A 40,962-nucleotide genomic window follows, 5' to 3' on the forward strand; every position below is an offset into this window, starting at 1 on the left:
GCCGCTCTGCATTGGCGAACAGCAGGTCTTCCAGCGTGTAGTAGAAATTTTCGCCAGGCTGGCGCGGCTCGCTTTCGCGAAACGGCGTTTCGGCCTTGCCGCTGCCGTAGTTCTCGAACGCACCCAGATAGTGCTTGGTGCCGGTGACCAGCGCCATGTGCTGCAGCGGTGCATCGCTCAGCGCCTCGCACAGATGCCGCATCATCGCGCCGTTGGCCTCGACGTTTTCGCGCTCGGTATCGCGACGTGTCCAGGTGCAGAAGAACACGTGGGTGATCGGCAGGCCGCGTAGCGCGTTGGCGGTGCTCTCGGCATCCAGCAGATCGGCTGCCACCGGAATCACGCCGTCCTGAGCGAGCGGACGTCGCGCCAAGCCGTAGACGGTCCAACCATCAGCGACCAACACGTTGGCGAGGTTGTAACCGGAAATGCCGGTCACGCCGACAATCAATGCAATGCCTTTACGCATGGGGGAGCTCCTCGAAGACAGCGTTGAACATAGCGCTGCGGCCATGAAATCGAGGCGAATGCATGCCGGAGTGATGCGTGTGTCACGTGCACAGCCGTCTTCCTACACGTTAATGCGCCGATCGCCGCTGTGGTCCAGCTGTGGGATCGACTAGCTTGAGTCGGTGGATGGACCACAGACGGGATAGCGGCCTGCAACATGGATGTATCGATACCAGTGCCTTCGGCGACGCGCGCAGGATCGGCGGTCGCCGCTGCAGCGGCGTTGCTGCTGGGCGTGGTGGTGTGCGCCTGGTCGCCTGCGGTGTTGCCGCGTGCGGTCTATGCGACCGTTGTGTGTGCAGGTGGGCTGGGTATCGGCTTGACCCTGTGGCTGCGGCCGCAGAGGATCTTGTTGTTGCTGGCAACGGCAACGGCACTGTGCGGCTTCGGTCTGATGGGCTGGCAGGTCGCCAGCACCTTGCAGGCGCAGCTGCTCCCGCAAGACGAAGCGCGCGAGCTGGATGTGCGCGGCCAGATCGTCGGGCTACCGGTGGCCGAGCAACGGCGCACGCGCTTTCAGCTGCGGGTGGATGACGACCACACACAACCAGCATCGCTGCGCGGCAAGCTATTGCAGTTGGCCTGGTACGACGACTTTGGTGCCGAACACATCGGTCCACGCGCAGCACTGCGCGCCGGTGCAGGTTGGCAATTGCGCCTCAAGCTGCGGGCGCCGCGTGGCCTGCGCAATCCCGGTGGGTTCGATGCCGAACGTCAGGCACTGGCGCAGCGCATTGCCGCGACCGGTTACGTGCGTGCCCTTGCTGCCGCACGGCAGATCGCGCCACCGCGCGGCGTGGATGCCTGGCGCGACCGCATATCGCAGCGGATTGCCGAGCACGTGCCCGGGCCTTCAGCGCCTTATCTGCGCGCACTTGCGCTAGGCGACACACGCGGGCTGGACGATGCGGCCTGGGCGACGCTGCGTGCGACCGGGCTCAGCCATCTGATCGCAATCTCCGGATTCCATGTCGGATTGGTCGCCGCGTTCTTCGCGATGCTGGTTGCCGGACTCTGGCGAGTGTGGCCCGGTCTGGGAACGCGCCTTCCACGCCTCCACGCCGCGGCCATCGCGGCATTACTCGCCGCCGCTGCGTACGCGGTGCTGGCAGGATTGGCGCTGCCCACCGTGCGCACGGTGTTGATGATTGCCGTGGTCGCGCTGGCGCGGGTGGTGCGCCGCCGTGCCACGACCGCGCAGATCCTTGCGCTCGCCTTGTTGGCTGTCGTGCTGTGGGACCCGCTGAGCGTCCTGGTCGCCGGCTTCTGGCTCAGCTTCGCGGGGGTGGCCTGGTTGGTGTGGTGCCTGCCGTCCGACGATCGCGCCATCCTGCGCGGCTTTTTGTCGGCGCAGACCGTCGCCACTGTTGGCCTGCTGCCGCTGACGGTCAGCCTGTTCGGGCAGGCGTCGTTTGTCGGGCCATTCGCGAATCTTGTTGCAATCCCATGGTGGACCTTCGTGGTGGTGCCGCTCGCCTTGCTGGGCACTGCGCTCGAAGCGCTCCATCCAGGCGCGGGCGTGTGGGCATGGCGCTTGGCCGGCTGGTGTTTCGAGCTGACCTGGCCGGGCTTCGTCTGGCTCGGGCAGACCTCGGTGGCGTTGTGGTGGGTGCCCGAATCCGATGCGATAGCGCTGGTGTTGGCCTTGCTCGGCGCGTTCTGGCTGTTGCTGCCGCGCGGTACGCCCGGCAAGTCATTGGCCGTGCTGTTGTGGTTACCACTGTTATGTCCGGACCGCGAACTGCCTGCAGCCGGCGAGGCGGATGTGCAGGTGCTGGACGTGGGGCAGGGCCTGGCGGTGCTGGTGCGCACGCAACGGCATGCGCTGTTGTTCGATACCGGCCCTGCAGTGCGCGATGGCTTCGACGCCGGCGAGCGGGTGGTACTGCCGGCATTGCGTGCGCTCGGCCTGCGCCGCCTGGATGCCATCGTGCTCAGTCATGCCGATGCCGATCATGCCGGCGGCTATACAGCAGTGCGTGGGGGATTGCCGGTTGCCATGACCACTGCGCCGCCGGATGCACCGCTGGACGTCAGCACGCGCTGCCATGCCGGCCAACAGTGGGAATGGGACGGCGTACGCTTTCGCTTCCTGCATCCGAGTGCCGGTTTTCCGTATCTGCGCAATCAGTCCAGCTGCGTGCTGCGGGTGGAGACGCGGTATGCAAGCGCGCTGCTGCCGGGCGATATCGGCGAGATCGTCGAACGTCGATTGATGCATGCGCATCTGTCCGAGCTAAGCGCCGATCTGGTGATCGTTCCGCACCATGGCAGCGCCGACGGCTCGCATGCCGGTTTCATTGCCGCGACCGGCGCGCGGTTGGCGCTGGTGTCCTCCGGGAACGGCAACCGCTTCGGCCACCCGCGTGCGGAGGTGGTGCAGCGCTGGCAGGGCAGTGGCGCCGAGCTGCTCGACACCGCACAGGCCGGCGCGATCCGGGTCTGGCTGGGCGCCGACGGCCTGCAGGTCCGCGAGCGACGGCGCTGGCAGCCGCGGCTGTGGGATGCTGCAGAACGGCGGCGGTCGGCTGCTATCCTATCGGCCAGCGAATAGGCGGCCGCGTTGCCGGAGGAATCGAATCGTGTTGGAGCTGGTCAAGGCGGGCGGTTGGCCGATGGTGCCGTTGCTGTTGCTGGGCGTGATTGCCCTGGCGATCGTGCTGGAGCGTCTGTGGAGCCTGCGCCGCAACGAGGTGACTCCGCCAGGTCTGGGCGAAGAGGTCCGCAACTGGGCCGCGCGCGGCAAGCTGGATCCCGGCCATATCGAGTCGCTGCGTCGCAATTCGCCGCTGGGCGCCTTGCTCGCCGCCGCGTTGGACGTGCGTGGCCGCCCGCGCGAGTTGATCCGCGAACGTATCGAGGACACCGGTCGGCATGTGGTGCACCGCATGGAGCGCTATCTGAATGCCTTGGGCACCATCGCCTCGGCCGGGCCGTTGCTGGGTCTGCTGGGGACCGTGGTCGGCATGATCCAGATGTTCATGGGCATCCTCGATCACGGTGTTGGCGATGTGAACCAACTGGCTGGCGGCATCGGCAAGGCCTTGGTGTGCACGGCCACCGGCATGATCATTGCGGTGCCCGCATTGATGGCGCATCGCTTCTTCAAGGGCCGCATCGCCGGCTACATCATCGAGATGGAGCAGGAAGCCACGTTGTTGCTGGATACGATGGATGGACGTGCGATGCCGGTCGCTGCGGCACCGGTTGCGGCGGGTACCAAGCCCGTCATGGCAAAGGGCTGACGGATGCGCATCGGCAGTGACCGAAGCCAGGACGAGCCGCATATCGACCTGGTGCCATTGATTGACGTCATCCTTGTCCTCATCATCTTCTTCGTGGTGACCACGACTTTCGACGCACGCTCCACGCTGCAATTGCAGCTGCCGACTGCCAGCGACCAACACACCAGTGCGCCGCCACGTGCGTTGAGCGTGCTGGTCAATGCCGATGGGCGTTACTTCATCAACGACCAGGAAGTGCTGCGTTCGGATGTCGATTCGCTCAAGCAGACCATCGCGCAGATCGCTGGCGATGACCGTGAGCAGACGGTGCTGATGCGCGCCGATGCGCGTACGCCATATCAGGCCGTAGTGACCGCGCAGGATGCCCTGGGGCAACTCGGCTTTCGGCGCATCGCGATTGCGACTGCTCCCGAAACCGGCACTTCCGGTACTACCGGCACGACAAGCAAGCACGGAACCCGCCAGTGAACATCTCCAACGACCGCCCGGCGCCAGTCTCGTCCTGGCGCACGTACCGTCGCCTGCTGGCCTTCGCCAAGCCGTACCGTCTGTTGCTGATCGCCGCGCTGATTGCCGCGCTGGTCGAAGCGGCGGGCACCACCGGCTTTCTGGCGTTGATGAAGCCGATCACCGACGAAACCTTCATCTACAAGAACGCCGAAGTCAGTCGCTGGCTGCCGGTGCAGATCATCCTGTTGTTTGTGGTGCGCGGCATTGCCGGTTACATCACCGACATGGCGATGGGCAAATCCGCGCGCAGCATCGCGCGCGATCTGCGCGTCAAGGTGATGTCCAAGTATCTGCGTCTGCCGGGTTCGCGGTTCGATTCCGAGCCGGTGCCGTCGATGCTGATCCGCCTGGGTTCGGACTCCGATCAAGTGGCGCAGGCGGCGGTGGATGCGGTCAAGGTGATGATCCAGCAGTCGTTGCAGGTGATCGGTGCGTTGGCGCTGATGCTGTGGCATAGCTGGCAGGTCACGCTGACCATTCTGGTGCTGGCGCCGGTGCTGGCGTGGGTGATGGACAAGGTGGCGCGGCGGTATCGCCGCATCAGCCACAGCATCCAGGAGAGCGGCGCGCATCTGTTGCAGGCAGCCGATCAGACCTTGTCCAGCCATCAGGAGGTCAAGATCTACGGCGCGCAGCAGACCGAAATGGAGCGCTACGGCGCACTGGCCGACCGCAATCTGCGTCTGGCGATGAAGGTCGAATCCACGCGTGGCATTTCCACTGCCACGGTGCAGATGATCGGCGCGATCGGGTTGTCGGCGCTGCTGTTCGTGGCCGGTGCGCAGGCACTGGCCGGGCGGCTGACCGCAGGCGACTTTGTGGTGCTGATGACCTCGATGCTGACGATTATTCCTGGCCTCAAACAGCTCACCAATGTGCAGAACATGGTGCAGCGCGGCCTGGCGTCGGCCGAGCGCCTGTTCTCGGTGCTCGACAGCCCGGACGAGCCCGATCAGGGCGCCATCCCGCTCAAACGTGCCAAGGGCTTGATCGAATTCCGCGATGTCACCGCGCGCTATCCGGGTCAGGTGAATCCGGCGCTGGCGGGGGTGAGTTTTGTTGCGCAGCCGGGCACGGTGACGGCGATCGTCGGGCGCTCGGGCAGCGGCAAATCCAGCCTGATCAAGCTGATTCCGCGCTTCTACGAGGCCGAGGCCGGGCAGATCCTGCTCGACGGTCATCCGGTGCAGGCGTATGCGCTGGCCGATCTGCGTCGGCAGATCGCGCTGGTCGGCCAACAGGTGATGTTGTTCGACGGCAGCATCGCCGACAACGTGGCCTATGGCGAAATGCGCAGCGCAGATGCGAGCCAGTTGGAGCGCGCGATTCTGGGTGCCAATGCGATGGAGTTCGTCGTGCAGTTGCCGGACGGTTTGCAATCGCACGTGGGCACCAAGGGCGGGCGTCTGTCCGGCGGGCAGCGCCAGCGCCTGGCGATCGCGCGCGCGATGCTCAAGGATGCGCCGATCCTGATTCTGGACGAGGCCACCGCCGCGCTGGACAACGAGTCCGAGCGGCTGGTGCAGGATGCCTTGCACAAGCTGATGCCGGACCGCACCACGCTGGTGATCGCGCACCGCCTGTCCACCATCGAACATGCCGACCAGGTACTGGTGATGGATCAGGGCCGCATCGTCGAGCGTGGTACGCACAGTGAATTGCTGGCGCAGGGCGGGCTGTATTCGCACCTGCACGGCATGCAGTTCCGCGAACGGCAGGCATGAGCAAGCGCGGCGCCCGCACGCCGGGCTATTGGTACGACAATGCGCCGATTCCGCTATCGGCGCGCATGCTTGCGCCGGTCTATGGGGCTGCCATCGCGCTGCGACGCGCGCTGTATCGCCGCGGCTGGCGCAAGCGCCACGGCGTGCCGGTGCCGGTGATCGTGGTGGGTAACGTCACGGCCGGCGGCACCGGCAAGACGCCGCTGACGATCGCCTTGGTGACCAAATTGCAGGAAGCCGGTTGGACGCCGGGCGTTGCCAGTCGTGGCTATGGCCGTGACGAATCGAGCACGGCGCGTTGGGTCGAAGCGGATACGCCTGTAGCGCTCGGCGGTGACGAGCCGGTATTGATCGCCTGGAAAACCGGCGCGCGCGTGCGCGTGGATAGCGATCGTCTGGCCGCGGCACGCGCACTCGTCGAAGCCGGATGCGACATCGTCGTCTGCGACGACGGGTTGCAGCATTACCGGCTTGCGCGCGATGTGGAAATCGAAGTGGTCGATGGTCAACGCCGCTACGGTAACGGGCGCCTGCTGCCGGCCGGGCCGCTACGCGAACCTGCAGCGCGTGCGGGCGATTGCGATTTCCGTGTGGTCAATCTGGGGCAGGGCAGCGCTGCGGCGACACCGCAGACACCTGAAGACGCCGGTTTCGGCGAGTGGCAGATGCGCCTGAGCATCGACAGCGTGCAACCGATGGATGGCAAGCGTGTGCAGCCGTTGAGCATGCTCGCCGGGCAGCGCGTGCACGCGGTGGCCGGGATCGCGCATCCGGAACGCTTCTTTGCGATGCTGCGCGCGCGCGGCATTGGCGTGGTGCCGCATGCCTTCCCCGATCATCACGTGTATCGCGCTGCGGATTTCAGTTTCGGCAGCCGCTTGCCGGTGCTGATGACCGAAAAGGACGCAGTGAAGTGCAGGCCGTTTGCCGACGAGTGGTTGTACAGCGTGCCGCTCAAGGCGGAGTTGCCGGCCGCGTTCTGGGTGAGTTTGCTGGATCGTCTGGACAAGTTGGCGAGTCGGCAGGGTGTGTGAGTGCGGTTTTTCTGGCAATGGTGATCTGCTGCTTGGCTGCGGGGTCCTTGCCCGCCCACCGTCGCGGGACACGCCGCAAGTACATCCATGTAGGCTCTTACGCGGCATCCATGCCGCGTAAGGTCCCGCGACGGTGGGCGGGCAAGGACCAGTCGAGAGTGTCGGTGCGCATGGTTGCGAGCAGTGCATGCAGCGGCGTCCGAGTGCTGATGTAGCGCATCGTTGCTCCAACTGAATACCGTTATTTCGCTCAATCACATAGATACATCATGCGATTCGGTTATTTCGTTTCTCCAATTTTTCCTGCATCCCAGAGCGCGCACGCATGACCATCATAACGCCCGCAGATTTCGTCGTCGCCATTCCCGCGCGCTACGCCTCTACGCGGTTGCCGGGCAAGCCGCTACAGTTGATTGGCGATCGCCCGATGATTCAGCATGTGGCAGAGCGGGCACTGCTCGCAGGGGCACGTGAGGTCTGGGTGGCCACCGACGATGCGCGCATTGCCGAGGCGATCGACGGCCTGGCCGGCGTGCATGTGGCGATGACCGGCAGCGAGCACCTGTCGGGGACCGACCGGCTTGCCGAATGCGCGCGGATCGCCGGCTGGGGGGCCGATACCTGCGTGGTCAATCTGCAAGGCGATGAACCGTTCGCGCCCGCTGCCGGTATCCGCGCAGTCGCCGAGCTGCTGCTGCACTCCGGCGCCGAAATGGCCACGCTGGCCGCGCAGGTGGACAGCGCGCACGAGCTGTTCGATCCGAATGTGGTGAAGCTGGTGCGCACTTCGCGCGGCGATGCGCTGTACTTCAGCCGCGCGCCGATTCCCTGGCATCGCGACAGCTTCGCCAATCCGCGTGAGAGCTTGCCCGATGCCGGTCAGTGGCTGCGCCATATCGGTATCTATGCGTACAGCGCCGGATTTCTGCAGCGTTTTGCGGCGATGCCGCCCGGCGGGCTGGAGCGCATCGAATCGCTGGAACAATTGCGCGTGATGGAGGCTGGCTACCGCATCGCAGTGGCGTTGACGCCGGAGCAGTTTCCGCCCGGCATCGATACACCGGACGATCTGGCGCGTGCGCAGACGCGGGTGGCGTCGGCATGAAGGTACTGATCGTGTGTCTGGGCAACATCTGCCGCTCGCCGATGGGCGAGGGCGCCTTGCGTGCGCGGCTGGACCAAGCGCGGTTGTCGCGGCGGATCGAGGTCGATTCGGCCGGCACCGGCGACTGGCATGCCGGCGAGCCACCCGACCCGCGCGCCATTCGCTGCGCACGCGGTCATGGCGTGGATATTTCCGGATTGCGCGCCCGTCAGGTGCGTGCAGCGGACTTCGAACACTTCGATTGGGTGCTGTGTGCCGACAACAGCAATCTGCGCGATCTGCAGCGGCTTGCTCCGGCGCCGCTGCGCGACAAGGTCGCACTCTGGCTGCCATGGGCGGGCGTTGCAGAGCGCGACGAGATCCCCGACCCCTACACCGGCGGCATGGACGATTTCGAGCGTGCCTGGCAGCTGGTCGACACCGCTGCAAGCCAGACCGTGGCCAGGCTCACCCGCAGCTAATCGGGCTTGGGCATAATTACCGGATGACTGCCCAGCTCACCCAGGAACTGCCGGAATTCCCTACCTGGCTCAATGCCAGGCCATCCACCTTGCAGGAGCATCGTGGACGCGCGCTGGTGCTGGCGTTCGTCAATGCCAGTTCGGTGTGGTGCGCCGAGCGCCTGGCCGAGCTGGCCCATTGGCAGGCGCGCAGCCCGGGGCGGTTGCAGGTGATCGTGGTGCAGGTGCCGCGTTTCGATAGCGAGCGCTTGCCGCAACGCTCGCTCAAGCAACTGCGCGGGCATGGTGTGAGTGCGCCGATCCTGCTCGACAAGGACTGGGAAACCTGGCGCCGCTTCGGTATCGAATCCTGGCCCACGCTGGTGCTGCTCGATGCCTACGGCCGCGAGCGTCAACGTCTGGTGGGCGTGACCGGCGATCTGGACAAGGCATTGGTGGCGCTGTGCGAAGGCCAGCAACCGCCGTCGGATATCGACCTGCATGGCGTGGCCGAACGCGAAGCCGAACCGCGCCTGGAACTGCAATTTCCGACCGGCCTGGCCGCCACCGAAGACCGCCTGTATATCGCCGACACCGGCCACCACCGCGTGCTCGAATGCACGCATGGCGGGCGGGTGTTGCGCCAGTTCGGCCATGGCAATGCCGATCTGATCGACGGTGGCGTCGGCGAAGCGGCGTTTCGACGTCCGCAAGGCCTGGCGCTGGAGCGCGACCAGCTCTATGTCGCCGACACCGGCAATCACGCCCTGCGCCGCATCAACCTGCGCAGCGGGCAGGTCGACACCTTGTGCGGCACCGGTCGCTCCGGCGAGCCGGTCGAAGGCCCGCTGGCGTCCTCCAGCGCGTCTGCGCTGAATTACCCGCAAGGTCTGGCCATCGCCGACAACCAGGTGTTGATTGCAATGGCCGGCGACAACCGCATCTGGAGCTATCACCTGGGTAGCGCCGCATTGACCGCGCGCGCAGGCACCGGCTCGCTCGAAATCCGCGATGGCAGCGGCCATCTGGCCGCCTTCGCGCAACCGGCCGGATTGGCGGCGGTGCAGCAGGTGGCCTACGTCTGTGACGGGTTGGGTTCGTCGATCCGCACCATGCAATTGCGCGGCGATCTGGTGCAGACCCTGGTCGGCGGGCAGGGCACCTGGCTGTTCGGCGACCAGGACGGCCCACGCGGCACCGCCCGCCTGCAGTTTCCGCAAGCGATTGCCTTGGCCGCCGATTCTCCGCTGCTGTGGATCGCCGACACCGGTAACGGCCGTCTGCGTTGCCTGCGTCTGGGCGGTGGCGAACTGACCACGGTCGAGCTGCCGCGCCGCCTGCATGGCCCGGCCGGGCTGGCGGTTGCCGCAGGTGCGGTCTGGATTGCCGAGACCGATGCCCATGCCGTCTTGCGTTACGACCTTGCAAGCGGCGAACTGAGCGATGTTTCGATAGCAGAATGAGCGCAAGGCCCCAAGCTGATTTCGATGGAAAGGCATTTGCTGCCCAACTGAGCACCGCGCCCGGCGTCTACCGCATGTATGCGGGCGACGACACGCTGCTGTACGTGGGCAAGGCCGGCGCGCTGCGCAAGCGCGTGGGCAGCTATTTCAACGGCACGCCGAAGAACGCGCGGCTGACCTCGATGCTGTCGCAGGTGGCGCGCATGGACGTCACCGTGACCCGCAGCGAAGCCGAAGCGCTGCTGCTGGAAAACCAGCTGATCAAGTCGCTGTCGCCGCGCTACAACGTCTCGCTGCGCGACGACAAGAGTTACCCGTATGTGTTGCTGACGCGCGAAGACTGGCCGCGCATCGCGCTGCACCGCGGCCCGCGTGCGGTGCAGGGGCGCTATTTCGGCCCGTACACCGGCGTGACCGGCGTGCGCGAAACCTTGAGCCTGATGCACAAGCTGTTCAAGCTGCGCAGCTGCGAAGACAGCGTGTTCCGCAATCGCTCGCGGCCGTGTCTGCAATATCAGATCGGCCGCTGCAGCGCGCCGTGCGTGGACCTGGTCGCCGCGCCCGACTACGCAGAATCGGTACGCCGCGCCACGATGTTCCTGGAAGGCAAGAGCGACCAGCTTGGCGAAGAGATCATGCAGTCGATGCAGCAGGCCAGCGAAGCGTTGGAGTTCGAGCGCGCCGCGCGTCTGCGCGATCTGCTGTCCTCGCTGCGCAGCATGCAGAACCGCCAGTACGTCGACGGCCGCGCGGCCGACCTGGATGTGCTGGCCTGCGCCACGCAAGCCAGCCAGGCGTGTGTGCTGCTGTTGAGTTTTCGCGACGGCCGTAACCTGGGCACGCGTTCGTTCTTCCCCAAGACCAATGGCGAAGACAGCGCCGACGAAATCCTGGGTGCGTTCGTGTCGCAGTACTACGCCGAACATTCGCCGCCGCGCGAGATCCTGCTCGATCGCGAAATCCCCGATGCCGAGTTGATCGAAGCCGCGCTTAGTAGCGCCGCCGAGTACAAGGTGACGTTGAAGTGGAACGTGCGCGGCGAGCGTGCCGGCTATCTGCTGCTGGCCACGCGCAACGCACAGCTGACCCTGGTCACCGAACTCACCAGCCAGAGCGCGCAGCACGCACGCAGCGAAGCACTGCGCGACATGCTGGGGCTTGCCGAGCAGGTCAAGCGGGTGGAGTGTTTCGATATCAGTCACACCATGGGCGAGGCGACGGTGGCCTCGTGCGTGGTGTTCGATGCCAGCGGCCCGGTGCGCGGTCAATACCGGCGCTTCAATATTTCCGGGATCACGCCGGGCGACGACTACGCCGCGATGCGCCAGGCCATCGAGCGGCGCTTTCGGCGCGCGGTGGAAGAGAACGGTGTACTGCCGGATGTGTTGCTGATCGACGGCGGCGCAGGTCAGCTGGCGCAGGCAAAGGGCGCGCTGGCCGATCTGGGCATCGAGAACGTGCTGCTGGTCGGCGTGGCCAAGGGCGAGGAGCGCAGGGCGGGGCACGAGGCACTGGTCATGGCCGACGGCCGCGAGCTGCGCCCCGGTGCGGCATCGCCGGCGCTGCAGTTCATCCAGCAGGTGCGCGACGAAGCGCATCGCTTTGCGATCACCGGTCACCGCGGCCGCCGCCAGAAGGCGCGCATGACCAGCAAGCTCGAGGATATCCCCGGCATCGGCCCGCGCCGTCGCGCGAGCCTGCTCAAGCATTTCGGCGGTCTGGTCGGGCTCAAAGCCGCCGGCGAGGCCGAGATTGCACGCGTGGATGGGGTCAATGCCGCACTCGCCGCGCGAATCTACGCTAACCTGCATGGGCTGGCGCTCCCCGATGCGGCAGGCGAGTCGAGTCCGTAATGAAGTTGACCATCCCCACGTGGCTGACACTGCTGAGGATCTTGATGATCCCGGTGTTGGTCGTGGTGTTCTACCTGCCGTACACGTGGACCAATTTCGCGTCTGCCGGCGTGTTCGGGCTGGCTGCCATCACCGACTGGCTGGATGGCTGGGTCGCACGGAGGTATCACCAGTATTCCGCTTTCGGCGCCTTCCTGGACCCGGTGGCCGACAAGCTGATGGTCGCCGTGGCGCTGTTTCTGATCGTGCAAGGCCACCCGACGCCGTGGATGGCATTCTGGGCGGCGGTGATTGTGGGCCGCGAAATCGCCGTCTCTGCGCTGCGCGAGTGGATGGCCGAGATCGGCCAGCGTGCCAAGGTGCGCGTGGCGGCGATCGGCAAGATCAAGACCACCGCGCAGATGGTCGCGCTACTTTGCCTGCTGTATTCGGTCACGCCCGGGCAGATGCCCACGCACGAAATCTGGTTCGGCAATCTGATCTTCCGCGCCGGTTACTGGACGTTGGCGATCGCCGCACTGCTGACGCTGTGGTCGGGATTTCAGTACCTGCATGCGGCATGGCCTAGTCTGCGTGCAGACGAAAAAGCGGCGATCACCAACAAGCCGAAGAAAATCGAGAGCAACAGTTGACAGCTATGCTGTGCGCTGTAGAATCTCGCCTCCCAAGCGGGAATAGCTCAGTTGGTAGAGCGCAACCTTGCCAAGGTTGAGGTCGCGAGTTCGAGTCTCGTTTCCCGCTCCAGATGTAGACTAGGCCCCGTGTCCGGGGTCTCGTTGTTTAAAGGGCGGGATGCCTGGGATTTGATATTTCGGCCTGGTGGTAGAGTGGTTATGCAGCGGACTGCAAATCCGCGTACGCCGGTTCAATTCCGGCCCAGGCCTCCATATTGCAGCGCTGCTTTGTGCATCCATCGAGATGAATTGGGCTAGCGTAATGAAGCAACAAGCTGTACAATTTCGCTCCACGCGGGAATAGCTCAGTTGGTAGAGCGCAACCTTGCCAAGGTTGAGGTCGCGAGTTCGAGTCTCGTTTCCCGCTCCAAATCAGAACGATGAAATCGCAAGATTCAGTCGATCGCATCAAAGGGCCTTAAGGCCCTTTTTTGTTGCCTCAGATTTGCGCGGCAGTCTGTCGGCAACTCTTAATCTCTATCGATCTTGCGTCGGCAATGCGCGGCTGCGCTGAAGACATCGCGGTACGACTCACCAGGTGCGGTAGGTGATCACGGTCTGCGGATCGACAAAACCGAAGAGCGTTGCGTGCATCGGCGCCGACCACGTGCTCCAGATCGATGTCGATACCGCGCCATCGGCCACTGCGTACAACCGCCGCAGCTGCCAAGCGCGCTACATGCGAAATGTTGCCGATCACCTGCGCCGGCCACATCGGTTCACGTGACTTGCCACTGGCTGTCTGGGAGTGGGTGCCGGCGGGGACCAATGCCTCATGTTGCAAGGCCTGTCGCCTGAGCTGAGTTCGCCGGCATCTGTGCACCGGCGACGGCTGCGAGATGCCACAGCACTATGCAAATCGATGGAGTGTGCCCGGGGCGGGAATCGAACCCGCATAGCCTTGCAGCTGAGGGATTTTAAGTCCCTTGCGTCTACCAGTTTCGCCACCCGGGCATTGCGATAGCGTGCCTGATTGCGCGCCGATTGTGAATCTCTGTGCGTATGTCTTGCTGCACTGCCGGCGCCTGTGCGGCCTGCGCTATCCTTCAGCTGCATAGCCGCGTGGAAAACCGCCCGCGCGCGATCGAAGGAACCGCATGTCCCGCACCACGCTTCTCGCACCGCTTCAAGCGCACATCGCTGTCATCGGGCTGGGCTATGTCGGCCTGCCGCTGGCGGTTGCCTTTGGCGAGCAGCGCGACACGCTGGGCTTCGACATCGATGCGCAGCGGGTAGCGCAGTTGCGCGATGGCCACGACGCCACGCTGGAACTGGACGACATCGAACTGGCTGCCGCCACCCGGTTGCGCTACACCGCGAACGCGGCCGACCTGGCCGCGTGCAGCATCTTCATCGTCACGGTGCCGACGCCGATCGACAGCTTCGAGCAACCCGACCTGGAGCCGCTGCGCAGCGCCACCACCTTGATCGCCGCCGCGCTCAAACCCGGCGACCTGGTGATCTACGAATCCACCGTGTATCCGGGCACCACCGAAGAAGTCTGCGTGCCCTTGCTCGAAGCCGCATCGGGGCTACGTTTTAACGACGATTTTTTCTGCGGCTACAGCCCCGAACGCGTCAATCCGGGCGACCGCCAGCGGCGTCTGCGCGATATCCGCAAGATCACCTCCGGCTCCACCGCAGAAGCTGCCGACGCGGTCGATGCGCTGTACACCAGCATCATCACCGCAGGTACCTGGCGCGCGCCGTCGATGCGCGTGGCCGAGGCCGCCAAGGTGGTGGAAAACATCCAGCGCGACGTCAATATCGCGCTGGTCAACGAGCTGGCATTGATCTTCGACAAGCTGGGCATCGACACACTGGATGTGCTGGAAGCGGCCGGAACCAAGTGGAATTTCCTGCCATTCCGGCCCGGCCTGGTCGGCGGCCACTGCATCGGCGTGGATCCGTATTACCTGATGCACAAGTCCGAGAGCGTGGGCTACCACCCGGACCTGATCCACACCGCGCGGCAGGTCAATAACCGTGTCGGCCGGCACGTTGCCGAGCGCGTCTGCGGCATGCTCGCCACGCGCGGCGTGGTGCTCGCGCAGGCGAGGGTGCTGGTGCTGGGCGCAACCTTCAAAGAGAACTGCCCGGATCTGCGCAACAGCCGCGCACTGGAACTGGTGCAGTTGCTGCAAGCCGCGGGCGTGCAGGTTGATACCTGTGACCCCTGGGCCGACCCGGCAGAAGCCCTGCAGCATGCCGGCGTGCAGCTGTGCGAGGTTGTGGACGAAGGTGCCTACGACGCGGTCGTGCTGGCGGTGGCGCATGCGCAGTACCGCGACTACGACGCCCAGCGCATCGCCGCGTTGGGCAAACCGGGCGCGGTGATTTACGACGTCAAATCGGTCTGGCCGCGCGAAGCGGTCAGCGATCGTCTATAACGCGCCGGTCTTGCTGCTGCAGCCACTGCACCGCGCCATGTGCGGCACGTAATCCGCTGGCGAAGCAGGCGGTCAGCAGATAGCCGCCGGTCGGTGCCTCCCAATCGAGCATTTCTCCGGCGCAAAACACGCCAGGTTGTGCGATCGCCATCAGCCCATCGTCCAGCGCTTCCAGCCGCACGCCGCCGGCCGAGCTGATCGCCTCGGCAAGCGGGCGCGGCCTGAGCAAGCGCAACGGTAACTGCTTGAGCGTGCGTGCCACCTGCACAGGATCGTCGCCAGCCTGTTTGCCCAGGTGTTCGTACAGCAGTGCGGCCTTGACGCCATCGATGCCGACCTGTCGGCGTAAATGCTCGCTAAAACTCCGTCCCTTGCGCGGCTTGTCCAGTTCGGCGCTCACGCGCTCAAGGGAACGTCCCGGCACCAGATCCAGGCCAAATTCGGCCGCGCCTTGCGCATCGATCTGCTCTCGCAAGTCTGCAGCCAACGCATAAATCAAGCTGCCTTCGATGCCGGTAGCAGTAGCAACGCACTCGCCCTGCAGTGCGTGTTGCACGCCATGGCGATCATGCCAGTGCGCCACCACCGGCTTGAGCGGCGCACCGGCATGCCGCTGCACAAAATGCGCGCTCCAGTCGATGTCGAAACCGCAGTTGGCCGGCACCAAGGGCGCAACCGCGATGCCGCGTTGTTGCAGCGGCGCTTGCCACAGACCATCCGAGCCAAGTTGCGGCCAACTGCCGCCACCGAGCGCCAGCACCAGCGCGTCTGCAGCGCGCTCGATGTCACCGGTTGGTGTGTCGAAGCGCAACGTACCGTCATCGCTCAACCCAAGCCAGCGATGCTGCACATGAAACGCGACGCCTTGTTCCTTGAGTCGACGCACCCAGCTACGCAACAACGGCGCCGCCTTGCGATCCATCGGAAACACACGCCCGGAGCTGCCGACATAAGTGTCCACACCCAACCCGCGCGCCCAATCGCGCAGCGCGTCCGCATCGAAGTCCCGCAACCAGGCCGCAACCGGTTCGGCACGCTCGCGATAACGCTGCGCAAACAGCGGCATCGGATCCGAATGGGTGAGATTCAAACCGCCCTTGCCGGCAATCAGAAACTTGCGCCCGACCGAACCCTTCGCCTCGTAAAGGTCCACCGCAAGGCCGGCTGCACACGCCGCTTCTGCGGCCATCAAGCCGGCCGGCCCGCCGCCGATCACTGCCAGCCGCCGCTTGCTCACATCCGTCATTGCTCAGTCACTCAGCGTGGCTGCACGCCAAGCAATTCCACATCGAACACCAGCGAGGCGCCAGGCGGAATCACCCCACCTGCGCCGTTATCGCCATAGCCGTAATCGGGCGGAATCATCAAGGTGCGCTTGCCACCCACGCGCATGCCGTCAACGCCATCGTCCCAGCCGCGGATGACCTGATGGCCGCCCAACACGAACTGGAATGGCTCGGCGCGATCGAGCGAGCTGTCGAACTTCTTGCCGTGCTTGTCGGCGGCCTTTTCGTCGTACAACCAGCCGGTGTAGTGCACGGTCACCATCGCGCCGGGCGTTGCCACTGCGCCGGTGCCAACGGTGCGGTCGATCCGCTCGAAGGTAGCAATCGTGCCACCGGACGGCGGCAGGGCAGGCGCACAACTTGCGAGCAACAAGGCGACACAGAGCGTCAACAGAAGGCGCATGGGATGGTCCATGAAGGAAGGTCGCCATTATCGCATCTGGCTCCGGCTATCATCGCGCCCATGGCCAAGCTACTGCTCAATCTGCGCAATGTTCCCGATGACGAAGCCGACGAGGTGCGGGCGCTGATGCGTGAGAACCTGGTGCAGATCTACGAGACGCGGCCGAGCAATTGGGGCATTTCCGCCGGTGGCATCTGGCTCAGCGACGATGCCGACCACCCGCGCGCCAAGGCGGCGATGGATGCCTACCAGGCCCAGCGCGGGGCTGACGCACGTGCGCAGCGTCAGGAGGCACTCGCATCCGGCACCGCCGAAACCTTCGGCGCGTTGCTGCGCAGGCGCCCGCTGTTTGTGATCGCCACGCTGATCGGCATGCTGGTGGTCGCCTCGCTGGTGCTGCTGCCGTTTCTGCTGTTGCGCGGCTGATCCCACTGCAGCGCCATCGGGCTTAAAATAGCCCCATGATCACCAATACCGCCGCCTACCAATTCGTCGCCATCCAGGACCCGCAGCAGCTTGCCGACAGCGTGCTTCGCCACGCCGAGCAGCAGGCGTTGAAGGGCTCGGTGCTGGTGGCCGAAGAGGGCATCAATCTGTTTCTGGCGGGCGAGGCCGAGCAGGTCGGCGCGTTCTATGCGTGGTTGCAGAGCGATTCGCGCTTTGCGCAGATGCGCATCAAGTACAGCCTGAGCGCGCAGCAGCCGTTCGCGCGGCTCAAGGTCAAGCGCAAGCCGGAGATCATCAGTTTCCGTCGCGACGATGCCTCGCCGCTGCAGGGACGTGCGCCGGCAGTGACGCCAAGCGTGCTGCGCGAATGGATGCGACAAGGGCACGACGATCGCGGTCGCCCGCTGGTGATGCTGGATACGCGCAATGCGCAGGAAGTGGCATATGGCACGTTCCAGGGTGCGTTGACGTTGCCGATCGACAAGTTCACCGAGTTGCCGGGCGCGTTGGAAGCACATCGCACTGCGCTGGTGGATACCACAGTGGTGAGCTTCTGCACCGGTGGCATCCGCTGCGAAAAAGCTGCGCTGTGGATGCAGGCCGATGGCATGGACAACGTGCTGCAGCTCGAAGGCGGGATCCTGGGCTACTTCGAAGAAGTCGGCGGCGAAGGCTATGACGGCCGCTGCTTCGTCTTCGACGAGCGTGTCGCGCTGGATCCCGAACTGCGCCCACTGGTGGATGCCGAGCGCAGCACCGAGGCCGGGGAAATCTGACCGAAAGCGAGCGAATTACCCGATGTTCGCGCACTGCGTGCGTTCGCACCATGCAGACACGACGCAACGTTGCTCCGCATGTGCGTCATGCCTCACCGCGGCGAGAGGTTTTCGCCTCTGACTTGAAAGTAATACGTCGCATCGTGCTTGCCCTGAATTATTCACGGAGATAGGCTGCACCAGCCAGCCGCATAGCGAGGACAACAAGGATGACCATCAGAGTTTTTCTGATTGACGATCATGCACTCGTGCGTACAGGCATGAAGATGATCCTGTCCAAGGAAGTGGACATCGATGTGGTGGGAGAGGCGGAGAGTGGGGAGTCGGCGTTGCCGCAAATCCGCCAGCTCAAGCCCGAGATCGTGTTGTGCGATCTGCATCTGCCCGGCGTCAGCGGTCTGGAAATCACCGAGCGCATCGTCAAGGGCGATTACGGTACCCGCGTGATCATCGTATCGGTACTGGAAGATGGCCCTCTGCCCAAGCGTCTGCTCGAAGCCGGTGCATCCGGCTACGTCGGCAAGGGCGGCGATGCGCAGGAGCTGCTGCGTGCAGTGCGTGAAGTCGCATTGGGGCGGCGCTATCTCGGCAATACCATCGCGCAGAACCTCGCGCTATCCAATCTGGAAGGTGGCGGCTCGCCGTTCGATGCGTTGTCGCCACGCGAGCTGGAGGTCGCTTTGTTGCTGACGCAGGGGCTGCGCCAGGAAGACATCGCCAAGCGCCTGAATCTGAGCGCCAAGACCATCAATACGCACAAGGCGCGCCTGTTCGAAAAGGTTGGAATCCAGGACAGCATCGCGCTCGCGCGTCTGGCCAACCAATACGGTCTGACCGATCCCGCGCAAACAATGTAGGTCATGCGCTGGTGATTGGGCTCGCTGATGCAGCCTGCCAGATTGCTGCATGGTGAGATGGTGATCGAGTCGGATCTGCGCGGCGAGTGCGGTGCCTCGAATGTATAGGCTTAATGCACGCAACGTTGATGCACTCAAGGTGCTGATCGTTTCAGCACAGTGAATGAGCAGCAGCTCCTGACAAGCGAGATCTCAGAACCCAGCGACTCACTGAGCAGCTAACGCGCTGGTGCGCATCCTCGCAGCCGTCTTGTTCGCAACTTGCACGCAAAAACAAAGCGGCCCGAAGGCCGCTTTGTTTGACGCCGACCTTGCCTGACTAGTCAGGCAAGGTCGAAACAGGCGATGCAGCGATCAGTGATCGCTACGCGGCTTGTTGGTGTCGTCTTCCTGCTCTTGAGCTTCGGTCGCAGTCGATGGAGCCACCGGCTTCACAGCTTCCGGAACGACAACCGTCGGCTTGTGCGCATCGTCTGCCTGCTTCTGCACGTTCGCAGGAGCTACGGGGGCGACTGCTGCAGGCTGCTCAGGCGCATTGTACGGTGCCGGCGTTTCAGCAGGCGCCGATGCCGACGATGCCGGTACTGTGGCATCGGCCGGAGCCAATGCGTCGAGCAGCGTCGTCTGCACCGGTGCGTACGGCTTGCGTGCCTGAGTCACTGGAGCAGCGTCGGCAGCCGGAGTGCTCTGCGGCACCGTCGTGGTGGAGGTCACTGCGACATCCACAGCCGCGCTTGCAGCGCTGGACGGCGCTGCTTGCGACGGCTTGACGGTGACCACCTCGGCTTGGGCAGCCGGGACGCTCGAAGGCGGAGGTGCCGCTTGCGTGTGCACTGGAGCAGCAGCCGGAGCTGTCTCGGCTTTCACCGACTCCGCTTGCACTGGTGCCGGGGCCGCGACGGGTGCAGTGCGTTCCGGGCTGACCGCAGCGGGTGCTGCAACGTCAGTCGATGCCGACGACACCTGCCTCTGCTGCGTAACCGACTCCGGCGCAGTCGCCGACGTCGTCGTAGCGGCACGCTCGACAGGCGCAGCTGCAGGAGCAGGCGTCACGACCGCGGCAGGAGTCGCAACGGGGGTCGAGGTGGCAGCCGGCGTCGAGGCGGCGACCGAAGCCGGAGCCACAACTGGAGCCGGAGTAGCAACCGAAGTCTGCACGGGCGTCGGAGCTGCAACCGGAGCAGGTGTCGCCGCCGGTGCCGATTGCGCAACAGGTGCCGCAGAGGCAACTGAAGCATCGCCACGCGCCTGCTCGGCTGCAGCTGCAACCGGAGCCGCCGCAGCCTGCCGTTCGAAGGACGGCGTGGCATTGGAGACCGGTGCAGTAGTCGACGTGGTGTCGGCCGCTACCTGGCTTTCCGAACGCTCCTTCGGCACCGGACGTGGCTTCACTGCTGCTGGAGTGCTGGACTCCGGCCTGGCGCGCACAGCTGCTGCAGGCGCGGCTTCATCGTCGAAGTCGAACTCCGGCTGGCCGGCGCGCGGTGCAGCGGAGGCATGCGTCTGCGTGCCGGCTTCGTCGCCTTCGTTCTCGTTGTCGCCATCGAGATCGCCTTCGGCATCGCCATCCAGATCGTCCGTTTCCAGACCATCGGCGCCGATACCACCTTCACCATTTGCGCCAGCACCACGACGACGACGACGGCCGCCACGACGGCCGCGACGACGACGGCTGCCGCCTTCGCCATTGGCCGAATCATCGCCTGCTGCATCCGGTGCCTGCCCGTCTGCACTGGCGTCAGTGCCACGGTCGGCATGCGCTTCGGTCACGATGACGTCGATCGGGTGTGCCGGGTTGGCTTCATTGGCGGGAACGTGCGTCGTCGCCGGCGCGGCGGTTTCGGCGATTGCCGACACCACACCAGCAGTCGTCGCGGTTGCTGCGGTTGCGGCCAGCGTCTGTGCCGAAGCCGTGCCTTCGTCCTGACGGGCGGGGCGCTGCTGCCTCTCGGAAGGCGCGCCGTCCTGCTGTGCAGATGCACGCGGGGGACGCGGAGCCTGATTCTGCTGCTGCTGCTTCTGCTTTTGCTGCTGCTGGCCCTGCTGCGGTTGCTTGGGCGCCTGCGGTTCGTTGCGCGGCGGCTTGGCAACCTGCACCTGCTGCTGCGCCTGACCACCATTCTGCGGGTTCTGTGCGCTCTGGCCATTGGCAGGCTGGCGACGCTCATCGCGACGCTCCTTGTTGGCGCCATTGCCGTTGCCATTGCCGTTGCCATTGCCGCCGTTACCACCATTGCCACGCTGCTGATTGCCGCCGTTACGCGCTTCACCACGGCCATCTCGGCGCTGACCACCACGATCGCCACGCTCGTTGCGGTTGCCACGGGCTGGGTCGCTCTGGCGCGGACGCTGGGTCGACTCGGGGACCGGAGCCACTGGCTCGACACCACCGAAGATCCGCTTCAGCCAACCGACCACGCCGGTGACCGGCGCAGGAAGTGGCAGAGCGACGACCGGAGCCGGGGCAGGTGCTGCAGCGACCGGGGCAGGGGCCTCCTCACGCACCGGAGCTGGCTGGCTCGGCTTGATCGAAGTCACTGCCGGCGCTGCCGGAATGTTCAACTGCGCCTTGGTCAACGCATGCACCGGCAACTTGCGCGGCGTACCACGCTGATAGCTCGGCTTGCCGCTGTCTTCGCCCAGCTCGTTCTCACGCAGACGCGTGACTTCGTAATGCGGAGTGTGCAGCTGCTCGTCGGCGACGATGATGATCGGCGAGGCATGACGATTTTCGATCTCGCGCAGCGCGCTGCGCTTTTCGTTGAGCAGGTAATTGGCGATCTCCACCGGGGCCTGCACCAGCACCTGTCCTGTGTTCTCCTTCATCGCGTGCTCTTCGGCTACGCGGATGATCGACAGCGACAACGACTCGACGCTGCGCATGCGGCCATGGCCGTCGCAACGCGGGCACACGATCTGGCTGGATTCGCCCAGGCTCGGACGCAGGCGCTGGCGGCTCATTTCCATCAGGCCGAAGCGCGAGATACGGCCCAGCTGCACACGCGCACGGTCGTACTTGAGCGCGTTCTGCAGCTTGTTTTCGACTTCGCGTTGATGCTTGGTCGAAGCCATGTCGATGAAGTCGATCACCACCAGGCCGCCCAGGTCGCGCAGGCGCAACTGACGGGCCACTTCTTCGGCCGCTTCCAGATTGGTCTGGAACGCGGTCTCTTCGATGTCGCTGCCCTTGGTGGCGCGCGAGGAGTTCACGTCGACGGCAGTCAGCGCTTCGGTCTGATCGACCACGATCGAGCCGCCCGAGGGCAACCGCACATTGCGCTCATAGGCGCCTTCGATCTGCGATTCGATCTGGAAGCGGTTGAACAGCGGAATGTCGTCGGTGTAGTGCTTGAGCTTGCGCAGGCTTTGCGGCATCACCTGCCGCATGAATTCCTGGGCATCGGCGTACAGCTCCGGCGTATCGACCAGGATTTCGCCGATGTCGGCGCGCAGGTAGTCGCGCAGGGCGCGGATGATCAGGCGCGATTCCTGGTAGATCAGGAACGCGGCCGGCTTGCTCAGCGCCGCCTCGGCAATCGCCTTCCAGGTCTGCAGCAGGTAATCCAGATCCCACTGCAGCTCTTCGGCGTCACGTCCGACACCGGCGGTGCGGATGATCACGCCCATGTCGTCGGGGATATCGAGCTTGTCCAGCGCTTCCTTCAGCGCGGCACGGTCTTCGCCTTCGATCCGGCGCGAGACGCCACCGGCGCTCGGCGAATTGGGCATCAGCACCATGTAGCGGCCGGCCAGCGAAATGAACGTGGTCAGGGCAGCGCCCTTGTTGCCGCGCTCTTCCTTGTCGACCTGCACCACGATTTCCTGTCCTTCGCGCAACAGCTCGCGAATGGTCGACTTGTTATGGTCGACGCCAGCCTGGAAATAGTCGCGGGAGATTTCCTTCAGCGGCAGGAAGCCATGGCGCTCGGCGCCATAGTCCACGAACGCCGCTTCCAGCGAGGGCTCGAGCCGGGTGATACGGCCCTTGTAGATGTTGGACTTCTTTTGTTCCTTGGACGGCTGTTCGATGTCGATGTCGTACAGGGTCTGGCCGTCCACAATCGCCACGCGCAGCTCTTCGGCCTGCGTTGCGTTGATCAGCATTCGCTTCATTGTTGCGTTCCTCACGCGCTCTACCGCGCGGAACGCCGTGACGTTTCGCCTCTGGAACAGCTTGTCGGCCCTTCGCGCAACGCGCGGACAGGCCTGACCAGGGTTTCCAGCGCTGCAACACCACGGCAGGCCGCGGGAGCGCTTGTCTTTAAGTTTTATAGGTGTTTCAGGGCCGGCAGCCGCGTCCGGACAAACCGGGGCAGCGCACGGGACATGTTCAGCGCGACGGTCAAAAACCGACGGCGATGGCCGGGCAGGCCGGTGAGCCGCTAACATGGCCGCCCCGGGGGCGGTGGTCGCGCACTGTGCCGGAATCATCGGAAGTCAGGCTTCTGGCCAATCAACTTCCAACGAAATCAAACCCTTATCTCGCTCGCCGAGTGTAACAGAATAAAGAGCCAGATGACCGACCCCCAGTCCCCCCAGCCGCCTGCCGACCGTGTAGGCGTGCGCATTCTCAAAGTTCCGCAAGACCGTGCCGGGCAGCGGCTGGACAATTTTCTGCTCGGCCAGCTCAAGGGCGCGCCGCGCAGCCTGATCTACAAGCTGGTGCGCAGCGGTCAGGTGCGGGTGAATGGCGGCCGCGCCAAGGCCGAGCGCAAGCTCGAGGGTGGGGAAGAAGTCCGCATCCCGCCCGTGCGCGTGAATGAGGAGGGCGACAAGGCAGCGCCGCCGTCGGCGTTCATGGCCCGGCTGGAGGCGGCGATCGTGTTCGAGGACGCGCGCCTGCTGGCGCTCAACAAGCCGTCGGGCGTCGCCAGCCATGGCGGCAGCGGGATCAGCTTCGGCGCCATCGAAACCTTGCGCGCGTTACGCCCAAACCAGACCCTTGAACTGGTGCATCGGCTCGATCGCGACACCTCCGGCTTGCTGATCGTCGCCAAGAAGCGCTCTGCGCTGACCGAGATGCAGGCGCTGATGCGCGAGGACGACCGCGTCCAGGGCCGCGGTATCACCAAGCGCTACCTGACCCTGTTGGTCGGGCGGATGCCGGACGGGGTGATGACGGTGGATGCGCCGTTGCATATCGGTCTGCGCCAGGGCGGCGAGCGGCATGTGCAGGTGAACGCGATCGGCAAGCCGTCGCTGAGCCACTTCAAGCTGCTCGAGCGACGCGGCGGGCATTCGTACTGCGAAGTCCGCATCGAGACCGGCCGCACCCATCAGATCCGTGTGCATGCCCAGCACCTGGGGCATCCGGTAGCTGGCGACGACAAGTACGGCGAGGCGGAGGTCAACAAGCGCCTGCGCGACCAGCTCGGCCTGAAGCGGTTGTTTCTGCACGCGGCCTCGCTGGAGTTCGCACTGGATGCCGGCAAGGCGCCGTATGTGCTGAACGCGCCGCTGGCACCGGAGCTGGCCGACGCGCTGGACCGGCTGGGTCGCTGAACGCAATCACCGCAGGCCACGTCAGCTCACGGCGTCGCAAAGCGGAACAGCACCAGGCTGATCGCCAAGGTGCCCATTCCGGCCACCAGGCGGTAGACGGTCTCATGGCCTTTCGCGTAGCGCTTGGCGGCGGGCAACAATTCATCCAGCGCCAGAAACACCATGGGGTTCAGCCGACATACGTGTAAAAATAGCTCACAAAATTGGATTTCATCCATTGCATCAGTGAGTTAGCGGATATTTTGGCGCAGCAAGAGGGTCGGCAGGGATTCGTGTATAAATCCTTCGCTGACAGTGAGTTAGCTCACTTTTAGCTGTTTTTTACACGAATCCCTGCCAACCCTCTTGTTCGTATGGCGCGTTGTCCTTTCGGAATTCTGGATACATCTACGCAGTGACAATCGATAGTCAATTCTCATTGACGTCATATCCATAGCGTCTCAATCAGGAGAAACAGATGTATCGCAAATCACTGGTGATGATGGTCGCGTTGGCCGCTATGGCGGGGAGCGCTGCCGCAGCCCACGATATCAATAAATCGTGTCCGGATCTGCACAGTGTTCGTATCGCCAAGTCCAAGTCCGTCGAAGGCGACACCTACACCACGAGTCCGACCTCCAATGGCAATCCATGGATCGGGGTCAATCCACCTGAGGCAAACGATGTCGAGCCACGCGACCTGAATTTTACTTCGGTATCTATCGTCAACGACCAACATCTGATCGCCTGCGATTACGCCGGCCCGGGTCTTTCCGGATTGCGCATGTCGCTGAAACTGAAAAAAACAGCGCAGCCTGTCGGCGCAAGCTGGGTGCAAGACCCGAACCTTTCGAACGTGTTGACCTGCACAGATAAGGATCGGAAGCGTTGCGCGTTCAAGCTCTGAGTGTGGATGCGGCGCCGCCACTGAACTGTTGCAATACCATTCGGATCGCTCCTTCAGGAACTGCTAACACTATGGAGCAGTGCCTCTGGTGCCAGTTTCGGGCATCGCTGGTGTCAAGCTGACCGGTTCTGCGACCTCGGGGGGCGTGGATACCGTGTCGTTTTCGGTGAACGGAAGGGCCTACAGCGTGAGTCAGCGCGCCTCTACGGTGGATATCAATAAGATCTGGCACCTGACCGAATTCAACATCTTCGGCAACGGCGCCAGAACTCAGACGGTGTCGTTCAATCGCGGCTCGCACGTCACGGTAAACGTAGCCGTAAACGATGGTACGACAAATGCCCCGACTTGCCGACGTCCCCCCACCCTGAGTAGTGGCTTGGTTTAGAGTCCGGGGGTAATGATATCGGTGTTTGCCAGATGTTGGGCATACGCAGCCGGGGTCATGCCGCCGATCGCCTTCTTGGGTCGGTCCTCGTTGTATTCGCGTCGCCAGCGTTCGATTTCGGTGCGCGCGTGCAGCAGTGTCGGGAACCAGTGCTCGTTGAGGCATTCGTCGCGTAGTCGGCCATTGAAGGATTCGACGTAGGCGTTCTGGTTCGGTTTGCCGGGTTGGATCAGCCGCAACTGCACGCCACGGGCATGCGCCCAGGCGACCATCGCCTTGCCGCAAAACTCCTTGCCATTGTGCCCCTAGGGCAGGCTTCGCGCTCGGTACGGATGACGTGAGGCAAACCGCGACTGTGTGCCAACCGATCCAGCACGCGCGTCACCCCGTGCCCGGAGATCGCGCGCTCCACCTCGATGGCGACCGCTTCGTGGGTTGCATCGTCCACGATCACCAGACACTTGATCACCCTTTTTTCGCAGCGCATCCTTGATCAGGTCGTTCTCGAACAGCTGCTCGGCTAGCAACTTCTTCAACTGCGCGTTCTCGGACTCGAGGTCCTTGAGCCGCTTGGCATCGGGCACGCTCATCCCGCCGAACTTGCTGCGCCACAGGTAGTACGAGGCCTCACTGAAGCCATACCGCCGGCATAGGTCCTTGATCGCTATGCCCGCTTCGGCTTCGCGCAGGAAGTCAATGATCTGTTCCTCGGTAAAGCGCTTCTTCACGTCCAATCTCCTCGGGGTAGGGAATTGGACTCCAAACTGGGGCGCTACTCAAAACTGGGGGGACGTCGGTGCGGCCTGGGCGAGTTGCTGTTTTTTATAAAAATCCCTGCAGACCCTCGATCTTGCGACACGCCACCTGGTAGCGCTTAGAGGGGTTCCGGGGTGTTCCGAGAAGACGGGCAATTCACCTCAGCGATTTCTGCAAATCCAGACGCTATTAATCACCCCAGCGATCAGTATACCGCCCACCTGCGGTAACGTCCCAACTATCTAAATATACAGAGCGGGAATTATTCCCAAACTGGTTTCTGCAATTATTAAAAGCTTGCTGCCAGTGCGCACTCCACACCTGTTTATTTGTAGGATTTGCGGGTTTAACATCACCAAGGACAGAAACTGCCCCTAAATAATCGTCTGCCTGACTTGGGGCCGATATCGATAGAAAAATGATTCCGAATACTGTTGCAGCGAGCAAGGGTGATATTCTAGCGAAATTTGTTGATGGTTTTAACATGATCATCCTTTGTTGTTAATTTATATTAAGTAATAATTTTAAAGCATAGTGAAGTTAGGAATTACAAGCCGAATTGCCAGGATCAGGGATTTTACGCCGGAACCGCCGAAATTTCTCTCATCCCAGCTATAGCCCGCCCACGAGTGCGTCTAGGTCGATCATCTTGCCGTCGTCTGGAAGGTGTAATGCTCGTTTAGCAGGATGTGCCTGCCAGGCCGCCTGTGACATCTTGGTAATGAGTCGCCCCTGAAAAACCCCCTTCAAGCACCAAGTGTCATCGGCGACAGCGGCACGGCGCTAAAGGATGGCCATTCCATCGCCCGCATCCAGGCACACAAAAACGCGATCCAGCGCAGCAGCCAGCGCAGGTTGTAGCCGGCGGCGCAGCCGAGTACGTGCAGCGCATCGCCTTGTGCACCTTTCAGCCAGCAGCGACGCAACCTGCAGACCCTCTACAGGCCCGGCTTGGCTGATGCGCTGGCCTACTTGCGCGCCGGCGACGTGCTGGCCATCTGGCGTCTGGATCGGCTCGGGCGCTCGATGCCACACCTCATCGAGACAATCGCCGCGCTGGAAGCGCGTGGCGTCGGCTTCAGGTCGCTGACCGAAAGCATTGACACCACCACGCCGGGCGGACGGCTCATCTTCCACGTCTTCGCGCGCTGGGCCAGTTCGAGCGCGACTTGATCCGCGAGCGCACCAAGGCCGGGCTGACCGCTGCCCCCGCACGTGGGCGGAAGGGCGGGCGAAAGCCGGTTGTCACCGCCGACAAGTTGCAGCGAGCGCGGGAGCACATCGCCAACGGGCTTAATGCCCGAGAGGCCGCTACACGGATCAAGGTGAGCAACACGGCTCTATACGCCGCGCTGCAATCCACCAGTGCAGCCGACTCCTGACATTCCGTGCAGTTGTCCTCTGTGAATGACACATCCGCGACCAGAGGACAGTTCACCAACTCAAGGGCGGGCGACCCAAGGCGTCCAGTCGCTCTGCGTCCTCCAGGATCGCTGTTGTCGTGCGCGGCGAAATGGGCTGCGCTTCATCCAGCCCGTAGGCTTGCCGCGCAGCATCGGCGGCTAAATCCTCAAGCGTCCCTTGTGAGTACTCTTGCAGCCTTTGACGCGTGCTCTGGGCCAGCTCGGGCGCGATGACCGGCATCGCGGAAAAGATATGGCCGGGTGCGGGGTTGGCTAGAAATGCTGTCTCCAGGTCGCGCGCATTCGCATGGAGATCAGTTTGCGGATCCTCGATCTCGGCTCTGAATGCGTTTGTCCTGGCAAGCGCGTCGATTGCATCGCGCTTGTCGAAGCGTTCAATTACATTGGTGGATGTTCCGTACGTTTCGGCCCAGTGCGAATCCCTTAGTAGAACGGCCGGACCGTCGCCCCACGAGTCGAGGACTACAGTGGATTGTTACGCCTCTGCCGAGCTTGGTGGCTGGTACAGCGCATAGAGGTGGGCCTGCTCATAGTCGCGTACGGTCATCATTTGCCCGCCATCCTCCATGCGAACCGCATGCCGACGTGTGTTAATCCCTGCATTGTGATCACAGTTGCCTGCCCCGGCAGCCAGCGCGCTGCCTGCCAGTAAATTTTCGTCATTTTCACCGAGACAGTAAGACAGGGAGCTGTAGGTAGCGCTCCGTCCGTTGCTGAGCCGCAGATCGCTATCGACATTGCCTCGACCACGGTGCAAGGCGAGTCGTGTCTCGTGCACCGTCGCTGTGGCGTCGGCAAGGCGTTGGCGGTCGCGCGCATCTTCGATGGGTCTGTCGTTGAGGCGCATACCAAGCTGGTAGGCCGCCTGCTGAACTTCGTGCGGCTGTAGGGTCGGGCGCCCGGCGCCAGCCCGCCTCGCCCTGCGAGCCCCGAGTGATGGCAAGCCATGCAGGCTGGGTGACATGGACGCCTCGGAGGATGAAGGCGTAGAGGGCGGGGTTTGCTCTAGGGCGTGAGTTGCATAATGGTCAGGTGACCCTGCCACGCTCGGCTTCGAAACGCATAGACCCATTTCCAGCTCCTGCAGTACTGAGTCATCAAGGTTAGCGAGAAGCTCTCCGATTCGCGTAGGCTCACCGAAGTCATGGCCGGGACCACGAAGGATTGGCGCTGGTACGCGCGCGTGCTTGCCGGCAAGTACGCCTGCCCATCCGAAAGATTGCGGCGAACCCTCGGGCAATGCCGAGTCAAGAAGGGTGTGTATAGATGAAGGAGAAGTACTGGCCGGATCATCTGGCCAAGGGATTTATCGGGATTGACGATGCCCAATTTTCACTGGCGCATCTGCAGCCATTCACTTACCAAGTGATCATTGCCACGCCCGACCGGGCTGCGGTGGCGGTGTCTGTATCCGTGGAATTCAGTTCGCACTGCGTCAGCAAGGGCCCGCCCAAGCAAGGGCCGGCGCTGGTCTTCCACGCAGGCCACGACGACCTGGTTATCGACCAGCGTCGGATCTGGCGCTGTTTTCATCCCGCGCGTTATGCAGCCTCAGCGCTCCTGCCCGACATCATGCGGACGCTCGATCAGCGCCCCTGCTTGTTTACCAATGGCGACAATTTCCTGACGATGGAGCTGCAGGAGCTGATTCCCGGCTACCCACCAGGCGCGCAATACGAGGTGTATTTCAATGTTGCGGCGCGAGGCCGGGGCACGGTTCGGATCTACGCCGAGAGCGCTTATGTGCGCGACGAAGACGCCGACAACGACCCCTACAAGTTCAAGAAGGACGATCGCATTAAGGGGTGGCGGCAATTGCCCGGCCTGCCGCGCACCCGGAAAGCTGCCCGTGCCACCAGAGCAATCCCATGACCACTGCAACGCGCCTGGAGCTGCAGGCCACGGTCGATGCGATCGCTGCCCACGCCTACATCGCGCCACCGCGCGTGAGGCTCTGGCGGCATCGCAATGCACGCTATAACGCGCTCACGCACATCATCGCGGTGTCCCAAACACTCGCGCTCACACTCGATGCCAACCAGCGTTACACCTTGCTCGCCCACGAAGTGGGCCATGCCCAGCGGCGCGCGACGATGCTCAAGCGGGTCGGCAGCTACTTCTGGCCGCCAGCGCTCGCGCTGGTGGTTGGCGCGATGACTGCTGCCGCTGCCGGCAGCTTCGCCGCAAAGCCGCTGGCCATCACCGACCCGCAGACCTTGTGTGCGCTTGTGCTGGGCATTGTTGCAGCCGTGGTCGCTGGGCAGCTTGCCGAGCGCACCGATCGACGCGCCCGCCGGGACAGCTACGCCGAGGAACTGCGCGCTGACCGTTTTGCCAATCGCATGGCCGGTGATCCGGCTGCTATGACAGCTGTGCTGCACGCGTGCGCCCGGATCGAGGATGGCGGCGAGCTAGGTGCTGAGGCAGAGCGACGCATTGCCTTTGCACGAGACAGTTCAACGCGAACAAACAGCAGGAGCGCTAGATGAAGTCGAACATCCAGGACTCGACGCGCAGCCTGGGCTGCGCTGCGACCGCTGGGGCTGATGACGAACTCCACCAGGTAACCGCCGAGCGCGACTTTCTCGCCGGCTTGGTGGAGCAGCACGAAGCGCGTCTGCGGACCTTTAGCGCGGATCTGCAACACGTGCTGATGGCCCCAGCTCAGGGACCTGGAGCTGGGAGCCGAGTACGTAGCCGCATGGCAGCGCCTGCATGCCCTGATCGCGCCAGTGGCCACCGGCTATGCGTCCACATCGGCAGAGCTAGAGCAAGCCCAGGCCGATCACGCAGCACGCCTCAATGCCCTGGTGGCGCGCCACGATGAGAGCGCCGCAACCGACGCCATCGTGCAAACCGACACGCCGGAGATCTACGAATTGCGTGTCGGGCTAGTGCATGCCAACGCGGCCATGTTCACCGGCCACCGCTTTGTGCACGCGCGGCTCTCCCAGATCCTAAGTTCGTATTGTGAATTGGTCCTGCGGCACATGCCGAAGTTCACTGATGACGAATGGGCCGCGCTTGCAGAAATGCTCAACGACGAGTGCAACGAAGCGCACTCTTCATACCTGGACAGACTGGATGAAGATGAGCAGCTATGCGATCACTTGCCACAAGGCCCGTGGACGACTGACGTGGATCGACTGGCAGACGTTGCGGCCAGCCGCGCCTCCGATCGGACAGCGCAACAGCAACAGAAAAACGCCGGTCACTGGGAAATCTTCGCACCCACAGTGGACTTGCTCGATCTTGCATCGAGGTTGTCAGCGCTGACCGATGTCCAGCGCCTAGCTGCCTACGAGAAGCTGATGTGGCTGCTTTATCCGGAGCGCTGCGACCTGGTGGCCTACGACTGAGCGCAGGATGCGGCGATCACCGAGCTGTTAGCTATCGCTACCCACACGAAGGAAACGAGAAACCGATGAGCCTAAGCGAGCTTGGCATCTACACCAACCCGGACGGAAAGGAGCTTTGGCTGAATGTCCTGCCGAAGACCGAGGGCAAACATTCGACCACCGAAGACGGCCAGCGAATGCGCTGGTTGCGCATCGATACGATCACCGAAGTGATGGCAGAGCTTGCGATCGACAATGAAGCGATCGACAAGCGCCGGTACATGATGACCGTCATTGCTGACGGTAAGGCCTTCCATACAACCCTCAAGCTACTGGACGGCAACGAGGCCGGCATGGCCGAGTTCACTCTCATCGACATGATCGCCCAGGCGTTTAAGCTGCTAAAGCGCTAGTGTGCGCGGCACCAAGTGCTCGGAAACCCTAACCAACAAGCAAGGAGCAAAGCATGACGATTAAAGCCAGTGCCGTCACACCAGCGAAAGCGATCGAGCTTGCGCCCGGCGCACTTTTCACCATCGAGACAAATTGGTACTTGCGGGCGCTGCTGAAAGGGCAGCAAGAGCAAGACATCGAGTCGGCCATTCCCTTGTCAGAGGGGGCCGAATTCATCCACGTGGGCGCGGAGCGGTGTATCACGCTCGCGCCTTTTCATTCCTACGAATGTCGCCTGATCGGCGAAATCCAGGGGCCGGGCCGGCCCCTTCCCGGCTCGCTCACATGGACCGTTGGCGGCGAGCCGGTGTTGGCTTGGGATAAATTTTTCGCGACGTTCGACGGCTGTGAGTCCAAGGACGTCAACAAGCGTGAGGCTTTCTATGTCACGCATTGGGGCGTGTGGGTGATCGATGGGAATGGCAAGCCGGCCAGTCCCGACCCGCTGTTTGTCATCGGCGCCGCTTGAATGGACCTTGTGACCTTTGGTCGCAACCTATTCCTTTCGGGCTGCGGGCGCGATCAGTTCCTTCTGCTCAGGTAGCGGACCGGGACGGAAGCGCCCTCCCGCTCGCGCTTGCGACACGGCAAACTGCACATCATCTTCGGCATCAGAATGACTCTTAATCGAGCTTTGCCTCTTCAACCCTTGCAGTACACCCTGTGCCTCAAGATGAGTTGCCGGCTCTTGCGTCGTTTGCTCATTCGTGGTCCGGCCAGCGTGTTGCTCGACCACATATTCGCTCGCTTTCCCACTGGCGCCTGTGACGTTGAAGCATCCCATATAAGAACCCCTACTTAGAGTGCGGACTGCCAACTTCTCATGAAAAAGCGTAAACCTGCTTTAACCGAGCGAAAAACCGTGTGGACAGGCGAACTCCTGCCCAGCGATCGGGCGCAGTTGAAATTAAGGGTCGGCAGGGATTCGTGTAAAAAACAGCCGAAAGTGAGCTAATCGCTGTTGGTAGTGGAGTTTTGTTACCCAGAAACATCCGCTAACTCACTGATGCAATGGGTGAAATCCGAGCTTGTGAGTCATTTTTACACGTATGTCGGCTGAACCCCACCATGACCCCGGAAATCAAGCCGAAGACGGTGCCGAACACCGCCTCGGACAGCACATTGGACAAGGCCAGATAGCCGATGCCGGCACCGATCGGCTCGGCCAATCCGCTCAGCAGACTGGCGCCGAAGGCATAGAACTTGTTGCGCGTGGCGAAGTACACCGGCACCGCGATCGCGATGGCTTCGGGGATGTTGTGGATGGCGATCACGAACGCGAGCGGCATGCCCACTGCCGGGCTTTCCAGTGTCGCAAAAAACGTTGCCAGACCTTCGGGGAAATTGTGCGCGGTGATCGCAATGGCGGTCATCAAGCCGACCCGGCGGATGTAGGCGCGGTTGTCGTCGCGAAACAGCGGGTCATCGCTGGACAGGCTCTGGTGCGGGTTGGGCACCAGGCGGTCGATCACCATGATCAGCAGCATGCCGGCCAAAAACGCCAAGGTGCCGAAGGTAAAGCCGAGCTTGTCGTTATAAGCGTTGGAGAACGAGGCGATCGACTTGTTGAGGATCTCCGATAGCGACACGTACACCATCGCGCCGCCAGCGAATGCCAGCCCGAATGCCAGCAAGCGCGGATTGGGCTTCTTGGAGAACACCACCATGAGGCTGCCGAGCCCGGTAGCGAGTCCGGCGGCAAGGGTGACCGCAAACGCGGTCCAGACGTTCTGTGATGACACTTCGAGCATGTGACGCGACGACCTCGTGGAATGGAACGCACTTCTGCGGGGAGCGTGGCGATAGCTGCGCGATAGGCGCACGGCCACCCTCGATTGCAGGATGGTCATGCCTGGATGACGAACGTGTGGTGCCTGGTGCGATGGGCAGAACGATTACAGGCAAACAAACGAATGCGTTTGCTGCTGGAAACGGACATGCGCTATTCGCCTGTCCGTTTCCCCAGCGTCGCCTGTCTGGCGACGCGCTACCTGCGAGATTCCATCAACGCTCAACCGCCGCGACGTGCACGCTCTTCGATGGCGAAGCATTCGTCCGGACGCGGCACCGGCGGCTTGAACGCGACCGGCACCTGGATCGTCTGCGGCACCGGCTGCCCGTTGCGGGTGGCAGGCTTGAACTTCCATTCGCGCACGCGCGTTTGCGCGGCCTCGTCCAGCACCGGTTGACCGCTGCTTTGCGCCAGCGACACGTCGGTGGGGGTGCCTTCGGTACCGATCACGACTCTGAGCACGGAGGTGCCGCCGACACCGGCGCAGGCGAGTTGCGGCGAGTATTCCGGCGGCGGCGTCTTCAAGGCGGCCAGCTCGGTCGGTGCAACCGCTGGCGCGGACGCCTGCTGAGACGACTTGCCACACCCGCTGATACCGAAGGCAACGAGTAGGCAGGCGAGGGCGGAGCGGTAACGGGTCATGCAGTGGCTCCCTGATCGTAGAGCTGCGCAGCCTTGGCCGCGCAGATGAAGTCGTTCTCGCTCAGCCCGCCGACGTCGTGGGTGGAATAGCGCACCACCACGCGGTCGTAATGCACGCCCAGATCGGGGTGATGGTCCTCGCGGTGGGCAATCCAGGCCAGCGCGTTCACGAAGGCGAGGGTGCGGTAATAGTCGGCAAAGCGGAACGTGCGGGTGATCGCCGTGCCCGCTTCGGCCAGCTCCCAGCCCGGCACCTGCGGGAACAGCTCGGCCAGGCGGGCTTCGCCAAGCTTGTGGTCGCTGCCTTTGCGCGGGAGGCAATGGGCCTGTTCCAGGGGAATCAGATCGGTCATGACGGTCTCGCAGGGGTGGCGGACAGCGCGCCCAGCGGGATCACGGTGTTCCATGAGCGCGGGCGCATTGAGCGGTAGAATAACCCGCATGATCCAGATATCCGACAAAGCCCAGACCTATTTCCGCAAGCTCATCGAACGCGAGGGCGTGCCCGGCATGGGCGTGCGCCTGAGCGCGGTGGATGCGGGTACCCCGCGCGCCGATGCCCGCCTCGAGTTCGCCGAACCGGCCGATCTCAGTGGCGATGAATGGGCGATCGACTGCGACGGCTTCACTCTCTATATCGTCGCCGCCAGCGTGCCATGGGTGGATGGCGCCGAGATCGACTACGTCACCCAGTCCACCGGCAACCAGCAGCTCACCATCAAGGCGCCCAAGATCAAGGGCGAAGCGCCGGCTGATTCCGCCTCGATGGTGGAGCGCGTGCGCTGGGTGGTGGAGAACGAGATCAACCCGCAGCTGGCCTCGCACGGCGGCCGCGTGGCAGTGCAGGAGGTCTCGGCCGATGGTGTTGTGCTGCTGCGCTTCGGCGGTGGTTGCCACGGTTGCGGCATGGCCGATGTGACCTTGAAGCAGGGCATCGAGAAGACCTTGATGGGACGCGTGCCCGGCGTGATTGCGGTGCGCGACGCGACCGACCACGCCACCGGCGACGCGCCGTATATCCCGCGCGACAGCGCGGCCTGATTCCGCACCACCGGTGACAACGGCTGCCGATCTGCTGCAGGCACTGCGCGCGCGCATGCCGAGCAAACTCATTCTGGATCGGCGCACTGGCCTGCCTTACGGCTGGGCAACCTGGATGCGCAACCGCGACAGCGTGGTTGCGCCGTTCGACCGCGGCCAGGTGGCCGATGTACTGCTGGCGCGGCCAGCGTTACCGCACAGCATGCGGACTGCGGCGCTGCTGTCTCCATTTCAGGCCTTTCGTAGCCTGTGGTGGCAACACTGGGAACCGCGCCGGAAAGACGAACGCCCGCTGCATTGGCTGGCGCTGCTCGGCAGTTTTCTGATCCACCTCGGCTTCATCGCATTGCTGATCTGGGTGGTCAGCGTGCGCTGGGCACCAGATGAAACCAAACAAGGCGACGAATCGCGCGTGCGCATGAGCTTCATCGGCGAAGGTGCGGCGGAGCAGGGCGGTGGTGAAGGGGAACCTGCTGCTGCGCAGGCTGCCGCGGGTGACGCGTCTGCAGCGTCGCAAGCGAATGCGCCTGCGGCGAGTGGCAAGCCGGCTGCTTCGGCAACGCCACCGCCTCAGCCAACGCAGGCCACCGCTGATTCCGTTGACAGTTCAAGCGTTGCCGAGACGCAGCAGGTCGCACCCGAACCGGTGGCTGCCGTCAGCGAGCCAACGACGCCGGATGTGCCGCAGGTGAGGGTGCAGGTGTCGCCGGTGACGATCGAATCGCCGCTGCAAGTGACCGAAACGCCAGTAGCCACCAACGACTTCGTAGTGCCGCCACCGCCCACGATCACCGTGGCTCCGCGCCCGATCGAGGCTGCAGCGCCTCAGATACAGGTGCGTCAGCGTGAGATTCAGACGGTGACCGAACAGCCGCAATTGCGCGAGTTGCAACGTCCTGCCACCAACGTTGCGGTGCGATCTGCCGATGCGCCAGCGGTTCGAGAGCGCGAAATCGTGGTGCCGGATCGACCTCAGGTCGTTGCGCCAGTCGTGCGCAATCGCGAGCTCACACCGACTGTTCGCATGCCGGAAATAGCGGTTCGAACGGCGGAGTTGCCGAGTGTGCCGGATCCAGCGCCGCAGCTTCAGCCGGCACCTGCGGTGCCTGCCCAATCGACCCCGACCATTCCGTCGCCGACAGCATCAGCCGCTAGCGCTGCGGCGCAGCCGACGCCTTCCACTGCGCCGTCCACACCATCGCAAGCGACCCAATCGCGATCCGAACAATCCACCAACTCGGCAGCAGCATCTTCATCCAGCAAACCTGCAACCAATAGCAACGCCGGCCCGCAGCTGGTTGATCGCAGCGGCGGCTGGGATGTGGCAACCAAGGCCGACGACTGGAGCAAATCCGACCGCAACCGTGACGGGAAAACGACCGGCGCCGATGGCCAACGCGACGGCATGTTCAACGCCGATGGCAGCGTCCGCGTTGCCGCCGGAACCGGCGATGCAGGCAACGGCGCGGGCGAACGCGGGCCGCCAGGCAGCGACACCGACACCTGGACCCGTGACCAGATCGCCCAGGGCGGCACCTGGCTCAAACGTCCGCCATACGGCTACACGCCGACTTCGCTGGACAAGTACTGGATGCCGAACCAGTCGCTGCTGCAGGAATGGGTGCGGCGCGGCCTGAAGAAGATCGAAATCCCGATCCCGGGAACGACCACCAAGATCAGCTGCGTGGTGTCGCTGCTGCAGTTCGGCGGCGGCTGCGGCCTGAGCGACCCGAATCTCAACGATCAACCAGCGACCGCAAGACCGCCGCCGGATGTGCCGTTCAAGCGGGAGTTGCAGGAAGACAATGGGGCTGTGAGGTAGAAGGTCAGCTGGGCGTTTCCTGACATAATATACATTATGCGAAATCAGGTTGGGTGGATCTGGCTTTGGATCGAATTCGGAGGTCCGCGCCGCAGCGAGCTGTTCCGCCTGCTGGGCAGCGCGGGCCAAGTTTTTCAGTTGGGCAAGCTCGGCCGGCATGGATGCACGATCAGCGGCTACTGCCTCATCAGAGGGCTGCGACGGCTTCAGGCACGTTGGTCGTGGTGATTCGGCCCCGACTGTCCGTTGCCAAACGAGTATGTAGACCTTTCCACCAAGTCTTCAGCTAGCGCACAACTGTGTTTGGCTGCGATGTGCCTAGATGGGCGCGGATTCGCTCGGCCGTAGGTCGTTCGCCATCTGCGACAAGTGCATCGGCAGCGTCGTTTACGTCGGATTCGGTGATGCCTCTGGCCATTGAAACTGTCTCCCGTATTGCCGCCCTGCCCCTCAGTTGCCACCGTACGGCATCGGGTCACCGTGCTTTCCACCGCGCACCGACTCAAACAGGCGGCCAATCCCCTGCAAGCAGCCAGCGATTCGAACCGTGCTCAGCCGCACGACAAAGGCGGTAGTCAAACGCGGCGAGCGCCAGCGCAAGGAGACCGCTATCACCCTGCCCGAGCTGTACGCGATGCTGGACCTGCGACGACCTAGAAGAGATCCATGACCGGGTGCTGCTCTGCTTCAGGTTTGCCAGCGGTGGCCGCTGGCAAATCGCCGCCGCCGACGTGCGCGACCTGCGCCAGTTTGGCGAGGCGAGCTATATCCATCGGCTCGAGCACAACAAAACCCAGCAGGCCTGCGTCATCGCGAACTCGACCCCGGACAAGCCGGTGCTCGACCGGGCCGCCCCAACCCTTGATGTTTCCTCACACGCTTCATGTGTCTTCCCACAGCCCCTCCACCAAGGGCCAGAACGTGAAATGCCATCGGCGCGCTTGTAGAGAGGACTGAAAATCCGCCGCTCTTAAGGCGTATCAGTTTTAGCGGCAGGTTATTTAAATTCAGCTATTTACATGTTGCCGACGCACTGGCTCTAGTACATTCATCTAGTGCACCAATGACGGCCTCAGGGTTGGCCTTCTGCTTTTTTCTATTCTCAGGATTCCCCACATGGTGTGATGCGCTATGCTTGATGCAAGGGGAGCAAGGGAAGCCCATGACTGACCAACCAGGAGACCAAGAGCACAAACCGGATGCTCTTGAGTTACTACTTCGGGACAAACCGACCGACGAGAAGACCGGCGCGAATGCCACTCTTGGCTTTACCTACCAACAATGGTGGGGAGCTTTGGCGGTAGCAGAACTGCTCGCGGGCGATGAAGATTTTGCAGTTGGCATGGAAGTCAAAGAGGACGTAGCGCTTTTGAACTCTGCCGAATCGCCCGCAGCCGTCGAGTTCTGCCAGATAAAGAAGAACGAGCAGACTGGAGGGTGGAAGCTGAAAGACCTCCGAACGGAAGGCCGAAAGCGAAAGGACGAGACGCGAGATGCATCAGCTCTGGCGAAGCTCTACAAGCGCCGGAGTGAATTCTCGGGCCACCCCACGAAGCTCCGGTTTGTCTCGAATGTCGGAGTGAAAGTCTCGCTCGATGCGGCGGACGATGCTTTTGTAAATCAGTGCCAGTTGTCCGACTTGGCAACGGGCCAGCAGGACGAGATTAGAGAACATATAGGGAAGCAGCTGGGCATTGCAGCGGCAACCCTCGACCTCAGTGACTTTGCAATTCATCGCAGCGATCTACCGCTGGGGCAGCAGCACTATTTCCTAGCCGGAAAGCTTGCAGAACTCAGCGAAAGCGGGAAGCTTCCGTTCGACTTGAAGCGACCGACAGTCGCCGCGCGCGTCTTAGCCTCCATACTGCAGTCCAAAGCATCGAACACCGGCTATGCCGTGAACTTCGCCGAGCTAAAGAAGAGACTTCTCTCGCGGAGTGAAGCTGTTCAAGCCCTTGCCAGCGTTGCCGGAGCAAAGCCTCAGATCGGCGAGGTCCTGGATGGAGCCATTGCTCGGCTTCACTCCGAAGCGCACGCATTCGTGGCAGTCAAAGCGATCCAGGCCGAGCGCGTGACGGTGCTCGCCCATGCCGTGGATCGAACAAACAATCAGCTAAAGCAGTGCGTCTTAGTGCTTGCGACGCACGTTAACGAAGTTATGGGTGCGGCAGGTGGAGCCAAGCTGGGGGAACTCATGGATAAGTTGGTGGAAGCAGGCTTCTCCGCAAACGCTTCCGTATTTGCAGGGCTCAAGCGAGGATACATAAATGCGGTTGCCTTACTGGTGCTAAACGATGGAATCGAAATCGACGTACTCCATATTGCGGCTGATCCGAAATCTGAGGCTCAAGCATGAGCCGGAAAGTCACCTTCAAGACGCTCTTTCTGATATCGCAGCGAGACGCAAGCGCGCGGAGGCTGGACTTGTCCCAGCAGACTCTCCTCCTCGGCTCAAACGGGACAGGGAAATCGAGAATAACTAAGAACCTGTTTTGGGTCTTCGGCTGCAATCCGCCTAAGCGCAACGTCGGCAACTGGGACGCTGAAACCGTCGGTGCGCTTGAGTTCTCGTTTGACGGCAAGGACTACTTTGTATTGCGGCAAGGGAACCGCCTTGGGCTGTTCCTCGATGGACGGCTGCTTTTCGGTGCTCAGAAGATGAGTGAATGGAGCCGACATCTCGCCCGGATATTTGGCTACCGTCTACAGCTTCCCCGTCCTAGGGGCGACCGCTTCGATCAAGCAGGGATGGAGTACCTCACCCTCCCTTTCTATATGGACCAGGACGGCAGCTGGGGCACGAGCTGGGACACGTATGAGAACCTGGGCCAATTCAAAGCCTGGAAGAAGCCTACGTTCGAGTCTTTCATCGGACTTAAGCCCAACGCGTACTTCGAAGCGAAGCAGAAGCAAGAGGAGCTGACCGTCGTCTTAAATGAGAAGCGCAGGGAGTTGGATGCTCAAACCGCAGCTTTCCGGCGCGTCGAAGAGATTCTCCCCGAAGACGTACCAACTTTAGATCCGCAGGCTTTCCGTGACGAACTGGCAGAGCTTGGCAGACAGGCGAAAGACGCCTACAACCTCCAGGTAAAGATGCGTGCGAAGCTGCTCACTGTGATGGGAACTCGTGAGCAGATGCTGGCAGAACTGCAGCTAGCTGGCGCGGCCCATAAAGAACTGAGCTCCGACATCGTCTACCTGTCCGACCTCCCACCCGGTCCTATCGAATGCCCCACTTGCGGCGTCCACCATGAGAACTCGTTCCATGCACGCCTCACGCTCTCCCAAGATGCGGACACGATGGCCGCTCTCGTCGCTGAGCTCCAGAGTCGCTCTGATGATCTGATGATCTGAGGACTGAGGACGAAAGCATCCGGTCACAGCTTTCTGAGATCGCTAGCACTATCGCTGAATTTGACCGCACGGCGCACGAGCGTAAGGCAGACCTCGCGCTGAGCGAACTGCTTGCCGCGCAGAGTCGGCGAACCTTAGACGAGGCATTCCACCGCGTATCAATGGAAATCAAGGTCAACCTAACGGACCTTGAGGCCAAAGAGCGGGAGCTAAAAGTGCGTGCTAAGCACTTCCTCGATAAGCACCGCATCAAGACTGTTCAGGAATACTTCTCGAATGCCGTTACTACGTTTTCACAAACGCTCAATGTTCCAAGTGATGAGCAAGTCTCCAAGGTTGTTCCTGGGAATCGCGCTGAGGCAGGGGGAAGCTCTGCCCCACGTTCCATGCTCGCAGTCCACCTCGGGCTCTTGAGTACAAATGCCGAATATGGGGATTGCCCTCTATTCCCGTTTGTCATGGATACCCCACAGCAATCCGGCCAAGACGAAAAGAATCTCCGGAAGATGATTGAAGTCGCCAGACGTGCGGCCAGCGCAAGCCATCAAGTAGTCCTCGCAATCGAAACCCTTCCGGCAGACCTCGACACTTCCAATTTCTCGGTTGTTCCATTCGAGAAGAGCCAGGGCGCTCTATCGAAAGATGACTTCCCTGCAGTCGCGGAAGTCATTCGGGGGGCTCTCACATTGCTCAATGAAGAACTGGCGTTTGAGAGAAGCTACAGAAAGCAAAACGGCCGGGCTGGTGCCCAGGATTCCTGAGGTGTGATACGCCCAGGGTTCCGTAGACACTCAAGACCCTCGTTGCGCGTAGCGCCGTTCAAACTCTACAGGGGACAGGTCGCCAG

32 protein-coding genes, 4 tRNA genes and 10 pseudogenes (1 of these 46 running past the window's edge) are annotated in these 40,962 nt (G+C 62.8%); 32 read left to right on the forward strand and 14 right to left on the reverse strand.

Features of this window, described 5'->3' with window-relative positions; genetic code table 11:
* Positions 1-469, reverse strand: the start of a protein-coding gene (locus XcyCFBP4188_RS14480; protein WP_074057443.1) for an SDR family oxidoreductase. Its footprint begins 596 nt before the window's first position; 469 of the gene's 1,065 nt are visible here — the first part of the coding sequence; its start codon is at positions 467-469; the stop codon falls past the left edge of the window.
* A gap of 198 nt (positions 470-667) precedes the next feature.
* On the opposite strand from XcyCFBP4188_RS14480, the pseudogene XcyCFBP4188_RS14485 reads away from it, so the two are divergent.
* The 13 genes and pseudogenes from XcyCFBP4188_RS14485 to XcyCFBP4188_RS14545 form a co-directional block, all read left to right on the forward strand.
* Positions 668-3,199 (forward strand): annotated as a pseudogene (locus XcyCFBP4188_RS14485) (DNA internalization-related competence protein ComEC/Rec2); the annotation flags it as partial.
* The gene (locus tag XcyCFBP4188_RS14490) at positions 3,093-3,755 is read left to right on the forward strand and encodes a MotA/TolQ/ExbB proton channel family protein (protein WP_023904085.1); all 663 of its coding nucleotides are present in this window, start codon (positions 3,093-3,095) and stop codon (positions 3,753-3,755) included. The pseudogene XcyCFBP4188_RS14485 and the gene XcyCFBP4188_RS14490, both read left to right, overlap by 107 nt.
* A gap of 3 nt (positions 3,756-3,758) precedes the next feature.
* On the forward strand, positions 3,759-4,223 hold the full coding sequence (locus tag XcyCFBP4188_RS14495; protein ID WP_006449594.1) for an ExbD/TolR family protein: 465 nt from the start codon (positions 3,759-3,761) through the stop codon (positions 4,221-4,223).
* A complete protein-coding gene (gene msbA, locus XcyCFBP4188_RS14500; RefSeq protein ID WP_006449593.1) occupies positions 4,220-5,989 on the forward strand; it encodes a lipid A export permease/ATP-binding protein MsbA in 1,770 nt (589 codons plus the stop codon). The genes XcyCFBP4188_RS14495 and msbA overlap by 4 nt, the downstream gene beginning before the upstream one ends.
* Positions 5,986-7,023, forward strand: a complete 1,038-nt coding sequence (gene lpxK / locus XcyCFBP4188_RS14505) for a tetraacyldisaccharide 4'-kinase (protein WP_074057446.1) — start codon at positions 5,986-5,988, stop codon at positions 7,021-7,023. Before msbA ends, lpxK begins: the two co-directional genes overlap by 4 nt.
* 325 nt (positions 7,024-7,348) lie before the next feature.
* Positions 7,349-8,128, forward strand: coding sequence for a 3-deoxy-manno-octulosonate cytidylyltransferase (kdsB, locus tag XcyCFBP4188_RS14510; protein ID WP_104592357.1), 780 nt, complete (start codon positions 7,349-7,351; stop codon positions 8,126-8,128).
* A complete protein-coding gene (locus XcyCFBP4188_RS14515) occupies positions 8,125-8,589 on the forward strand; it encodes a low molecular weight protein-tyrosine-phosphatase (RefSeq protein ID WP_104592358.1) in 465 nt (154 codons plus the stop codon). Before kdsB ends, XcyCFBP4188_RS14515 begins: the two co-directional genes overlap by 4 nt.
* A 23-nt stretch (positions 8,590-8,612) precedes the next feature.
* Positions 8,613-10,031, forward strand: coding sequence for a hypothetical protein (locus XcyCFBP4188_RS14520; RefSeq protein WP_006452737.1), 1,419 nt, complete (start codon positions 8,613-8,615; stop codon positions 10,029-10,031).
* Positions 10,028-11,884 carry an excinuclease ABC subunit UvrC gene (gene uvrC, locus XcyCFBP4188_RS14525; protein ID WP_046932892.1) on the forward strand — a complete coding sequence of 619 codons (1,857 nt, stop codon included), beginning with the start codon at positions 10,028-10,030 and terminating at the stop codon, positions 11,882-11,884. The genes XcyCFBP4188_RS14520 and uvrC overlap by 4 nt, the downstream gene beginning before the upstream one ends.
* Entirely contained in the window at positions 11,884-12,516 is a 633-nt protein-coding gene (gene pgsA, locus XcyCFBP4188_RS14530) for a CDP-diacylglycerol--glycerol-3-phosphate 3-phosphatidyltransferase (protein ID WP_006450765.1), read from the forward strand. Before uvrC ends, pgsA begins: the two co-directional genes overlap by 1 nt.
* A 36-nt stretch (positions 12,517-12,552) precedes the next feature.
* Positions 12,553-12,628, forward strand: a tRNA-Gly gene (locus XcyCFBP4188_RS14535).
* Positions 12,629-12,697: 69 nt separating this feature from the next.
* A tRNA-Cys gene (locus tag XcyCFBP4188_RS14540) sits at positions 12,698-12,771 on the forward strand.
* Between the two features lie 81 nt (positions 12,772-12,852).
* Positions 12,853-12,928, forward strand: a tRNA-Gly gene (locus XcyCFBP4188_RS14545).
* A 69-nt stretch (positions 12,929-12,997) separates the two neighbouring features.
* On the opposite strand, the gene XcyCFBP4188_RS23780 is transcribed toward XcyCFBP4188_RS14545, so the two are convergent.
* Positions 12,998-13,381 (reverse strand): hypothetical protein, encoded by a 384-nt coding sequence (locus XcyCFBP4188_RS23780; RefSeq protein WP_369317823.1) that lies wholly within the window; start codon positions 13,379-13,381, stop codon positions 12,998-13,000.
* 47 nt (positions 13,382-13,428) lie between these two features.
* A tRNA-Leu gene (locus XcyCFBP4188_RS14550) sits at positions 13,429-13,512 on the reverse strand.
* A gap of 143 nt (positions 13,513-13,655) precedes the next feature.
* Between XcyCFBP4188_RS14550 and XcyCFBP4188_RS14555 the strand changes: the two genes are divergently transcribed.
* Positions 13,656-14,948, forward strand: a complete 1,293-nt coding sequence (locus XcyCFBP4188_RS14555) for a nucleotide sugar dehydrogenase (RefSeq protein WP_104592359.1) — start codon at positions 13,656-13,658, stop codon at positions 14,946-14,948.
* Here XcyCFBP4188_RS14555 and XcyCFBP4188_RS14560 read toward each other — a convergent pair.
* Both XcyCFBP4188_RS14560 and XcyCFBP4188_RS14565 read right to left on the reverse strand, forming a co-directional pair.
* Positions 14,932-16,194, reverse strand: a complete 1,263-nt coding sequence (locus tag XcyCFBP4188_RS14560; RefSeq protein WP_006450763.1) for a TIGR03862 family flavoprotein — start codon at positions 16,192-16,194, stop codon at positions 14,932-14,934. The two genes, XcyCFBP4188_RS14555 and XcyCFBP4188_RS14560, sit on opposite strands and share 17 nt — an antisense overlap.
* A gap of 11 nt (positions 16,195-16,205) precedes the next feature.
* Entirely contained in the window at positions 16,206-16,637 is a 432-nt protein-coding gene (locus tag XcyCFBP4188_RS14565) for an FKBP-type peptidyl-prolyl cis-trans isomerase (RefSeq protein ID WP_043909011.1), read from the reverse strand.
* Positions 16,638-16,697: 60 nt separating this feature from the next.
* Between XcyCFBP4188_RS14565 and XcyCFBP4188_RS14570 the strand changes: the two genes are divergently transcribed.
* The 3 genes from XcyCFBP4188_RS14570 to XcyCFBP4188_RS14580 all read left to right on the forward strand — a co-directional run bounded on the left by XcyCFBP4188_RS14570 (position 16,698) and on the right by XcyCFBP4188_RS14580 (position 18,717).
* Complete coding sequence (locus XcyCFBP4188_RS14570) at positions 16,698-17,063, forward strand: DUF6164 family protein (RefSeq protein ID WP_104592360.1); 366 nt, start codon at positions 16,698-16,700, stop codon at positions 17,061-17,063.
* Between the two features lie 35 nt (positions 17,064-17,098).
* Positions 17,099-17,860, forward strand: a complete 762-nt coding sequence (locus XcyCFBP4188_RS14575) for a sulfurtransferase (protein WP_104592361.1) — start codon at positions 17,099-17,101, stop codon at positions 17,858-17,860.
* Between the two features lie 209 nt (positions 17,861-18,069).
* Positions 18,070-18,717 (forward strand): response regulator, encoded by a 648-nt coding sequence (locus XcyCFBP4188_RS14580; RefSeq protein WP_006450759.1) that lies wholly within the window; start codon positions 18,070-18,072, stop codon positions 18,715-18,717.
* Between the two features lie 354 nt (positions 18,718-19,071).
* Here the strand turns inward: XcyCFBP4188_RS14580 and XcyCFBP4188_RS14585 are convergent, their stop codons facing one another.
* Positions 19,072-22,821 (reverse strand): Rne/Rng family ribonuclease, encoded by a 3,750-nt coding sequence (locus XcyCFBP4188_RS14585; RefSeq protein WP_104592362.1) that lies wholly within the window; start codon positions 22,819-22,821, stop codon positions 19,072-19,074.
* Positions 22,822-23,232: 411 nt separating this feature from the next.
* Here XcyCFBP4188_RS14585 and XcyCFBP4188_RS14595 point away from each other — a divergent pair, with 411 nt between their 5' ends.
* Positions 23,233-24,219: an RluA family pseudouridine synthase gene (locus tag XcyCFBP4188_RS14595; RefSeq protein WP_006450757.1), complete on the forward strand. Its 987-nt coding sequence runs from the start codon at positions 23,233-23,235 to the stop codon at positions 24,217-24,219.
* A 26-nt stretch (positions 24,220-24,245) separates the two neighbouring features.
* Here the strand turns inward: XcyCFBP4188_RS14595 and XcyCFBP4188_RS14600 are convergent.
* Positions 24,246-24,383, reverse strand: a pseudogene (locus XcyCFBP4188_RS14600) (zinc transporter ZupT); the annotation flags it as partial.
* Between the two features lie 293 nt (positions 24,384-24,676).
* Here XcyCFBP4188_RS14600 and XcyCFBP4188_RS14610 point away from each other — a divergent pair.
* The gene (locus XcyCFBP4188_RS14610) at positions 24,677-25,105 is read left to right on the forward strand and encodes a DUF3757 domain-containing protein (protein ID WP_006450755.1); all 429 of its coding nucleotides are present in this window, start codon (positions 24,677-24,679) and stop codon (positions 25,103-25,105) included.
* Positions 25,106-25,184: 79 nt separating this feature from the next.
* Positions 25,185-25,484: pseudogene (locus XcyCFBP4188_RS23430) on the forward strand (hypothetical protein); the annotation flags it as partial.
* Between the two features lie 5 nt (positions 25,485-25,489).
* Here the strand turns inward: XcyCFBP4188_RS23430 and XcyCFBP4188_RS14620 are convergent.
* Together XcyCFBP4188_RS14620 and XcyCFBP4188_RS14630 are read right to left on the reverse strand one after the other, a co-directional pair.
* Positions 25,490-26,221: pseudogene (locus XcyCFBP4188_RS14620) on the reverse strand (integrase core domain-containing protein).
* A 774-nt stretch (positions 26,222-26,995) separates the two neighbouring features.
* Positions 26,996-27,181: pseudogene (locus XcyCFBP4188_RS14630) on the reverse strand (hypothetical protein); the annotation flags it as partial.
* Between the two features lie 10 nt (positions 27,182-27,191).
* Here XcyCFBP4188_RS14630 and XcyCFBP4188_RS14635 point away from each other — a divergent pair.
* Positions 27,192-27,631, forward strand: a pseudogene (locus tag XcyCFBP4188_RS14635) (recombinase family protein); the annotation flags it as partial.
* 52 nt (positions 27,632-27,683) lie between these two features.
* Here XcyCFBP4188_RS14635 and xopE read toward each other — a convergent pair.
* A pseudogene (gene xopE / locus XcyCFBP4188_RS14640) lies at positions 27,684-28,745 on the reverse strand (XopE/AvrPphe family type III secretion system effector).
* Positions 28,746-28,939: 194 nt separating this feature from the next.
* Here xopE and XcyCFBP4188_RS14645 point away from each other — a divergent pair.
* From XcyCFBP4188_RS14645 to XcyCFBP4188_RS14665, 5 genes and pseudogenes are all read left to right on the forward strand, one after another.
* Positions 28,940-29,545: a hypothetical protein gene (locus XcyCFBP4188_RS14645; RefSeq protein ID WP_104592363.1), complete on the forward strand. Its 606-nt coding sequence runs from the start codon at positions 28,940-28,942 to the stop codon at positions 29,543-29,545.
* A complete protein-coding gene (locus XcyCFBP4188_RS14650) occupies positions 29,479-30,162 on the forward strand; it encodes a M48 family metalloprotease (protein ID WP_248283113.1) in 684 nt (227 codons plus the stop codon). The genes XcyCFBP4188_RS14645 and XcyCFBP4188_RS14650 overlap by 67 nt, the downstream gene beginning before the upstream one ends.
* A 29-nt stretch (positions 30,163-30,191) precedes the next feature.
* Positions 30,192-31,032: pseudogene (locus XcyCFBP4188_RS14655) on the forward strand (hypothetical protein).
* Between the two features lie 65 nt (positions 31,033-31,097).
* Positions 31,098-31,424, forward strand: a complete 327-nt coding sequence (locus XcyCFBP4188_RS14660; protein WP_104592365.1) for a hypothetical protein — start codon at positions 31,098-31,100, stop codon at positions 31,422-31,424.
* Positions 31,425-31,477: 53 nt separating this feature from the next.
* On the forward strand, positions 31,478-31,933 hold the full coding sequence (locus XcyCFBP4188_RS14665; RefSeq protein WP_046933037.1) for a hypothetical protein: 456 nt from the start codon (positions 31,478-31,480) through the stop codon (positions 31,931-31,933).
* 595 nt (positions 31,934-32,528) lie between these two features.
* Here the strand turns inward: XcyCFBP4188_RS14665 and zupT are convergent.
* The 3 genes and pseudogenes from zupT to XcyCFBP4188_RS14685 all read right to left on the reverse strand — a co-directional run.
* A pseudogene (gene zupT, locus XcyCFBP4188_RS14675) lies at positions 32,529-33,215 on the reverse strand (zinc transporter ZupT); the annotation flags it as partial.
* 260 nt (positions 33,216-33,475) lie between these two features.
* Entirely contained in the window at positions 33,476-33,898 is a 423-nt protein-coding gene (locus XcyCFBP4188_RS14680; RefSeq protein WP_006450398.1) for an energy transducer TonB, read from the reverse strand.
* Complete coding sequence (locus XcyCFBP4188_RS14685; protein WP_023904057.1) at positions 33,895-34,251, reverse strand: 4a-hydroxytetrahydrobiopterin dehydratase; 357 nt, start codon at positions 34,249-34,251, stop codon at positions 33,895-33,897. Before XcyCFBP4188_RS14685 ends, XcyCFBP4188_RS14680 begins: the two co-directional genes overlap by 4 nt.
* 88 nt (positions 34,252-34,339) lie before the next feature.
* Here XcyCFBP4188_RS14685 and XcyCFBP4188_RS14690 point away from each other — a divergent pair, with 88 nt between their 5' ends.
* On the forward strand, positions 34,340-34,939 hold the full coding sequence (locus XcyCFBP4188_RS14690; RefSeq protein ID WP_006450396.1) for an NfuA family Fe-S biogenesis protein: 600 nt from the start codon (positions 34,340-34,342) through the stop codon (positions 34,937-34,939).
* A gap of 13 nt (positions 34,940-34,952) precedes the next feature.
* Entirely contained in the window at positions 34,953-36,761 is a 1,809-nt protein-coding gene (locus tag XcyCFBP4188_RS14695; protein ID WP_104592366.1) for a transmembrane repetitive protein, read from the forward strand.
* A gap of 286 nt (positions 36,762-37,047) precedes the next feature.
* On the opposite strand, the gene XcyCFBP4188_RS14705 is transcribed toward XcyCFBP4188_RS14695, so the two are convergent.
* Positions 37,048-37,179, reverse strand: a complete 132-nt coding sequence (locus XcyCFBP4188_RS14705; protein WP_104592367.1) for a DNA-binding protein — start codon at positions 37,177-37,179, stop codon at positions 37,048-37,050.
* A 32-nt stretch (positions 37,180-37,211) separates the two neighbouring features.
* On the opposite strand from XcyCFBP4188_RS14705, the pseudogene XcyCFBP4188_RS14710 reads away from it, so the two are divergent.
* From XcyCFBP4188_RS14710 to XcyCFBP4188_RS14725, 4 genes and pseudogenes are all read left to right on the forward strand, one after another.
* Positions 37,212-37,624, forward strand: a pseudogene (locus tag XcyCFBP4188_RS14710) (integrase); the annotation flags it as partial.
* 299 nt (positions 37,625-37,923) lie between these two features.
* Positions 37,924-39,117 (forward strand): dsDNA nuclease domain-containing protein, encoded by a 1,194-nt coding sequence (locus XcyCFBP4188_RS14715; protein WP_160113180.1) that lies wholly within the window; start codon positions 37,924-37,926, stop codon positions 39,115-39,117.
* 68 nt (positions 39,118-39,185) lie between these two features.
* Positions 39,186-40,115 (forward strand): hypothetical protein, encoded by a 930-nt coding sequence (locus XcyCFBP4188_RS14720; RefSeq protein WP_218972687.1) that lies wholly within the window; start codon positions 39,186-39,188, stop codon positions 40,113-40,115.
* A 161-nt stretch (positions 40,116-40,276) separates the two neighbouring features.
* On the forward strand, positions 40,277-40,876 hold the full coding sequence (locus tag XcyCFBP4188_RS14725; protein ID WP_104592370.1) for a hypothetical protein: 600 nt from the start codon (positions 40,277-40,279) through the stop codon (positions 40,874-40,876).
* The last annotated feature ends 86 nt before the right edge of the window (positions 40,877-40,962 follow it).

It is taken from the genome of Xanthomonas hortorum pv. cynarae (assembly GCF_002939985.1).
GTDB classification, from domain to species: domain Bacteria; phylum Pseudomonadota; class Gammaproteobacteria; order Xanthomonadales; family Xanthomonadaceae; genus Xanthomonas; species Xanthomonas hortorum_D.

Excerpts from the sequence above, each read along its gene's own strand:
- XcyCFBP4188_RS14595 (WP_006450757.1), top strand. The coding sequence starts at position 23,233 with ATGACCGACCCCCAGTCCCCCCAGCCGCCTGCCGACCGTGTAGGCGTG.
- pgsA (WP_006450765.1), top strand. The coding sequence starts at position 11,884 with ATGAAGTTGACCATCCCCACGTGGCTGACACTGCTGAGGATCTTGATG.
- XcyCFBP4188_RS14645 (WP_104592363.1), top strand. The coding sequence starts at position 28,940 with ATGAAGGAGAAGTACTGGCCGGATCATCTGGCCAAGGGATTTATCGGG.
- XcyCFBP4188_RS14680 (WP_006450398.1), bottom strand. The coding sequence starts at position 33,898 with ATGACCCGTTACCGCTCCGCCCTCGCCTGCCTACTCGTTGCCTTCGGT.
- XcyCFBP4188_RS14665 (WP_046933037.1), top strand. The coding sequence starts at position 31,478 with ATGACGATTAAAGCCAGTGCCGTCACACCAGCGAAAGCGATCGAGCTT.
- XcyCFBP4188_RS14715 (WP_160113180.1), top strand. The coding sequence starts at position 37,924 with ATGACTGACCAACCAGGAGACCAAGAGCACAAACCGGATGCTCTTGAG.
- lpxK (WP_074057446.1), top strand. The coding sequence starts at position 5,986 with ATGAGCAAGCGCGGCGCCCGCACGCCGGGCTATTGGTACGACAATGCG.
- XcyCFBP4188_RS14585 (WP_104592362.1), bottom strand. The coding sequence starts at position 22,821 with ATGCTGATCAACGCAACGCAGGCCGAAGAGCTGCGCGTGGCGATTGTG.
- XcyCFBP4188_RS14685 (WP_023904057.1), bottom strand. The coding sequence starts at position 34,251 with ATGACCGATCTGATTCCCCTGGAACAGGCCCATTGCCTCCCGCGCAAA.
- uvrC (WP_046932892.1), top strand. The coding sequence starts at position 10,028 with ATGAGCGCAAGGCCCCAAGCTGATTTCGATGGAAAGGCATTTGCTGCC.
- XcyCFBP4188_RS14580 (WP_006450759.1), top strand. The coding sequence starts at position 18,070 with ATGACCATCAGAGTTTTTCTGATTGACGATCATGCACTCGTGCGTACA.
- XcyCFBP4188_RS14570 (WP_104592360.1), top strand. The coding sequence starts at position 16,698 with ATGGCCAAGCTACTGCTCAATCTGCGCAATGTTCCCGATGACGAAGCC.
- XcyCFBP4188_RS14495 (WP_006449594.1), top strand. The coding sequence starts at position 3,759 with ATGCGCATCGGCAGTGACCGAAGCCAGGACGAGCCGCATATCGACCTG.
- XcyCFBP4188_RS14575 (WP_104592361.1), top strand. The coding sequence starts at position 17,099 with ATGATCACCAATACCGCCGCCTACCAATTCGTCGCCATCCAGGACCCG.
- XcyCFBP4188_RS14560 (WP_006450763.1), bottom strand. The coding sequence starts at position 16,194 with ATGACGGATGTGAGCAAGCGGCGGCTGGCAGTGATCGGCGGCGGGCCG.
- XcyCFBP4188_RS14610 (WP_006450755.1), top strand. The coding sequence starts at position 24,677 with ATGTATCGCAAATCACTGGTGATGATGGTCGCGTTGGCCGCTATGGCG.
- XcyCFBP4188_RS14660 (WP_104592365.1), top strand. The coding sequence starts at position 31,098 with ATGAGCCTAAGCGAGCTTGGCATCTACACCAACCCGGACGGAAAGGAG.
- XcyCFBP4188_RS14565 (WP_043909011.1), bottom strand. The coding sequence starts at position 16,637 with ATGCGCCTTCTGTTGACGCTCTGTGTCGCCTTGTTGCTCGCAAGTTGT.
- kdsB (WP_104592357.1), top strand. The coding sequence starts at position 7,349 with ATGACCATCATAACGCCCGCAGATTTCGTCGTCGCCATTCCCGCGCGC.
- XcyCFBP4188_RS14515 (WP_104592358.1), top strand. The coding sequence starts at position 8,125 with ATGAAGGTACTGATCGTGTGTCTGGGCAACATCTGCCGCTCGCCGATG.
- XcyCFBP4188_RS14690 (WP_006450396.1), top strand. The coding sequence starts at position 34,340 with ATGATCCAGATATCCGACAAAGCCCAGACCTATTTCCGCAAGCTCATC.
- XcyCFBP4188_RS14555 (WP_104592359.1), top strand. The coding sequence starts at position 13,656 with ATGTCCCGCACCACGCTTCTCGCACCGCTTCAAGCGCACATCGCTGTC.
- XcyCFBP4188_RS14520 (WP_006452737.1), top strand. The coding sequence starts at position 8,613 with ATGACTGCCCAGCTCACCCAGGAACTGCCGGAATTCCCTACCTGGCTC.
- XcyCFBP4188_RS14725 (WP_104592370.1), top strand. The coding sequence starts at position 40,277 with ATGGAAATCAAGGTCAACCTAACGGACCTTGAGGCCAAAGAGCGGGAG.
- XcyCFBP4188_RS14705 (WP_104592367.1), bottom strand. The coding sequence starts at position 37,179 with ATGGCCAGAGGCATCACCGAATCCGACGTAAACGACGCTGCCGATGCA.